The sequence below is a fragment of the Streptomyces sp. NPDC096339 genome, from assembly GCF_044762985.1.
GTDB lineage: Bacteria > Actinomycetota > Actinomycetes > Streptomycetales > Streptomycetaceae > Streptomyces.
In genome coordinates this window covers 1-52,787 of the sequence record NZ_JBIWFI010000051.1, presented here as the reverse complement: position 1 = coordinate 52,787, position 52,787 = coordinate 1, and the positions used below count along the sequence as shown (strand labels likewise).

The window sequence follows — 52,787 nt, the reverse complement described above, 5'->3', positions numbered from 1 at the left end:
ACAGTGGCTCCACACCTACAATCACCACCGCGGACACACCGCGCTCGCAGGCAAACCACCCGCCAGCCGCGTCACCAACCTCACTGGGCAATACAGCTAGGCCCGCCCTCGGCCGGGGGGTGCTCAGCCGCAGCCGCCCCCACCGCAGCAGCCGCCGCCCCCGCCTCCGCCGCGCATCGCGGGGGCGGGGGCGCTGCTGGTTCCGCCGACGGCCACGGCGGAGAGCAGCTTGACGGTGTCGGCGTGCCCCGCGGGGCAGTCGGCGGGGGCGGACGACTCGGCCATGGGCCGGCTGACCTCAAAGGTGTCGTCACAGGTGCGGCAGCGGAATTCGTATCGAGGCATGCGCACAGGTTAGGCGGTGTCCGGGTCGGTCAGGAGCGTGCGGAGCGCACGACCTGCTGCTGCTCCCGGGCGGCCTGCTCGGGGTGACGGGCGCGCCAGTACGGATTGTCGTGCGGCAGGGCGCTGCCCACCCGCCCGTACATCCCGAACCACATCAGCATCACGCCGACGACGAAGCTGAACAGCACGTTCTGGATCTCGAAGGCGAGGAAGTTGAATCCGGTGTCGAGCAGGGCCAGATTGACGAAGCCGCTCAGGATGAACGCCACCCCGAGCACGATGTTGAGGGTGGAGGCGAAGGTTCCGCCGATCACCATCCCGACGAACAGCAGCCCGCCGATGCAGATCGACAGGACGCTCAGCGCGCCGTTGGTGTTCAGGGCGAGCACGGTGTCGCCGCCCGTGTCGAAGAACCCGATCTCGTCGATGAGCCCCAGGATCCCGAAGACGACCAGCAGCAGCCCGGTCAGACCGGCGCCGACCCGGTAGACCTTGCTGAGCTTGTGGTCGGCGGGCAGGTGCTCGTCGAGCTTGGCGTTGACGGGGTGCAGGGCGCGTTGCACCCAGTGGTGGGAGACCGGTGGGGTGCTGGGCGCGTAGGGCTCGTGGGGCACGTACGGTGCGTAGTTCTCATGAGGCTCCGTACACCCGTAGAGCGCGTGGGCCACATAGGCCTCGTGGGACCCGCGAACCCCGTGAACCCCTTGTGGGTCTCGGACCTCACGGACGTTCTCGTCGGGAACGGGTACCCGCCGCCCCCGGAACACATGACGCCGATGAGACGAGTGGAAAGCGTGGGCAGCCATACCGCCCTCCTCTACTCCGTTCCCGGCAACCCGGGCACCTCCAGCATCCGCCGCCGCGCACCTCCGGACAAATCCGTACCAACGGATCATTCGGCTCGCACCTGGGGGCACCTCCCCCAGTGGCGGCTCACCCGTGGGCGGCTCACCCGGCAGCCGCGCGCCCGTGGGCGGCTCACCCGTGGGCGGTTCACCCAGTGGCGGCTCACCCGCCGGCCGCGCGCCCGTCCCGGATGTCCGCCACCACCCGGCCCACAGCGACCCGGACCTCCTCCATCTCCTGAAGGAAGTGCCAGTAGTCGGGATGCCTCCCTTCCAGCCCGGCCAGCGCCCGCTCCACCCGCGCCACCGACTGGTCCAGCGGCCCCGCGTGCCGCGGATCGGGCACGCTGCGGCCCGCCATCGCCAGGCGCTGCGCGTCGCGGATCGCGAAGCGGGTCCGGTCCACCTCCGCCTGCGGATCCCGCGCCACGGCCTCCAGCCGCGCCAGCCGGTCCTGAGCCGCCGACACCGCCTCGTCCGTCGAGTCCAGGGAGGTACGAACCGCTTCGATCAGCGCCGACACATCGGCCCAGCGCTGCTCGTCCCGCGCCCGGCCGGCCTCGAAAAGCCGGTCCTCCGCCTCCGCGACGTCCCGTACGGCCTGGTCCGGCACGTGCTGGAGGTCCTGCCAGCACGCGGCCGAGAACCTCCGCCGCAGCTCGCTCAGCACCGGATCCACCCGGTCCGCCCGGTTGCGCAACGCCTGGGCGCGCGTGCGCAGGCTCACCAGCCGCCGGTCGATCTCCGCGGCCCGCTCCGGGAGCCGCGCCGCCTCGGCCCGTATCGCCTCCGCGTCCCGCAGGATCCGGTCCGCGCGCTGCACCGTCTCCTGCACCCCGTGCAGAGCCGCGCCCTGGTTCAGCTTGGTCAGCTCCGGCCCCAGCGCGGCCAGCCGCGCCGCCAGGTCGTCCGCCCGCATCCCCTTGGACCGTACGGAGTCCAGCGCGTCACTGGCCGCCAGCAGCGCGGCCTTCGCCCGCTCCCGGGCCGGCGCGACCCGCGCCAGCTGCGTCTCCGCCTTGTCCAGCAGCGGCTGCAGCCCCTGCGCGAACCGGTCCAGCTCCCCCTTGACCCGTACCAGCTCGTCCCGGGCCCGCGTCAGCTGCTCCCGGGCCCGCGCGGCGACCGAGGCCTCCAGTTCGGCCCGGTCCAGGTCGTGCGCGTCGACCGCCTCGATGTACACGTGGCTGACCTGGTCGATCCGCTGCCCGAGCGCGGCGAACCCCTCGCTCGCCTGCCGCGCGGCGGGCGACCCGTCCGCCGCCGCGATCGTCTCGATGGAGATCCGCAGATCCCGCTGCGCGGTGTCCAGCTCGTAGAACGCGGCCGCGGCGGCATCCCTGGCCGCCTGCGCGTCCGCCCGCCGACTCTCGTCCCGTCCGCCGAACCACCGCCGGGATGCCGTCGTCACAATCCCTCTCCCGTACGCGTCCGCGCCAGCCCTGCCCCGGTCCATTCTCCCCCACGGGAACGGGTTTGCGTGGGGGGTGCGCACGGCATGTAGGCTGTCCACTCATCCACGGGTGCGTAGCTCAGGGGTAGAGCGCTGCTCTTACAAAGCAGATGTCGGCGGTTCGAAACCGTCCGCGCCCACCAGTGCAGAGGCCCCCAACCGATCTTGGTTGGGGGCCTTTGACGGCTATAAGTGACGGCAGTCCCTCACTCGCTCGGCCGCCGACGGCGCAGCATCCGGTCCATGTGCCCCATCGCCTCGCGCCGGCCGCCGTCGGCCACGTGGGTGTAGATGTTCATCGTGACGGCGATCTGCGAGTGCCCCAGGATCTCCATCACCACCCGAGGTGCCACCCCGGCCGCGAACAGCAGCGTGGCGCACCCGTGGCGTGCATCGTGCAGCCGGATCCGCGGCAGGCCGGCGTCCTGCCCGATCCGCTCGAAGGACCGGCTGATGTTGCGCGGCTCGATCGGCCGACCGGTGCGGGTGGTGAACACGTAGTCGCTCTCCTCCCACTCCTTGTCCTTGGCCGCGGCCTGCAACGCGACCTGCCTCATGCGCTGCCAGCGCAGGGGCGCCACGCACATCCGGGGGAGGGGGGATCACCCGGCTCCGCCGGTTCTTGGTGAAGTCCGCGTACAGCTCCTTCTGTACGCGCTGGATCTGGTTCCGTACGGTGAGGGTCCGGCGGTCGAGGTCGATGTCGGAGAGCGCAGCCCGAGAATCTCGCCCCGGCGCAGCCCCAGGGCCACGGCCAGCACGAATACCGCGTACAGCGGGTCGCGCCGACTGGCCGCCAGGAACGTGAGCGTCTCGTCGAGATCCCACGGCTTCAACTCGCGCTGCACCACCCGCGGCGCCAGCACGAGCATCACCACGTTCCGGCTGATCAGCTCCTCGCGGTTCGCCGCGGTGAGCACGCTGCGCAGCACGCGGTGCGACTCTTTCGCCGTCGCGGCGGAAGCCTGCGCGGTCACGGCGGCCAGCATCCGCCGCACGTCCGGCACCCCGAGAGTCTCCAGACGCTTGGAGCCCAGATTCGGGATGAGGTACAGCCGGACGTGCGTCTCGTACTTGGCGTACGTCGTCTTCTTACGGTCCTGCCTGACGAACGTCTCCAGCCAGTACGGCAGCCACTCGGAGAGCTTGGCCGATCGGGTGGGCGTCGGGATGCCCTGACGGTCGCGCAGCACGAGTTCCTGCCGCTTTGCGTCGCACTCCGCCCACGTTTTGCCGTACACGGTTTTCCGGGCGCGAGTGCCGTCGGGCTGCGGGACGTAGACGCGTGCCTCGTAACGCCCGTCGCTGCGCTGCCAGATGCTGCCAGCTCCGTTCGGATTCCTCTTACGTGCCATCAGGCGGCTTCCTCCACCTTGGCTTCCAGGTAGGCGCGAACGCCGTCTGCGGGGATCCGGCGGGAGTGGCCCTCGGTGAAGCTGCGGAGGGCGCGGGAGCGGATCAGGTTGTAGACGGTGAAGCGGCTGAGCCGCAGGGCGGCCATGACCTCGGGGACGGTCAGTGCCTGGTGCGTAGTGGGCAGGAGGAACTCACGGTGGCCTCCGTGGTGGTCAGTGCGTGTGTCCGAGGTCATGCTCAGCAGCCTGGAGACGGCTCGCAGGCGGGTAACAGCTGTGCAGAACCCGCATAGGCACCCGTGTGACGCGGCCATGCCAGAGAGTCGCAAGGCGGCCACCCGCCAGCAACCTGCCGGCACGCCCGCAGTGGGCGGCGCACGTCCCGTGACGTGATCGTCTGATTCCACCACCATGTGCTACAAGGGCCGCTAAGCTTCGATCACCGCAGGAAAACAGCTAGGAGTTGGCGTGCCTAATTGGGTGAATCTGGATGCCCTAATCCCTCGCGAAGACTTTGAAGCGATTGATTCCGGGGGCCTCACTCAACCATCCGCAATCTCGAGTACGCTACGCGTGACGGACCTACTGCCGGATAGTATTGGCTATAGCGTTTTGCGGAAACCGGATTTTCAGCGCGAAACGGCAAACTGGACACCGGAAAAGGTGGCGGCGCTTGTTCAGAGCTTCCTGGAAGGCGACCTCATCCCTTCTATCATTCTCTGGCGTTCACCAAAAAGTGGCAGCGTTTTCGTGATCGACGGCGCCCACCGGCTGAGTGCGCTCATGTCCTGGGCGCATGATGACTACGGCGATCGTCTCGCCTCCCGGCAGTTTTTCAATAACGTAATCCCTGAAGGTCAGCGGAAAGCCGCGGAGGTAACTCGACGCCTGATTCAAGAGAATGTGGGTTCGTTCAGTGACCTAAGTCTTGCTCTCAAGAATCCGCGTGCAGTCCCGGAAGATAAGTTGCTCCTGGCCCGGAATCTGAGCGTCTTCTCTCTCCACCTTCAATGGGTGAACGGGGAAGCCGAAAAGGCGGAGAGCTCGTTCTTCCGGATCAATCAGCAGGCGACGCCAATCGACCCCACAGAACTCGACATGATCAAGGCGCGGCGCAAGCCAAACGCCCTTTCTGCGCGTGCTTTCATTCGAGCTGGCACGGGGCACAAGTACTGGTCATCATTCGACGAGGCCACGCAGTCGCAGATCGAGACCATCGCGAAGGAGGTGTACGACCTCATCTTCCAACCCAACGTCGACCTGGCTATCAAATCTGCTGATCTTCCCGTTGCGGGGAGCAGGTACTCGGCAGACAGCGTGAAGATGGTGTTTGAACTCGTCAACTTCACCAACGGCATGCAGCCTGAGATGTGGCGCGATGAGACGGAGACCCGTCGCCGCAAGAAGGCTGGAGAAGAGGCGGCGCCTCTCAGTGACGATCCCGACGGCACGGCCACGATTCAGTTCATGCGGGTCGTGAAAAGGGCATCCGAGCGAATCGCTGGCAATACTCCTGGATCGCTAGGCCTGCATCCTGCGGTGTACTTCTACAGTTTTACCGGACGCTTTCAGCCTGCGGCCTTCTTGGCTGCAGTGGCCTTCGTTCAGGATCTCGCCGAAAAGCGCCGCCTCTTGAAGTTCTCGGAAAAGCGGCAGGAGTTCGAAGAGTTCCTAGTCAAGCACAAGTATTTTTTGAATCAAATCGTACGACGGTATGGCAGTCTGCAACGCTCCGTTCCGCCGATTCAAAAGCTGTATACGGTCCTTTTTGAGGGCCTAATGGACGGAAAGTCGGACGACGAGATCGTTTCCGTGCTTCAGGACGCAACAAATCGCCTCCCTGTTAAGCTCGTCGATACGGATGACCATGAGCATGGGCGTGATTTTTCGACGAAGACGGCTAACGCGGTCTACCTGGAATCGGTGCTGCAGACCGCTCCGAGGTGTGGTATCTGTGGGGCACGCCTGCATATGAAGTCAACAACCGTGGACCATAAGATTCGGAAAGAAGACGGAGGTACGGGAGCCCCAGCAAACGGGCAGTTGACACACCCATACTGCAACTCTGGATACAAAGAACATCTCCATTCCGTCAAGGTGAAATCTTGACTGCGCCGCTTTGGCCGCTACTGCCATTCGCGATCTGTGACGGCAGCGGCCAAAGCGGAATCCAGGAACCTGGCCTTGCAATGCGATGGAGTGGTCAGCTCGGGCCGTCAGAACGCTGGCGCGGGCACCATGGCCTCGCATGACGTGCAGCGGGGACTCCAGCGGCCCTGGGCTATCCATGGAATTCGCTAAGCCGATCTTCGCGACAAGGGCCTCTGAATCGTAGGTACTTCACATTCCGTACCGCCGTCGGAGCCGTGTGTCAGGGGGCGCATCTCTGACGGCAGCCGTTGACGGCAACGGCTGCGCACGCTGGTGGTTTGCGGCTGATCACGAGGCGGGGGCTTGGAAGGCGGTCAAGCGGGCGGTCTGAGGTCGTCTCCTTGGCCGGGCGAGCTTACAAGGCAGATGTCGGCGGTTCGAAACCGTCCGCGCCCACCAGTACGAAGGCCCCGCACCGATCAAGGTCCGGGGCCTTCGGCGTCTGCGGCTGACACCGACCGGCACGATCAGGGGCGGTCGTGCCGAGTCCCGGGCGGCCGGTTCAGCGGACCGCCGGTCGCGCGCCCGTGGTCGCGGCTTGACGTCGTCAGGGCTGCTGCTGGTCCTTCTTCCGCCAGGGCCCCGGGACCCGGGAGAAGACCGCCGCCAGGGGCCTGCGGAAGATCGCTCCCAGGGCTGTCAGGGCGGCGACGAAGGCCGCGAGGCCGATGATCCAATTCCGGGCCGACTTGATGCGATAGGCCCAGGTGGAGCGTGCGTTCAGGGTGATGTCGATGGGGGGAGAGGTGCGCGCGAGGAGGACGTCGGAGTCGCCCCGATAGGTCTCGATCACCAACTTGAGGGTGTGGGTGCCGGGCTTGCGCGGCGTGAGGTTCCATCGCCACTCCACCTCGTCACCGGGCGCGGCGATCGTGCCGCCGGGAGAACCGAGCAGCTCGATCTCCACGTCCTTTCCGGCCTCGGAGAGGTACGCCTTCTCGACGCCGTCCACGCGCAAGGCGCGCCTGGCCACCACTGTGCCGGGCGCCGACTCGTGCGATGTGCCGCCGCCGGTCGCCATGAGCCGCGCAGGGAACTCCAGGGTGTCGTCCACGTCGACGGATTTCGGAGGTTGATAGTAGAGGACCCCATCGAAGAGGGATCTACGGTCCTCGGTGACTTCCTTCTGGAAGATGACCTGGTCGCCGTCGCTGCTGGGGGCGGTCGGGAGTTTCCCGGCGTTGGGCGAGTCATGAGACAGCGTGAGCCAGGCGAACAGCCCGATCACCCCAGCGGTCGCAAGCAGGATCCACAGCCATTTCCGTTGTGTTCCGGCCACCAGCCGACCATATCGCCAGATTCCGTTGGAATTCGCACCTCTGCTCACAGGCGTGGCGACCGCGGCGAACAATTCGGCTGGAACTCACGAATAGAAGCCCGACCAGTACTCGTCGGGTGTCTTGGCGAACGCCCCGGGCTGTTCCTGCCGGAGCTCTTCATACCGCGCGTGGAAGGCCAGGAGCGCATCTTTGAGGGGACAGCCGAGGTGCTCTCGGATGGCCTTGATGCCAGGGAGGATGCGACCGGCGAGGATCTCCCCGTCGGCGACGGTCACGGGGGGCTGGGCGTTCTCGTTCATGTCGGGAACTTCGCACAGAGTGCCGGCGGGGCGCCGCCGAGATTCGGGGTTGCGGTTCCGCGGGCCGAAGGCCGCCTGTCGCCGGTGCTTCCGTCCGCCCTGCTCGCGCCTTCACGGTGGCGTTCCTCGGCGGGATCGCGTCTACGCCTGACATCGACTCGCCGGTTGGGCTACACCACGAGAGGGAGCGCGACCGCGTGTTGCGGAGGCATACCGATGCCGCTCTGGTGTGATTTCAAGCCAAGCCGCAGGTTGAACGCTTACGCCCTGTAGTGGCGTTCGAGAAGGTAGCAGCCGTTGGGATCGCATACCTGGTGGGAGGACCTGCCCAAGGTCAAGTGGCCCGACCTTCCGCCGAGCGTCACCACGCGCGGAATCTGGTACCAGCAGAACATGCACAACGCCCGATGGAAGGGCGAGCTGCTGGATCTGGCGATCCTGGTACTGGCCGCGGGGGTGCCCTTCGCCGTCGCGATCAAGGCCGACAACTGGATCGTCGCGCTTCTGGGCTCCCTTACGTCCCTGCTCACCGGGACGCGCCATGTCTTCGACCCGCAGGGAGACTGGATCGCCTTCAGTCGGGCGAACCTGCAGATCGAAACCGAGGTGGTCCGCTACAGGCAGGCCTTGGACGAGTACAGCGACCCGGTTGCCGCTCCGGGGATTCTCGCCACGCGAGTCGAAAGAATCGCTGCGGAGGAGACGGCCACCTGGGCTCAGCGTCTCCCCGGCCCCGCCACCCCGGGCGCGAACCGCTAGCGACGGCGCGGGCCGCGCCGGCTTCTGCGCCGCGACCGTCCGCGCCCACCGGTACGAAGGCCCCCCGCCGGTTTCGGCGGGGGGCCTTTCGTGTCAGGCGTTGGGGCGCTTGCCGTGGTTGGCCTTCTTCTTCTTGCGGGCGCGCTTCTTGTTACCTCGCTTGGCCATACGGGACATCTCCCTGCATTCGGGGATCTTTCATGGCCCCGTCAGTCTAGGTTCCGGGGCGCTTGAACTCCACAGGGCCGGCGTTCATCTGGATGGTTCCATCCGGGTGGAGGACCGGCCGGCGTTCGGTCATGCGGCCGCTGTACGCCTCGATGTGGCGGATCGCCGCGCCCTCCGGGCCCGTGAAGTCGACGAGGGCTATCGCCACCCAGTAGCGGGTCTTGGTGTTCTCGTAGAGCGGGACCGTCACCGTGGAGCCGCGGCCGTCGGTGACGATCACGTGGGCGCCGAAGCTGCGGAAGGAGCCGAAGCCGTTGCTGAGGGCCGAGTACGCGCAGAGCAGGACGTAGCCCTGTTGCTCCGGGCGGGTGATGTGGAGGGTTTCGCGGCCGGGCTTGCGGGCGTCGCCGTCCAGCTTGATGAACGGCGGCTCGTGCAGTGAGCCGAGCTTCTTGTAGTAGACGGCCTTGGAGTTCTTGGCGGTGGTCGGGCCGGTCTTGACCAGGGTGCCGGGTTCCGCCGTGCCGCGCTGGGCGTCGGAGGCGGGCACGAACAGGGCGTAGAGGTCCAGGTCGGCGCCGCGTTGGCGGCGCTGGTCGCTGCCGCCGTCCCACTCCAGGGTGGCGGTGACCACCAGTTCGCGGTCCTGCTTGTCCAGGCTGATGGAGGCCCGGCCGCCCTTGTCCAGGCTGATCTTGCCGAGGGGATAGGGCCTGGGAGCGTTCGGTGTCGGTGTCGGTGTCGGTGCGGGGGCCGGCATGGGTGCGGGGGCTGGTGCGGGTGTGGGTGTGGGTGTGGGGGGCTGGGCCTGGGTGGGGGGCTCGGAAGCCACCGTTACGCCGAAGTCCGTGGCCAGACCCGCCAGGCCGTCCGCGTAGCCCTGGCCGATGGCGCGGAGCTTCCAGCCGGGGCCCCGGCGGTAGATCTCCACCAGGAGGACGGCCCGCTCGCCGTCGGTGAGGGGTGGAACGTGGAACTCCACCGGCTCCGGGCCGGCCTGCGCGGCCCGCACCCGTACGTCGCTCACCTCGCGGAAGGTGCGGGCGGCGTCGTCCGGGTCGCAGCTCGCGATCAGGACCACCCGGTCCACGTCTGCGGGCAGCGCGGACGGGTCCACCTCGACGCGTTCGGGCGCGGAGGCGTCGGCCGCGAGGTGGCGGACCGCCCCGGACTCGGCGGACGGCTGGTTGTAGAAGACCAGGTCGTCGTCCGACCGGACCCTGCCGTCCGCCGTCACGAGGAGGGCGCTGAGGTCCACGGGAGCGCCCGTGCAGTGCAGGGAAGCGGTGACCCGATCCGCGGTGATCGGTGTGTTTCCGCCTTTTTCGAGCACCGTCATGTCCGTGCACCCCCGTACGTCGCGATCGATGCGGTCACTTTGTCACAGGGCTCCGGCCCCTTGGCGGCGTCCAGGGCCCGTGGGATCGTCGGGGGATGGGCGAGTGGCTGGCGTGGGGTGGGGCTGCCGGGGTCGTCGCGGTGGTGCTGGTGGTGCTGGAGCGGGTCCGGGGGACGGGCTTCGAGCGGCGGCGGGAGGAGGAGCGGGCGCGGCTGCTCGCAGGGCTCGTCGATACGGGGCCGGCGGGCGTTCCCGGCGCCGCCGCACCCGAGGTACGGCCCGGGGCGCCGAAGTTCGAGGACGTGGGCGCCGTACGGCCTCCCCCCGGGCAGCCCGGGCCCGAGGAACGGCGCGACGAGTTCACGCCGCTGCTCGTCGAGTACTACGCGTACGGACTGACGCAGGCCCGGAGCAGCTTCGCGACCAGCCAGCGGTTCGCCGCGGTGGGCGCGCTGATCCTGCTCTTCGGGGTGGGGTCGGCGGTGTGGAAGGCCGAGAGCACCGGGGACCTGTACCTCGGGATCGTGACCGGCTCCGTGGGACTGGTCGTGACCCTGATCGGGCAGCTGTTCCACCGCCGGGCCGACATCGCGCTCCGGCACATGACCGACCAGACCGCCTCGCTGCGCGACGACCGGCGGGCCGCCGAAACCATGCGGCAGGCCATCGGGCTGCTCGACTCGGTCGAGGACCGGCAACTGCGGGCACGGATACAGGCCGGGCTCATCATGAAGCTGTCCGGCGCGGAACTGCCCCCGGCATAGTGGAGGTATGTGCCGCTCCATTAAGACCCTGCGCCCGCCCGCCATCCCCGAGAAGGCCACCGAGGAGGAGATCCGCGCCGCCGCCCTGCAATACGTACGGAAGGTGTCCGGATTCAGAGCCCCCGCCGCGCACAACCACGAGGTCTTCGAGGCTGCCGTGGACGCCGTCGCCGAGGCCACGGCGGCGCTGCTCGACGGCCTCCAGGTACGGGGGCAGGTGTCCGCCGCCGCCTCGGCGTGAGCCCGGGGGCGAGCTCTCCCGGTGGCCGGCATGCTTGCAGCCGACAGGGCGTGTCGCCCATGGAAGGGCACGAGGAGCGCCGGCTCCCTCACTCCTCGACTCGCCACTGGTCGGGGGCAGTCGCGAGCCCTTCCGCTTCATGGAAGCCACCATCCCCGGCGCAGAACGCCAGCGCCGTCAGGTGGCCGGCCGGTAAAATACGCGCCCTCGGAAGCGTTGCAGGAGGGGCGAGGGGGAACGGTGGCACACGGGGGGTATCAGGGATGGGGGCCGGGGAACGGCCCGCCGCAGGGCGGCGGCCCGAATCCATACGGCCCGCCGCCACCCAGTGCACACCCGTACCCGTATCCGTATCCACACCCGTACCCGCCGCAGCCCGTCCCGCGGCGTCGTTTCGGCTGCGCACTCTTCTTCGTCTCGCCGCTCATACCGGTGATCCGTTCCGCCCGCCGCCGCGCCGAGGCGATCTTCAACCAGCCGGGCGGCGGCCGCATCGTGGATCCGCTGGTGACGCAGGTACAACTGGGGCGCGCGATCGCCGGAGCAGTCGCCAGCTTCCTCCTGATCTACACCTACGGCGCGGACGGCGGCTGGAGCGGGGTACTCAACGACGGCGTCGTGAAGGTGATCCTTGCCCCGCTGCTGCTCATCCTCACCGGACCGCTGATCGTCCTCGGCTTCATCCGCTACGCGCCCGCCACGCAGCGGCACTTGCTCCGCTCCCGGCTGCACGCGCCGCTCAAGGCCGTGGCCTGGTACATCGGGATCCTGGTGGGCGTCGGGCTCGTCCTGGCCGGCAGCGCCGTGGTGCTGAAGCAGAACTACGGCACGATCGTGAACGGCCTCGTGGCACTTGGGCTGCTACTCGCCCTCCTCTGGCTGCTGCCGTTCCTCCTCTTCTCCTCCGCCTACGCCGCCCGTTATGCCTTCAACACGTGCAACGTGCACGCTGCTCTCCCGGCCGTGCTCACCGTCGTACTCGTCTGGGAGCTGATGCTGTGCAGCGTCGCGCTCGAAGGCGGAATGCCGCCTGGGCCACCGTTCGCACAGTGGTGCGCGGTCCTCGGCGGCCCGGTGTCCGTGACCGCGGTGGCCCTGTGGGAGCTACGCCGCATGCGCACCCGCCACGGCGTTCGCATCCGGCACTGAGGTAGGGGGTCGGGCCGCTCCACGAGCAGGGTGCGCGGCGACCGAACCCCGTCTCGTACTCGGCTGACCTCGCAGACGGCACCCGTCCCACCCCCGCTGACCACCAGGAGAGCAACATCAGGCGGCCGCCGCCGGGACGGCGTCCTGTGCCAGGGGGACCACCGCGAGCGGACAACCGGTGCGGAGCAGCACCCCGCTGGTGACCGAGCTCAGGTGACGGGAGCGCGGGCGCTTGCGGTGGCGGCCGATGACGAGCAGGTCGGCGGCCCGGGAGGCGGCCACCAGCCGGCCGGCCGCGTCGTCCGGCGCCACCACCAGCTCCACGTCCACCCCGGGGAAGCGCTCCCTGTACGGATGCAGCTGCGCCGGGGCGGGGCGCGGACGCGCCACCACCACACGCAGGCGGGCCCCGCGCCGTGCCGCCTCGCGGAAGGCGAAGGCGGTGGTGCCGGGGTCAGGGGCGGCGCCGTTGACGCCGAGCACGACCAGACCGTACGGGTCCCGCGCCGTCGGCGCCGTCCGCGGCGGGTCGGCGCGCGGTACGACGACCACGGGGCAGGCGGCGCGGCTCGCGCAGGCCAGGCCGTTCGAGCCGAGCAGCAGGCTCGCGAGGCCGCCGCGGCCCCGCGACCCGAGGACCATCATGCGGGCGCCCTCACCGAGGCCCGGGAGCACGAGGTCGGGGGCGCCGGGGTGGGAGGCGTACGTGACCGGGGGCAGGCCGGAGCGCCCCTCCAGGGCCGCGCGGACCCGGATGAGGGCGGGGTCGTCGCCGACCCCGTCATCGGAGGACGGCCCGCCCAGGGAGAAACCGATCGCGCTCGCGTAGAGGCGTGCGTGCACGATGCGCAGGGGCGCGCCGGCCAGGAGGGCCTGGGAAACGGCCCACTCCAGCGCCCGGTTGCCGTTCGCGGAACCGTCGACGGCGGCGATCACGGGGCGCTGGTCTTCCATGGCGGGCTCCTCGCAGAGGCGGAAGTGCTGGTGGCTTCAGCCTTGCGGAGGCGCGTGCGGGGCGGGAGTGGGGAAGGTCCCGAGCAGGGCGGGACCAACGGCCACCTTAGCGACGGGGGTGTGGTGCGGTGTGTGGTGCGGTGCTGTGTGGTGCGGTGTTGCGGGGAGGTCAGGCGGCAGCCGAGCGGCGGCGCAGCAGCCACACACCGGCGCCGATCGCCCCGGCGGCGAGCGCTCCGCCCGCGGCGATCTGACCCGTGCTCATGGAAGCGATGCTGCCGCCCGTACCACCGCGGGCGGCGCCCGAGATGACCTGGAGCGGGATGGTGACCTGCTCCCCGCGCGCGTTGCCGCACTCGAAGAGGACCCGATGGGTGCCGGTGGAGGCGTTGCGGGAGACGGTGGCGTTGGCGAAGAGGTTGGTGGCCTGCAGGTTGCCCGGCGTCAGCAGTACTTCGCCGAAGGCCGTGGAGGAGGCCCGGCCGGTCTTGGTTCCGCAGCCCTCGAGGTTGAGGGCCACCCGGCCGCCGGGGGCGACGGTGCTGGGGGAGACGGTGGCGGAGGGGAAGGCGTAGGCGAGCGTGGCCGGGGTGACGGCGGCGACGGCGAGGACCGCGGCGACGACGGTCATGGTGCGGGTGCGGGTGCGGGTGCGGGTGCCGTGCCGGCTGCCGGGCGGTTGGGCGGAGGGCTTGGCGTGCGGTGGTGTGGCCTGCGGCGGCGTGGCGTGCATGGAGAGAACTCCTCGGGCTCCTCGAAACGGCGCGGCCATGGCACGGATGTGACGCGGATTCGGTTGCGCACCGTGCTTCGGACGCTAGGAGCCCGGCCCGGGCACGGCGCGCGGGGCCGGGTGAACGGGTGAGCGGTTGCTCCGCCCGGGGGAGCCGCTCCGCCGCACGGCGCCGCCCACGGAATTCCCCTCAAGGCTGCGGGCCGCGCGGCGCGCTCCCGGCAAGGGGTGGTGTGGGCGGCCGTGGAGCGGTCGCTACGTGGCCGGGGTGGGGTGGGGGCGGCGGAGGAGGAACGCGGCCAGGGCGCCCGCTGCGAAGAGGGCCACCAGGGAGAGGGCGGTGCCGAGCCATTGCGTGCCCAGCCACTGGGTGCCGAAGTAGCCGAGGGCCACGCTGTAGCCGGCCCAGGCCATGCCGGCCAGGACCGACCAGGGGAGGAAGTCCTTCACCTCGCGGTGGGTCTTGCCCGCGCCCAGTGACACCACCGAGCGCCCCGCCGGGGCGAAGCGGGCGATCACGACGAGGGCGCCGCCGCCGCGGGCCAGGGCCGTGCCAAGGCGTTCATGGGCACGGGTCAGCCGGCGGGAGCGGGCGATGGCCCGGTCCAGCCGGGCCCCGCCGCGGCGGGCCAGCCGGAACGCCGCCATGTCACCCAGCACCGACGCGGTCGTGGCGATCACGAGCAGGGCGAGGATGTCAGGAACCTGCGTGGTCACCGGTACGGGACCCGCCGCCCCGGCGGCCGCTGCCGCAGCCGCCGCGGTGATCACCAGAACCCCGCTCGGCAGCACCGGAAGGAAGACGTCGAGCACGACGGACACGGCCACCACGGCGTAGATCCATGGGCTCGCGGTCAGCGACCCCAGAGTCTCAAACAAAGCGGGACTCCCCAGTCCGGTTGACGTGCTGCGGCATGAAGCGCCGCGACGTCGCGGGGGAGCGGCAGGAGCGGCTGACAGCCATACAGCGTACGCCCGGAGGCCACCTCTTGAACCCCCGGGGCCGCCCCTGACCTCAGGTGTGTCAGCCGTATCGCCCGTTACACGGCTTCCGTCAGCTCCCGGTCCAGCAGGGTTTCGAGCTCGGCGCCGCTCCTGCCCTTCTTGCGCGCCTGGTGCAGTTGAAGCCGCGCCGTCCGGCCGGACAGGGCCAGGGTCATCAGCTGGTTCCCGAACCAGGGACCGGCCGTGCGCCGCCAGCTGAGCGGCGGGCGGCCCGTGCGCCCGTGGCGGGTGAAGCCCCGGCCCAGCCACCGTCCCGTCCGCGACCAGCCCAGCCGGAAGCCCCATTTCACGGCGGTATGGATGGAGTTGTGCACGGGCGAGCACGTCAGCTGGAACACCCGCGCCGTGCTGGGTATTCGAGGTTCGGCGACATACGCGTGGTGCACGTCCCCGGACAGGACCGCCACCGTCGCCGGCGCGCGCGGCCCCGTCGCCACCTCCTCGATCAGATCCGTCAGCATCGCGAACGAGGCCGGGAACGCCGCCCAGTGCTCCAGATCGCTGCGCCGCCGCAGGTTCTCCCCGATCCGCGCCCACCGCGGCCCGCGATCCCCCCGGCACACCGCGGCGTTCCACGTCTCGGCGTCGTGGATCAGCGGCGGCATCAGCCACGGCAGCGAGGACCCGATGAGGAGGTGGTCGTAACCGCCGTGCCCGGCCAGGGCGTTCTCCCGCAGCCATTCCCGCTCCGCCGGATCGAGCATGGCCCGCCCGTCCTCGGCCAGCACCCGGGCGGCACGGGTGTCCACCATGAGCAGCCTGGTCCGGCCGAAGTCGCGCCGGTAGCTCCAGCGCACCGTGCCCGGATCGGCGTCGGCCGCCGACGCGAAGGCCCGCAGCACATCGGTGCCGTCAGGGGTCTGCCGTACCGCCGCGTAGAGCGCGTCGGCCTCCAGCTCGGCGGGCGAGAGATTGCCCAGGTGCTGGTACACCCAGTACGACATCAGCCCGCTGAGCACCCGCTCCTGCCACCACGGCGTCGCCCGCATCTCCGCCAGCCAGGCCGCGCTCGTGTTCCAGTCGTCGATGACGTCGTGGTCGTCGAATATGTGCAGGCTCGGCACGGTCGACAGCAGCCAGCGGATCTCCGGATCGAGCCAGGACTCGTAGTAGAGCCGCGTGTACTCCTCGTAGTCCGCGACCTGCGCGCCCGGCGCCTCCCGCAGATCCCGCCGGGCGGCCAGCCACTTCCGGGTCTCCGCCGACAGCGCGTCCGCGTACACCTGGTCGCCGAGCAGCAGCAGGACGTCCGGGCGCACAGCCTCCGGGTCGGCGGCGAGCCGCGCCGCGAGGGTGTCGAGGGCATCCGGGCCGTGCCGCCCGTGCCGTCCGGCAGGCGGCGCGGCCTGGCGGCAGGAGCCGAAGGTCACGCGCACCCCGGGGGAGGGCCGGCCGGCGCCCGGGCCGGCCACAGCCGGAGTGCCGATCGTGCTCGCCGGGAAGCGGCTGTCGGGCAGCGGCCACACCCGCACCCCGTCGAGCAGCACCTCATAGGGCGTCACCGACCCCGGGCTCAGGCCCGTCACCGGCACGAGCGCATAGTGATGACCGGCTATCTGGAAGGTGCGCGCGCTGCCGCCCGCCCCGTCCCCGCACCGCACTTCGGCCGTGCACGGGCGGTCCGCCTCGACCCATACGGTCGCCGACCGGCCCGTGTCCCAGTCGACGTGGCGCAGCAGTGGCCCCAGACGCAATCCGGCCATGCAACTCCCCCTCCTCCATATCCCCTTGGATCACGTTACGACGGGGAGGGGGAGCCGCGCCTCCCCCTGGCGGGGGAGAGGCGGAGTGAGGGACGGGAGAAGGGTCAGCAGCCGTCCAGGACGTTCACCAGCGCCGTCTTCTCCGCGGAGTCCATGCTCAGGCCCCAGTACTGCTTCACGTGGACCCACATCCGCGCGTACGTACAGCGGTAGGCGGTCCGCGAGGGCAGCCACTCGGCCGGGTCGAGGTCGCCCTTGGCCTGGTTGACGTTGTCCGTGACCGCGATGAGCTGCGGGCGGGTGAGGTCGTTGGCGAACTGCTGGCGCTTGCTCGTGGTCCAGGAACTGGCGCCGGAGCGCCAGGCCTCGGAGAGCGCCACGACGTGGTCGATGTCGAGGTCGGCGGCGGCGGTCCAGGTGGCGCCGTCGTACTCGGAGTACCAGCTGCCGCTCACCGAGGCGCAGGAGGAGTCCGTGACGACGCCCACGCCGTCGCGCTTGAGGACGGTCTCGCGGGTGTTGCAGGTGCCGGAGACGGTGCTCCAGTGCGGGAAGAGGTCACGGCTGTAGCCGGCGCCGGACCCTTCCGCCTGCGGGGTGACCGTCGCCAGGTAGGCGCGGGCGGCGGCCGCGCTGATGGGGGTGGGCGGGGCGGCCTGGGCGGCGGGGGCGCCGACGAGGGAGGTGAGCGCGGCGAGCGCCGCGGCCGAGGCGAGCACGCCGAGTCGACGCGCGTAGACGTTGGGTATGAGTGCCATGAGGGGCTCCCTGGGTGGGGGGTGTGGTCGTGCGGCGCCCCGGCGGGGCGCGGCCATGCTGTCGGCGCCGGGTTTCGCATGGATGGGCGCCAGGTGACAGCCTGGCGACATGTGCACGTCACATCAAGTCGTGCAAGGCCCTTGTTTCAAGCGGAAGTTGAGATTCCGGGGTGGCGTGGGGGGAGGGAGAGGCGGGTGGGGTCGGCGGGTTCGGGACCAAAGACCCATTCCGGGCGCGGGCGGGCGTCGCGTACTCTGTTCGGAGCAGAAGGGGAGTAGCTCTTCGCCGGACCGTCGACATACTGCTGGGTCATCCCAGCCGGCGCCCGGAGGCAGGCCACCGCAGGTGGCCCGCCAGCGAGACCTTCGGCCGCAGTGTCCTGTCCATGCGGAAGCGCGTTCGTGCGCGCGTACGCAAACCAGGGCGCCGCCGAGCCGAAGCGACCCCTGACACACCCCAGGTCTCTCGGTACCGATGGCGTCCTGCCCGACCGATTGAGGTTCCGCCTCCGTGTTCAGCTTCACCGTCATGGCGATCGCCTTCGGCGTCGTCTTCCTTGCCGAGCTCCCCGACAAGACGGCTCTCGCCGGCCTGATGCTCGGCACCCGCTACCGCGCCTCGTACGTCTTCGCGGGCGTGGCCGCCGCCTTCGCCGTGCACGTCGCGCTGGCCATCGCCGCGGGCAGCGTGCTGACCCTGCTCCCGCACCGGCTCGTCCAGGCGGTCGTGGGCGTCCTCTTCCTGGCGGGCGCGGCGATGCTGCTCCTGAAGAAGAGCGACGGGGAGGAGGAGGTCAAGGCGCCCGCCGACCAGTCCTTCTGGAAGGTCTCAGGGGCCGGGTTCATGCTGATCCTGGTGGCCGAGTTCGGGGATCTGACGCAGATCATGACCGCCAACCTCGCCGCGCGGTACGACAACCCCGTGTCGGTGGGCCTCGGCGCCGTACTCGCCCTGTGGGCGGTCGCGGGCATCGGCATCCTGGGCGGGCGCACGCTGATGAAGTACGTGCCGTTGCGGCTGATCACCAAGGTGGCGGCGGCCGTGATGGGGGCGCTGGCGGTGTTCTCGCTGTACGAGGCGATCACGGCCTGACCCCGTTCGCCTCGCGGCGGGCCGCACGCCTCGCGGCGGGCCGGGCGACACGGGCGGGCCGGACCCCGGCTCTGGCCTGCGGCCCCGGCTCTGGCCTGCGGCCCCGGCTCTGGCCTGCGGCCCCGGCTCTGGCCTGCGGCCCCGGCTCTGGCCTGCGGCCCCGACTCTGGCCTGCGGCCCCGACTCCTGCCAGCGCCCTCGGCCTGCGGCCCCGACTCCTGGTCTCCTGCCCGGGCCCTTGGCCCCCCACCCAGGCCCCTGGTATGCGGCCCCGGCCCCGGCCTCCGGCCCCTGCCACCGGCCTCCGGCGGCGGTCGTCGTCCTCCAGGCTGCGGCGCCGGGGGGTGTGGGGCGCGGAGTGGTGTGGCTCCTGTCGCCACGTGGTGTGTGGGGTGGTTGGGGGTGGAGGGGCGGGGTGCGATCGGGGGGAATGGCGGGGGCGGGGGTCCCCTCTTCACGTTCACATGTTCTCCGTTTCTGCTTCACCAATCCGTGTGCTCCAGAGCGCTACGCCCCGTGGATTGTCATGCCCGCGGCCGTGGTGGGTGGCCGAATTCCGGCCACGTACGGCTTGTGGGGAAGGGGGGCGGCCCGGTGTCTCGGCCACGCTTTCTGTTCGTTTCATGGGTGGACGTCGCACGGCGTCAGGCCTCGGGGGGCAATTCCGGCCAGGGCGGCAGTGCGGGTGACGCACCCGATGCCGTGACCTGGCGCCTGGTCGGCGCCAACAACCACGAGCTCGGCCGCAGCCCTCGCGTACACAGCAGCCTCACGGCCTGCGGTGCCTCCGTCGAGCGGCTGAGGGCCGGGGCCGGGGCCGAGCGGCTGACCGCCCTCGTGGCGATGGCCCCCGGGACTCCCGGGAGCGCCGCCGCCAACGGCATCGGCGCCTGGACCTGGCAGCTCACGCTGGACGACACCTGCGTCGCCGTCGCCGTACGCACCTTCCGCCGCCAGCGCGAATGCCGCCACAGCCTCCAGCTCTTCCTGGCCGCCGTCACCGAGGCCCAGGTCGCCTCCGGAGTCAGCTACACCCGCCGCCTGCGCGGTCTGCGCCTGCCCGGCGTCGGGGACGCGCCCGGCCTCGCCGTACGCGGGGGTGGCCTGCTGTGACCACCGCGACGACCACCACCACCGTTGTCGACGTCCTGCCCGACCCGGGCACCAAGCCCCGGCCCCTCGCCAGGGGCGGCGACCCCGCCGACCGGATCTTCCGGGGCTCCGCCCGCGGCGCGGGTGCCGTCGTACTGGTCATCATGACCCTGGTCGGCGTCTTCCTCGGCGGCCGCGCCCTGCAGGCCCTGCGCGACGCCGGCCCGGCCTTCCTGACCACCTCGGCCTGGGAGCCGGACTCCCACAACTTCGGCATCGCCGCGGTCCTCACCGGCACCGTCCTGATCGGCACCGTCGCGATCTCCTTCGCCATCCCCCTCGCCGCCGGCACCGCGCTCTACATCACCGAGTACGCGCCGCGCCGCCTCAAGCAGACCCTGATCAGCCTCGTCGACCTGATGGCCGCGGTGCCCAGCGTGGTCTACGGCCTCTGGGGGCTGTTCCTGTTCCAGCCGAACGTCGTGGGCCTGTCCCGCTGGCTCACCACCTACTTCGGCTGGTTCCCGCTCTTCGCCGTCGACGGGGACAACCCCACCGACCCGCTCAACCCGACCACCTTCTACACCTCCTCCACCTTCATCGCCGGCATGGTCGTCGCGCTGATGGTCACTCCGATCGCCTGCTCGGTGATGCGGGAGGCCTTCGCCCAGGCCCCGCCGGGCGAACGCGAGGGCGCCTTCGCCCTCGGCGCCACGCAGTGGGGCGTCATCCGCTCCGTCGTCCTGCCCTTCGGCCGGGGCGGCATCATCGGCGGCACCATGCTCGGCCTCGGCCGCGCGCTGGGGGAGACCATCGCCGTCTACCTGATCATCTCGCCGGTGTTCGAGGTGCAGTGGCACGTCCTCCAGAACGGAGCCAACTCCGTGTCCGCCCTCATCGCCCTGCGCTACGGATCCGCCAGCGCGTTCGGCATGTCCGCCCTGATGGCCGCCGGCCTCGCCCTCTTCCTCATGACCCTGGTCGTCAACTTCATCGCGTCCTCCGTCGTCGCCCGCAGCCGCTCCGGAGCGGGGGCCGACGCATGACCGTCACCACGACCAAGGCCGTGCCCCCGACCGCCGACGCTCCTCGTACCGTCTGTCCCGAGGTGATCCACGACGGGCCCGGGGTGCCGCCCGAGTACCGCCGCAACACCTCCACCCTGCACACCAGGGACGTCCTCGCCCTGGTCGGCGCCCTGGCCGCCGCGCTCGCGCTGACCTCGCTGATCTTCGGGCGGGTGCTGCCCTTCAACGCCCCGCTGGGCTTCACCGTCGTCCTCTACCTCGCCTTCATGGCGCTGTACGCCGTACTCGTCTCCCTCGACGAGAACGGCGCCGCCATCCGCGCCCGCATCGCCCAGGTGCAGGTGCACGCCATCGCCGGGCTGCTGCTGGCCGCCCTCCTGCTCGTCGTCGGCTACGCCCTCGTGCGCGGCTGGGAGGCGCTCGCCAACCTCAACTTCTTCACCGAGGACATGTCCGCCGCCGGCCCGCTGAGCCCGCTCACCGAGGGCGGGGCGCTGCACGCGATCACCGGCACCCTGGAACAGATCGCCATCGCCCTGGTGATCACCGTGCCGCTTGGGCTGGCCTGCGCTGTGTTCCTCAACGAAGTCCCCGGCCGCTACGCGCGATTCGTGCGCACCATCGTCGAAGCGATGACCGCGCTGCCGTCGATCGTGGCGGGCCTGTTCATCTATGCCACGTGGATCCTGGCCCTCGGCCACGACAAGTCCGGCTTCGCGGCCGCCCTCGCGCTGTCCGTGATGATGCTGCCGATCGTCATCCGCGCCTCCGACGTGGTGATCCGGCTGGTGCCGGGCTCCCTCAAGGAGGCCTCGTACGCCCTGGGCGCCGGCCAGTGGCGCACCGTGTGGACGGTGGTGCTGCCCACCGCCCGCTCCGGTCTGACCACCGCCGTGATCCTGGGCACCGCGCGCGGCATCGGCGAGACCTCACCGGTGCTGCTGACCTCGGGCATCGCGGCCGGGCTGAACGCGAACCCCTTCGAGGGGCCGCAGATGTCGCTGCCGCTCGCCACCTTCAACCTGGTCGGCTACCCCGACAAGACGATGATCGCCCGCGGGTTCGGGTGCGCGGCCCTGCTGATGGGGCTGGTGCTGCTGCTGTTCGTGCTGGCCCGCGTCATCGGCGGCCGGGCCCCAGGCCGGCTCAGCCGGAGCCAGCAGCACCGCCGCGTCCTCGCCTCGCGCCGCGACGCGGAGCGGATGGCCGGTCGCGCGGAGCGTTCGGAGTGGTCGGAGCGTACGGAGCGTTCGGAGCGCGAGCAGGGGGAGCCGGGCGGGCCGGACGCGCCGGCCGCGGCGGACGCACCGGCGCCGCAGGCCGCGCCGCCCGCCACGGATCCGCCCGCGGTGCGGCGGCCGGGGGCGGATCCGGGGCCCGGAGCCCCGGGGCCCGTGCCCGGTTCCGCACCCGTGCCTGATTCCGCACCCGTGCCTGATTCCGCATCCGCGCCTGATTCCGCATCCGGTCCCGATTCCACCGAGGGAGCCGGTCCCGCCCACGGTTCCGTTTCCGCGGCCGGTTCCGCGCAGGGGCCGGGCCCCGAGCCCGGTTCCGCGGAGCGGCAGGGTGCCGGGCCCCGCTCCGGCCCCGCGGCCCGTCCCGAGGAGGGGCCGGGAGCCGGGCCAGGGGCCGACGAGCGGTGGCCCGAGCCGCCGCCCTGGAACTAGCGGGCCCCGGCCCCCCTGGGGCGCTCCGCCCATGCCGCCCCATACCGCCCCGCACCGCCCGCGCCCCGAGCGCTCGGCCCCGTACGCCGACGAACCGTCACTGATCAGGAGTGTTTCCGATGCCCGGACGATCCCCGGCCCACCCCGGACGTGCCCCCTCGGGCTTCGTCGTCCGCGCGCTCGCCCTGCTCCTGGCCGCGGTCGCCCTGGCCCTGCCCGGCGCCGTCCCCGCCGCGGCCGAGAGCTACGTACCGGTCTCCGGCGCCGGCTCCACCTGGAGCCAGAACGCCCTCGACCAGTGGCGCGCCAACGTCAAGCAGTACGGCATGACCGTCAACTACAGCGGTACGGGCTCCTCCGACGGCCGCAACCAGTTCCGCAACGGCACCGTCGACTTCGCGGTCTCCGAGATCCCCTACGGCATCAAGGACTCCGGGGTCGTCGACAACGCCCCCTCGCGGAAGTTCAGTTACATGCCGATCGTCGCGGGCGGCACGGCCTTCATGTACAACCTCAAGATCGGCAACCGCCGGGTCACCAACCTGCGGCTCTCCGGCGAGGTCGTCGCCAAGATCTTCACCGGCGTCATCACCTCCTGGAACGACCCGGCGATCAAGGCCGACAACCCGGCCCTCGCCTCCGCCCTCCCCGCACGCCGGATCGTCCCCGTCGTCCGCTCCGACGGCTCGGGTACGACGGCCCAGCTCACCAGCTGGCTGAGCGCCCGCCACACCGCGCTGTGGGACGCGTACTGCTCCAAGGCCGGCCGGTCCACCCCCTGCGGGCAGACCTCCAACTTCCCCGTCGTGGCGGGCAAGGGCTTCGTCGGGCAGTCCGGATCCAACGGCGTCTCCGGCTACGTGGCCCAGGACGGCAACCAGGGCACCATCACCTACGTCGAGTACTCCTACGCGGTGGCGACCACCGGCTTCCCCGTCGCCAAGATCCTCAACGGCTCGGGCTACTACACCGAGCCCACCGCGCAGAACGTGGCCGTCTCGCTGACCAAGGCCTCGATCAGGGCGGACCTCACGCAGGACCTGAGCCAGGTCTACGACGAGAGCACCGACCACCGCAACTACCCGCTCTCCAGCTACAGCTACATGATCATTCCGACCGCTCAGGAGAGCAATTTCAACCCGCAGAAGGGCAAGGCGCTCGGCGCGTTCGCCTACTACTTCCTGTGCGAGGGGCAGCGTTCCGTCGACCGGCTCGGCTACTCGCCACTGCCGATCAACCTGGTGCAGGCCGGGCTGGAGCAGGTCCGCCGGATCCCCGGTGTCGTCGCGACCAACGTCGACATCAAGAACTGCAAGAACCCGACCTTCTCGGCGGACGGCACCAACACCCTCGCCACCACCGCCCCGCAGCCCTCGGAGTGCGACAAGAAGGGCGCCACCCAGTGCGAGGTCGGCACCGGCGGCAACAAGACCCCCACCCAGACGGGCGCCGGCGGAGCCGGGGCCTCCGGCGGCAGCGGCGGGGGTACGGGCGGCAGCGGATCCGGGGGCGCCGGGACCGGCGGCGGCTCCGCGAGCGGCGGGGGCGGCGGCGGTGACGGCGGGGCCGCGGCCGGGGGCGGAGCGGCCACGGGCGGCGACGGATCGGCGGCCGACGGCGGTGCGGGGGGTGTGGACCCGGTGACGGGCAAGCCGCTCGCGGCGGGCGCGGGCGACCTGTTCGGCATCCCCGTCACCACGGCCAACGGCATCGGCGGGGTCCTGCAGACCGCGCTGATGGTGCTCGGCGCCCTGATCCTGCTCACCCTGACCGTGGGCCCGCCACTGCTCACCCGGCGACTGACCCGCCGCCGCGCGGGAGGCGGCTCCTGATGCGCGTACCGCTGAGACCGCTGGGCAGAACACTGCGGGCCGCCAACGCGCGGGCCGCCGAGCCGCAGGACGCCAACCCGCAGGTCGGCACGCCGCACGACGGCAGCCCGCACACCGCCGGGCCGCAGGCGGCAAGCCCGCGCGGCGCGAGTCCGCGCGCTGCCGAGCCGCACGCAGCGGGCCCGCACGGGGGCAAGCCCCGGGGCGGCAGCCCGCACACCGCCGGGCCGCAGGCGGCAAGCCCGCGCGGCGCGAGCGCGCACCCCACCGAGCCGATGGCGGCCGGCCGGCAGGGCGCGAGTCCGTGCACTGCCGGGCCGCGCGGGGGCAAGCCCGGGGGCGGCAACGCGCACGTCGCCGCGCCGACGGCGGCGAGCCGGCAAGGCACGCCGCGCCGGGCGCGCCCGCAGGGTGCGAGGACGCTTCGCGGCAGGCTGCGGATCCTGTTCGGGGTCGTCTGCCTGGCCCTGCTCCCCGTGGTGGCCGCCGGCGGGCTCGGTCCCCAGCCCGCCGCCGCGGCCGCCGCGGCGGACGGATCCCCGGCGACGGTCTCCGGCAGCGGCCCCTTCGCCGACCTCAAGGTGACCGTCAGCCAGACCCGCAACCTCGTCGACCAGGTCGTCAAGGTCTCCTGGACCGGTGGCGCGCCCACCGTCACGGACACCGCGTACTCCGCGAACTACCTCCAGATCATGCAGTGCTGGGGCGACGCCGTGACCGGCCCCACCACCGACCAGTGCCAGTTCGGCGGCTCCTCCGCACTCGGCGCGGGCGCCGGCAACCAGGCGGCCGGCGCCTACACCAACAGCCGCCAGCTCAACTACGGCGACCACCTCAAGGACGGGGAGAACCAGCCGCTGCCCCCGCCCACCCCGAGCGGAATCTCGTACGCCCCCTTCCGCACGGTCAACGGCGACCCGGTCAGCGCCGGCAACTGGAACGAGTTCTTCGACGTCAACAGCACCAACGAGGTCCCCTACGCGCGCACCAACACCCAGGGCGCCGGCGAGGTCTGGTTCGAGACCCAGACCGCCATCGAGGCACCCGGCCTCGGCTGCGGCGCCGGCGTGCGCGACCCGCAGGGCGGCACCAGCGGACGCGGCTGCTGGCTGGTCGTCGTCCCGCGCGGCACCACCGAGGTCGACGGAAGCCCGTACACCCAGCAGTCCGGCGGCCAGCTCCAGTCCTCCCCGCTCAGCCCGGCGAACTGGAAGCACCGCATCCAGGTGCCCCTCGGCTTCGAACCCCTCGGCAGCTTCTGCCCGATCGGCGCCGAGGAACGCGGCACGCTCGGCAGCGAGATGGCCGCCGAAGCCGTCACCCGCTGGCAGCCCGCCCTGTGCCAGACCGGCGGCAAGGCCATCTACGGCTACGCCCAGGTCCCCGACGAGACGGCCCGCGTCAAGCTCCTCTCCGGCAGCCCCGGCCTGGTCTTCCTCGGCCGCCCGGCCCAGACCGCACCGGACGCCGCCCGCAAACCCGTCTACGCGCCGGTCTCCCTGTCCGGAATCACCATCGGCTTCTTCATCGAGAGCCAGGCCGGTTTCAACGCCCCCGACGACGTCAAGGCCGCCAACGGCACCCGCCTCGGCTCCCTGAGACTGACCCCGCGCCTCGTCGCGAAGCTGCTCACCGAGTCGTACAAGGACGGCAACTCCCGCTTCGCCGAGAGCACCGCCGGCAACCCGGAGAACCTGGGCCGCGACCCGGAGTTCGCCCGCTACAACCCGAAGTACGCGGGCCTCGACTTCGGCGGCAAGCTCGGCGACGCCCTCGTACCGCAGCCGCTCGCCGACACCACCCGCCAGCTGTGGGAATGGGTGGCGCAGGACCCGGCCGCCCAGGAGTTCCTGCGCGGGGTCGCCGACAACGCGGGCACCTACGGGGACAGCTCGTACAAGGGCATGCACGTCAACCCGCACTACAAGGACCTGGCGCTGCCCGTCGACAGCTTCCCCAAGAGCGACCCCTACTGCCAGCCCTTCGACGACCGGCCGTCCAACCCGCTCTGCATCCAGGACAAGCACCCCTACGCGAGCGACATGCACGCCGCCGCGCGCGCCGCGAGCCGCGGCGACACCCTCGCCCGTACCTCCTGGGACGCGACGGCCACGCCCCCCGCCTACAAGAAGGACCCGCCCCAGCCCGCCGGGGCGCGGGCCGTGCTCGCCGTCACCGACACCGCCACCGCCGACCGCTACGGCCTGGTCCGCGCCGAACTCCTCAACGCGGCGGGCAAGTTCGTGGCCCCCGAGCCGGCCGGTCTGATCGCCGCCGCCGGCGCCCGCAAGGCAGGCCCGGACGGCGTCAGTTCCCCCGATCCCGCGGCCAAGGACCCGGCGGCCTACCCGCTCACCGTCCTCACCTACGCGGCGACCGTGCCCGCCGACCTCACCGTCGCCGAGGGCAAGGACTACGGCAGCCTCCTCGCCTACGCCGCCGACCCCGGCCAGACCCCGGGCGTCTCCGCAGGCACCCTGCCCCACGGATACGCCCCGCTGCCCGAGGCCCTGCGCGCCCAGACCCGCGAGGCGGCGCGCAAGGTGACCGCCGACGCGGGCAAGAAGCCCGCCACGGGCGGAACGACCGCCGGCACCTCCGGCGAGTCGGGCGGATCCACCGGATCCACCGGATCCACCGGATCCGGTGGTACGTCGGCCACCTCCGGCGGCTCCACGGGCGGTTCCACGGGCGGCTCGGGATCCGGCTCAGGCTCGGGCGGGGCCACCGCCGCCGGCGCGGGCGCCGCGGCTCCGGCAGCCGTCGCCGCGGCCACACCCGCCACCACCGCGGGCAACCCCTCGGTCCAGACCCCCGCCGCCCAGGCCACCGCGGACACCCCGCGCTGGGTCGTCGGCGCCGTCCGGCACGTCCTGCTGATCTGCCTGATCGCCGGCGCACTCGCGGCCTTCGCCGGCCCGCTGCTTCCCCGGTACTGGCCGTGGCTCCTGCCGCGCCTCCAGGCCCTGCGGGCAGGCGCCGGCCGCCTCGGCGGGGGGAGGTGATACCCGGCAAAACCGTCCGATTTCATCCGCGCCAACGGAACTTCACCCAACGCGCACCGGGCACCACCCCGGGCGCAGCCTATCCGAGGGGTACAACCGCGTGAACAAGAAGAAGACCGCCGTCGCCGTCGCCGCGGCCGCACTGGCGCTCGGCGCCACCGGCGGCAGCATCGCCTTCGCCGACCCGGCCGGACCGCCGCCCTACCGCCAGCTCGCCGGCGTCGGCTCCGACACCACCCAGGACGTCATGAACGGCCTCGCCGCCGCCATCACGGTGAACGGTCAGAAGGTCCTCGGCTCCTACGACGCCACCGGCTCCGCCAACATCACCACCAAGGACCCGGCGGTCAACGCGAACTGCACCATCCCGCGCCCCAACGGCAGCGGCGCCGGCCGCTCCGCGCTGCTCACCTCCCTCCAGGCCGGCAACGGCTGCCTGGACTTCGCCCGCTCCTCCTCCCTGAACCTCGCGGCCGCGGCCCCCGGCCTGACGTACGTCCCCTTCGCGGTCGACGGCGTCAGCTACGCCATCACCCCCGGTTCGGCGATCCCGCGCAAGCTGGCGCTGACCGACCTGAAGGCGATCTACCACTGCGACCCGAACTACGTCGGCGCGGGCCCCAACTACGACATGACCGTCTACCTGCCGCAGGCCGGTTCGGGCACCCGCAGCTTCTGGGAGTCCCAGATGGGCATCACCGACGCCGACGTCGTCGCGGGCGTCTACCCCTGCATCAAGGACAAGAAGGCCGGCGCCAACGTCCAGGAGCACGACGGCCGCGTCCTCGACGACAAGTCGATCGTGCCGTTCTCCATCGCCCAGTACCAGGCGCAGTCCTCGCAGACCATCGCCGACCTGCGCGGCCGCGCCATCCTCGGCACCGTCGACGGCGTGGCGCCCACCGTCCTCAACAACAACTTCGCCGTGAAGCGCGACGTCTACAACGTCATCCCGACGAGCAAGACCGGCACCGCGCCCTGGAGCACCGTCTTCGTCGGCCCGAACTCGGAGATCTGCAAGCAGACCTCCGTGATCAACACGTACGGCTTCGCCACGAACCCGAACTGCGGCGACATCACCAAGCAGACCCCCTGAACTCCCTGAACTCCCTGAACTCCCTGAACTCCCTGATTCGTACCGCCTGATCTTCCGATTCTGGAGAACACCGTGCTGAAGCACAGAGTTTCACGGGCCCTGGCCCTGGGCGTCGCAGCAGTGACCACCGCCTTCGCGGCCGGACTGGCCGGCGCGAGCGCCGCCTACGCCGCCCCGATCGGCACCATCGACATCAACCCGGCGACCGGCGCCGACACCTCCGGCATCGCCTTCACCACCTCCGGCGCCTGCCCCGCCAACGCCACCAACGTCCTGGTGAAGGTGGAGGGCTCCGGCTTCCCCGCCGGCGGCCTGAACGTGGTCGGCAACTCCCCGATCACCACCTACCCGACCGCCCCGGGCGGCGGCATGGTCATCCCGCTGACCTCCACGATGCGCGACTACGCCAGCCAGGCGGGCTTCACCACCCTCCAGGGCAAGTACGACTTCACGGTGATCTGCCGCACCGCCTTCAACGGCACCAGCCTCGGCGACTACACCGGCGCCATCTGGTTCACCTCGAACACCACCTACCAGGCCAACGACCCGGCGGTGAAGACCGACACCGCCACCGCCCTCGCCGTCACCCCGGCCGGCCCGGCCCAGGCGGGCAGCCCGGTCACCCTCACCGCGACCGTGACCCCCACCGGCGGCGCCGCCGGCACCGTCCAGTTCAAGGACGGCGCGAACAACCTCGGCAACCCCGTCACCGTCTCCGGCGGCATCGCGGCCCTCACCACCAGCAACCTCACCGCGGGCACGCACGACCTGACCGCCGTGTTCACCCCGTCCAACGCCTCCTACAACGGCTCCACCTCGGCCCACGTCTCCTACGTGGTCCAGGCCGTCCCAGCGGCGCAGACCACCACCGCCCTCGCCGTCTCCCCGGCCGGCACCGCGCCGCAGTACAGCCCGGTGACCCTGACCGGCACGGTCACGCCCGCGGGCGCGGCCGGCTCGGTGAAGTTCACCGACACCGTCGGCGGCACCACCACCACCCTCGGCACCGTCCCGGTCTCGGGCGGCACCGCCGTACTGACCACCAGCAGCCTGCCGGTCGGCGACCACTCCTTCACCGCCGTGTTCGTCCCCGCCAACCCGGCCGCATACCTCGGCTCCGACTCGGGCGGCATCGCCTACGTCGTCGGCGCGTTCTCCGGAGTCTCCGCCTCCGAGACCATCACCACCACCGTCAACGCCGGCGCGCTCGTGATCAGCGTCGCCAACCCGCAGGTCACCCTGCCCTCGCCGGTCCTCAACGCGGACGGCGACCTGCTGACCACCGCCGGCTCCATCAACCCGGTCACCCTCACCGACACCCGCGCCGGCAACCCCGGCTGGACCGTCAGCGGCCAGGTCACCGACTTCTCCGACGGCGCCACCCACGCCATCAACGGCCAGAACCTCGGCTGGTCCCCGAAGCTCGTCGACAAGGCGCCCGCGCAGACCGTCACCCCCGGCTCCGCCGTCGCCGCCGCACACGGCGCCGCCACCGGTGACGCCGGCACCGCGGGCCTCAAGTCCGCCCGCACCCTCGCCAACGGCACCGGCCTCGGCACCGCGCACGTCACCGCCGACCTCGCGCTGAACGTCCCCACCTCCACGGTGGCCGGCACCTACAGCGCCACCCTCACCCTCACCGCCATCTGATCCAGGCGTGAGCCCCGGGGCGGAACGGGCCGACACCCGTTCCGCCCCGCCCCTGACTCCTGGACCACCCCTCACCGGAACGGACGCCCGCGCCATGACCTCCACCGCCCCCGCCCGGCGCCCCCGTCACCCGGGCCCCGCCGCGGCCGCCGCGCTGCTCGCACTGGCGCTCGCGCTGCTCCCCGTGACGGCGGCCGCACACACGACCCGTACGGCCACGCCCGCCCTGCCCGCCACCGCACCCGCCGAGGACCACAAGGCCACCTTCGGCGTACAGCCGGCGAGCCCCAAGGAACCCGACGCCCGCGCCCACTTCTCGTACGGGGTCACCGGCGGCGCCGGCCTGCGCGACCAGATCGCCGTCTGGAACTACGGAGACCAGCCCCTCGACCTCGCCGTCTACGCAAGCGACGCCGTCAACACCGTCGACGGCGGCTTCGACCTGCTCCCCGCCGGCCAGGCCCCCAAGGACGCGGGCAGCTGGATCAAGATGGAGAAGGACAAGGTCACCGTCCCGCCGAAGAGCAACGTGATCGTCCCCTTCACCGTCACCGTCCCCGCGGGCGTCACCCCCGGAGACCACACCGCCGGCATCGTCGCCGCCCTCGCCGGCGGCGGCCAGGACGCCCAGGGCAACAAGGTCCGCCTCGACCAGCGCGTCGGCAGCCGCGTCTACATCCGCGCCGCCGGGACCCTGACCCCACAGCTGTCCGTCGAGGACGTCACCGCCTCCTACGAGGGCACCTACAGCCCCCTCGGCAAGGGCTCGGCCACCGTCACCTACACCCTGCGCAACACCGGCAACGTCCGCCTCGGCGCCCGCCAGGCAGTCCGGGTCAACAGCCTCCTCGGCACCTCCGTCACCGCCGGCGGCCTCAAGGACCTCGGCGACCTGCTCCCCGGCAGCTCCCTGAAGGTCACCGCCAAGGCCGACGAGGTGGCGCCCCTGGTGCGCTCCTCCGCCGTCGTCTCCGTCCAGCCGGTCGTCGCACGCGACGGCGTGGACCCCAAGCTCCCGTCCCTGACCCGCTCGGTGTCGCTGTGGACGGTCCCGTGGACGCTGCTCGCCCTGGTCCTCCTGATCATCGCGGGCGGCCTGTGGATCCGGCGCCGCAGGCGCCTGGCCCGGTCCGCGGCCGAGACGCCGGCCCCCCGGCGCACCACTCCCGATCCCGAGACAGCCAACAAGGAGCCCATCGTGCAGTTCATCCGCACCAACCGGCGCGGCGCGGCCGGAGCGGCCGCCGCCGTGGCCACGGCGGCCGTCGCCGCCGTCGCAGCCCTGGTCCTGCCCGCAGCGGCCGAGACCGCCGCCCCCGCCGGTACGGCCGCGATCAACCCGGCCACGGGCACGGACACCACCAGCATCGACCTCACCACCTCCGCGGCCTGCCCGGCGCCCGCCACCAACATCCTGGCGAAGATCACCGGCAAGGGCTTCCCGGCCGACGGCAAGAACGTCGTCGGCAACTCCCCGATCTCCACGTACGGTCAGGCCCCCTCCGGCGGCATCGTCGTCCCGCTGACGATGACCATGCGCGACTACGCCAACGAGGCAGGCTTCACCACCCTCGAAGGCCGCTACGACCTCACGGTGGTCTGCCGCAAGGCCTTCGGCACCGATACGTACGGCCAGTTCACCGGGTCGCTGTGGTTCACCTCCAACACCGAGTACCGCACGACGGACCCGGCACAGCACACCCCGACGCCCACCCGCACGCCGACGCCCACGGCAACGGCGACTCCGACCGCGACTCCCACGGGCACGGCGAGCCCGACGCCCACTTCCACGGACACCGCGTCCCCCACGCCCAGCGGCAGCAGCACCGCCACCACCAACGGCGGCACCGTCGGGGTCTCCACCAGCATCTCCACCTCGGGCGGCACGGGCGGCACCGGTGGCACGGGCAGCACGGGCAGCACGGGGAGTACGGGAAGCGCCACCGGCGGGACCACGGGCGGAACCGGAGGCGGCGGAGGCCTGGCCAACACCGGTACGGACAACGCCGTCCTCGCGCTGATCGCCGCGAGCCTCGTCGGCATCGGCAGCGCGGTCGTCTGGTGGGCCCGCCGTCGCGGACTGCTGACCTTCTCGGGCAACTGAGCACCGGAGAGCGAAAGATGACTGCCACCACCACTCCACCGGTGGACGTGCACCCCGACCCCGCCGGAGCCCCGCAGGCCCCGGCGGGCCGGGCGGAGCGCCCCGCGGGATCCCCTGCGACGACCCCCGCGAAATCCCCGGTCCCGCCCGCGGGACCGGGCCTGTGGGCCACCGGAGCCGCCCTGGCCATCCTGGGCGCTCTCCTCCTCGGTTTCGTCGCCGAGGTCGGCCCGCTCGGCCACCTCCGCCACGAGCGGGACCGCCGCGTCGGCTACGCCCAACTGCGCGACAGACTGGCCAACGCCACCGCCCCGGTGGGCCCCACCAAGGTGGGCGACCCCGTCGCCCTGCTGGCCATCCCGCAGATCGGCGTACGAGAGGTCGTCCGCGAGGCCACCACCGCCGACGTCCTGGCCTCGGGCCCAGGCCACCGCCGCGACACCGTCCTCCCCGGCCAGCCCGGCACCAGCATCCTGCTCGGCCGCCAGGCGGGGTACGGCGGCCCGTTCGGGCACATCGAGGACCTGGAGAAGGGCGAGACCTTCACCGTCACGACGGGCCAGGGCGAGCACGAGTACCGCGTGCTCGGCGTCCGCCGGGCCGGAGACCCGCAGCCCCCCAAGCCCACCGGAAACGCGGGCCTGCTGACCCTGATGACCGCGGACGGAACCCCGTACATGCCCGGCGGCGTACTCCAGGTCGACGCCGAACTCATCACGCCCGCCCAGCAGTCCGGCGGCCGCACCCCCGGCCGGCTGCCCACCGACGAGGCCCCCATGGCCGGCCAGACCTCCGCCTGGATCCCCCTCGTCCTGTGGGGACAGGCCCTGCTCCTCGCGGCGGCCGCACTGGCCTGGGCCCGCGTCCGCTGGGGCCGTGGCCACACCTGGCTGGTCGGCTTCCCCGTACTGGCCGCACTGGGCCTGGCGGCAGCCGACCAGGCCGCCCTGCTCCTGCCCAACCTCCTGTGAAACCCGCTACCCCCGTGACCCCTGTGCCCCCTGTGACCCCCGTGAACGAGGCCTCCATGACCGAGACGCTCCCCATGCCCAAGGCCACCGCCACCGCCACCGCCATCGCCATCGCGAACGGGGCCTCCTCCCTGGACGCGCGCGACATCTCGGCCTGGTTCGGCGGCCGCAAGGTCCTCGACAGGGTCTCGCTGACCATGCCCGGAGGCCAGGTCACCGCCCTCATCGGGCCCTCGGGCTGCGGGAAGTCGACGTTCCTGCGCATCCTCAACCGCATGCACGAGCTGATCCCCGGCGCCGAACTCGCCGGTGAGGTGCTGCTCGACGGCGAGGACGTCTACGCCCGAGGCCGCCGCCTCACGGACGCACGCAGGCGCATCGGCATGGTCTTCCAGAAGCCGAACCCGTTCCCCGCGATGTCGGTGTACGACAACGTCACGGCGGGCCTCAAGCTCACCGGCGTACGGGCCTCCGTCGACGAGAAGGACGACCTCGTGGAGGAGTGCCTGACCAAGGCGGGCCTCTGGAAAGAGGTCCGAGACCGGCTCCGCCAGCCCGGCGGAGCTCTGTCGGGCGGTCAGCAGCAGCGCCTGTGCATCGCCCGTTCCCTGGCGGTCAGGCCGAAGATCCTGCTGATGGACGAGCCCTGCTCGGCCCTGGACCCGACCTCGACCCGCCGCATCGAGGAGACCATCCGCGAACTGGCCGACGAGGTCACCATCGTGATCGTCACGCACAACATGCAGCAGGCGGCCCGAGTCTCCGACCAGTGCGCGTTCTTCCTCGCGGAGCAGGGCACCCCGGGCCGCATCGTCGAACACGGCCCCACGGAGGCGATGTTCTCCACCCCGACCGATCCGCGCACGTCGGACTACGTGGAGGGCCGCTTCGGCTGAGGGGGCCGTCTTGTCCGGCTGGGCGGGGGTGGGGAGGCGGGTTGGCGGTGCCTCGGCCGGGCGGGACCGGAGAGCGCTTGGGGGTTTCCCGTCAGTCCCATCGTCCTTCCGCGTCGGGCCGGCCTGTCAAGGGCGCTCCTCCTTCGTCGTCGCGTCGCTGCGCGACGGCCTTCGGCCGCCCTTGACAGACCGTCCCGCCACGGAAAGACAAGGACTGCCGGGAACCCCCCAAAGGAACGGGCCGGGCCATAGATCCCAAGACGGGCCCACCGGAATGCCCGACCCGGTCGAGGTGGGGCACACCGCCCCTCGGCCCCTCCGGACCACCGGCCAGGCCGGGCAGGCGGCCACACCCCCCCAAAACCCCACCACAAGAGCCTGAGCGGGAGGAAGGGCGCCACAAATCGCTACGCGCTCCTCGCGTCTCGGCGTCTGACGACCGTCTGGGGCTGGTCACGCACCGGATCGCTACGCGCTCCTCTTTGACGGCGTCCGACGGCTGCCGTGGGCTGGACATAGGCCGCCCAGGCCCTCGAATCGTCTTCCATGACGGCGTCCGACGGCTGTGTTCGGGTCACCGCGAGTATCAGCCCCGGACGGGGGTCAGTCGCGGTCGTCGAGAAGCGCGTAGCGATTGTTGGCGGCTTATGACCAGCCCGAAGAGGCCGTGGGCGCCGTCAGGGAGAAGCGCGTAGCGATCTGGTGCGTGACCAGCCCCAGACGGGGGCCGGACGCCGAGACGTGAGGAGCGCGTAGCGATGTGGGGCGCCCTTCCTGCCGCTCAGGCTCTTGTGGTCGACCTTTGGAGGGGTGTGGCCGCCTGCGCGGCCCGGAGGGCGAGGTGGGCGGCCCGAGGTGAGGCCCGCTGTCCCGGAGCCGGGTCGGGCATTGCTGTGGGCCCGTTGTGGAATCTCTGGCCCGGCCCGTTCCTTTGGGGGGTTCCCGGCAGTCCTTGTCTTTCCGTGGCGGGACGGTCTGTCAAGGGTGGAGCGCAGCGACATCGCGAAGCGACGCGACGAAGGAGCGCCCTTGACAGGCCGGCCCGACGCGGAAGGACGATGGGACTGACGGGAAACCCCCAACCCTCACTGGCTCCCGACCGGCCGGGGCACCGCCAATCCGGGCCCCGCGCGCTCCTTGCCCCGTCCGGCCCCGCTCAGGCCGCCGTGCCCACCGTCACCTTGATCGATCCGTCCGTGGTCGTCGTAACCCGCAGGGAGCGGAGGTCCTCGGCGTGGGCCGTCGGGGTGTGGGCGGCCGCGCGGGGGCCGATGCCGATCACGCGCATGCCTGCCGCCCGGCCCGCGGCGATGCCGGCGGCCGAATCCTCGAAGACGATGCAATCGGCCGGGGCCACCCCCAGTGCGGAGGCGCCCTTCAGGAAGCCCTCCGGGTCCGGCTTGCTGGCCCGGACGGACTCGGCCGTGACCCGGACCTCCGGCATCGGCAGGTCCGCGGCCGTCATGCGGGCCGTGGCCAGGGCCGCGTCGGCCGAGGTGACCAGGGCGTGCGGCAGGTCGGCGAGCGCGGCCATGAACTCCGGGGCGCCCGGCACGGGGACCACGCCGTCGACGTCGGCGGTCTCGCGGGCGAGCATCACCGCGTTCTCCGCGTGGTTGAGCTCCATCGGGCGGTCCGGCAGGAGCACCGCCATCGTGGCGTAGCCCTGGCGGCCGTGGACCACCTTCAGGGCCTCCTGAGGGTCCAGCCCGTGGGACACGGCCCAGTCGTGCCAGCACCGCTCGACCACCGCGTCCGAGTTGACGATCGTCCCGTCCATGTCCAGGAGCAGGGCCTTGGCGGTCAGCACTACAGGTGCGGTGGTGGTGGCGGTGGTGCTGGCCGGCATCGGCTGGGCTCCAGACGGGCGGGAAAAGAGAACAAGTGGTTCCGTCCACCGGTCAGGGAGTGCGGACGGAACCACTTTGTTCCTCCACGATACAAAACAAGGGCGGTCGACGCCAATCGTCGGCGGGACCCGCCGCGGGCGCCGGCCCTCAGCCCTCCAGGGCCCGGCGGGTGAGCGGACCGTAGACGCCCCACTCCTCGTCGATGTCGTTGTTGTACTGGAACGTCGACACCGCGTTCTCCACGCGCCAGTCGAACTTGCCGTTGGTCTTGTACGGGAACAGTCCCTGCGCCGCCAGCAACCGCTGCAGCTTCTCCACCTCCGGCCCCGAGTCCCCGTAGTGCAGGGTCGGACCCGAAGGAGCCGGCGGCTTCGAGGGGCTGGGGGAGCGGCTCGCACTCGCCGAAGGGCTCGGCGGAGCGGACGTCGCCGAGCGCGACGCACTCGGCGACGGAGACTTCGAGGGACTCGGCGACGCGGAACGCGAGGCCGACGGCGACGCGGACGCGCTCGGCGCGGCCGAGGACTGCGAGGAGGAAGGGGCCGGGGCGATCGCCGCGGGCGCCGACGCCTGCGCGTCCATCAGGGCGGTGTCACCGCTTCCGGACTCCGGCAGCACGAACACCGCGAGGGCCGTACCGCCGACGGCGACCACCGCCGCGGCACCCAGCAGCAGCGGCAACAGGCGCCGGGGAGTCGAACCGCCGCCACGCTTCTCCGGGCCCCCGCCCCCGCCCCCGCCCCCTCCCCATCCCGCTTCCGCGTTCCCGGTGGTCTCCGCGAACGCCGGGTACGCGACGGTCGCCGGTGCGCCCGGGAACGCCGGGGCTTCCGGAGCCACCGGCAACACCGCGGTTTCCGCAGCCGCCCCAACCCCCGGCACTCCAGCCCCCGGCACTCCAGCGCCCGGCACTCCAGCCCCCGGCACCTCTGCCGGGGCCGCCCCAGCTCCCGGCACCGCCGGGAGCTGGACCGTCTCCGCAGCGTCCTGCTGTGGCTGTGGCTGCGGCTGTGCGGCGGTCGGCCATGGCTGCGCCGTCGGTACCTGCGGCGCCGCCGGCGTCGATCCTGGTGCCGGCGCGGGTATGGGCCCCGGTGTGGCCCCCGGTATCGCCGCAGGCGGGCCGTACGCCTGGGTGTCGTGCCGGGGCTCCGGGGAGACCACGCCCGTCACCGGCTGCGGAGACACGGGGGGCTCCGGATCGCCGGGGTCGGGCAGCGTCACGTACGGGCGGATGCGCAAGGGGTTGAACCCCACGTCAGGCGCACACCGGCAGCCGCCGCCGACTACGGCGCCGCAATCCGGACAGTGTTCACCGTTCACTGGAATCCCTCCCTGGTCACTGCCAGCGATTATCCAGACGCGTCAAGGCCCTCCCAAGCGCCCGAGAGGCCATAACCGGACACACCGCTCACGATGGAGATCGACGGAGATGTTGATCCGGCCTGAGGAGGAGTGGATGACTCAGGATGTGACCAAGGAGTCCCGGGACCCCGGTCCCGGCCCGCAGAACCCCGGACCCGCGGCCGAGCACGCATCCCGCGAGGTACTCGTCTCCATCGGCGCCCTCCTCCTGGGCCTGCTCATCGCCGCGCTCGACCAGACCATCGTCTCGACCGCGCTGCCCACCATCGTCAGCGACCTCGGCGGCATGGCCCACCTCTCCTGGGTCGTCACCGCCTACATGCTCGCCTCCACCGCGGCCACCCCGTTGTGGGGCAAGCTCGGTGACCAGTACGGCCGCAAGAAGCTCTTCCAGTACGCCATCGTCCTGTTCCTCATCGGCTCCGCGCTCTGCGGTCTCGCCCAGAACATGCCGCAGCTCATCGGCTTCCGCGCCTTGCAGGGCCTTGGCGGCGGCGGGCTGATGGTGCTGTCGATGGCGATCGTCGGCGACATCGTCCCTCCCCGTGAACGCGGCAAGTACCAGGGCCTCTTCGGTGCCGTCTTCGGCGCGACCAGCGTGCTCGGCCCGCTGCTCGGAGGCCTGTTCGTGGACCACCTCTCCTGGCGCTGGGTCTTCTACATCAACCTCCCCATCGGTCTCGTCGCGCTCGTCGTCATTGCCGCCGCCCTGCACATCCCGGCGCGCCCCTCGAAGCACACCATCGACTACCTCGGCACCTTCCTCATCGCCTCCGTCGCCACCTGTCTCGTGCTCGTCGCCTCCCTCGGCGGCACCTGGGGCTGGGGCTCGGCCCGGATCGTCGGCCTCGCCGTCCTCGGCGCCGTGCTGCTCGTCGCCTTCGTCCTCGTGGAGCGGAAGGCCGCCGAACCCGTCCTGCCGCTGAAGCTCTTCCGCATCCGCACCTTCACCCTCTGCTCGGTGATCAGCTTCATCGTCGGTTTCGCCATGTTCGGCGCGATGGTCTACCTGCCGACCTTCCTCCAGGTCGTTCAGGGCGTCTCCCCGACCATGTCCGGGGTCCACATGCTGCCGATGGTCATCGGCATGCTGATCGCCTCCACCGCCTCCGGCCAGATCGTCAGCCGCACCGGACGCTGGAAGGTCTTCCCGATCACCGGCACCGCCGTCACCGCGGTCGGCCTGCTCCTGCTGCACCGGCTGGACCGCACCAGCTCCACCTGGGAGATGAGCGCCTACTTCTTCGTCTTCGGCGTCGGACTCGGCCTCGTCATGCAGGTACTCGTCCTCGTCGTGCAGAACGCCGTCAGCTACGCCGACCTCGGCGTCGCCACCTCCGGTGCCACCTTCTTCCGCTCCATCGGCGCCTCCTTCGGCGTCGCGATCTTCGGCACCGTCTTCACCAACGGGCTCGACGGGAAACTGGTCACCACCCTCGCCGGGATCCCGCTGCCGGCCGGCGTGGACGCCAAACGGCTGGAGGCCGACCCCCGGGCGATAGCGGCCCTCCCCGCCGAACTGCAGCCCCGGGTGCTCGACGCCTACGCCTCCGCCATCACCGACGTGTTCCTCTACGCCGTGCCCGTCGTCCTGGTCGCCTTCCTCGTCTCCTGGTTCCTGAAGGAGGACAAGCTCCGTGCGTCGGTCACCGCGCCCGACGTCTCCGAGACCCTCGCCTCCAACCCCGTCCAGCGCTCATCCCACGACGAGGTGGCCCGCGCGCTGTCGGTCCTCGGCAGCCGGGAGGGCCGCCGCCACGTCTACGAGAAGATCACCGAGAAGGCCGGCTACGACCTGCTGCCCGCCTCCAGCTGGCTGCTGCTGCGGATCAACAAATACGGCTCCGCCGAGCCCGCGCTGCTCGCCGAGCGCACCAGCGTGCCGCTGACGACCATCACGGACGCCGCCCGCCAGGTCGAGGAACGCCATTTCGCCGTCCGTGACGGGCTGCCGCTCGTCCTCACCGACCAGGGCCGTGAGGCCGCCGTCAAGCTCTCCGCCGCCCGTCAGGAATCCCTCGCCGAACTGCTCGGCGACTGGTGGGGCCCGGACCGCCCGACGGACTTGGACAAGCTGGTGCGCGAGATCAACGCGGAGTTGTGCGGATCCGACGCCGAGGAGCCCTACGACGCCCTTCCGCGGCGGGACCACGCGGCCCCCTAGCCGGCGCTGTCCGTGGCCTCCGCGCTGCCGCCACCGCCCGCACTCAGGCGAGCCGTTTCTCGAACCAGTGCTCGGCATACGGGCCGTCGTTGTACGCGGGTATTTCCCGGTACCCGTGACGCGCGTACAGCGCCCGTGCCTCCACGAGGTCCGACCGGGTGTCCAGCCGGACCCGCTCCGCCCCCATCGCCAGGGCCTCCGCCTCCAGGACCTCCAGCAGCGCCGCCCCGCCGCCGGTACCGCGGGTGCGCCGGTCGACGTACACCCTGGTGAGCTCGGCGGTCGCCGGGTCGAGCAGCCGGAATCCGCCGCACGCCAGCGGCTCGCCCGCCAGCCGGCCGACGACGAACCGGCCCGTCGGCGGGGCGAGCCCGTCGGCCGGGAAGTCGAGGACGCCCTGATCGATCTCGGCTTCGGTCACGGACCGTTTCCAGTACCGGCCGGCGACCTCCGCGTAGTACGCGCGGAGCAGGACGACGGCGTCAGGGGTGTCGTAGGGCTCGGGGGTCACGGTCCAGGTCTTGATCGCGTTGCTGTTCATGGCGCCATTGTGGAGCGGGCGGGGGATCTCCCGCGTGGAATATCCACAGGCACGGACCGATGATGTGAAAAAGGGAAAATCGCCCACATGGAGGGTGTAACGCCATGTCCAAGCATCCTGACGCCGTCCTGGTCCGCCGCGGTTACGAAGCCTTCTCCAAGGGCGACCTGGAAACGATGAGCACACTGTTCACGGCGGACGTCATCCACCACGTGCCGGGTGACAACCCGCTCTCAGGACACCACAAGGGACGCGAGGCCGTCCTCGACCTCTACCGGCGGCTCGGGGAGGAGACGAACGGCACCCTCAAGGTCGATCTGCACGCGGTGCTGGCGGACGGGCGGGGCCACGTCATGTCGTTCCACACGCTGCGGGCCGACCGCGGCGACCGGGGCATCGAGGTCCAGGAAGGCCTCTTCTTCACGATCGTCGGCGGCAAGATCACCGACATCGACGAGTGCACCCAGGACATCGAAGAGGAAGACGCCTTCTGGAGCTGAGCGCGCGAAACATGGAGGCCCGGGGCGTGCGCGCCCCGGGCCTCCGCCGTGTTCCGCCGTGTTCCGCGGTGTTCCGCCGCGCTCCTGCGCGCTCCTGCGCGTTCCGACGGGCTCCGGCGTGTTCCGCAGGCTCAGGCCTTCTTCGGCGCCGCCTGCTGCACGACCTCGAACGACCACACCGAGGACCCGGAGGCCGCCGGCTTCGGACGCTCGCCGCCGCCCTCGCCGCCACCCTGGTGGGCCGCCTTCATCGGCCCCTCCATCCACGCCTGGAAGTCCTCCTCGGACCGCCACCGCGTGTACACCAGGTACTGGTCGGTGCCCTCGACCGGGCGCAGCAGCTCGAACCACTCGAACCCGTCCGAGGACTCCACGGCCCCGGCCCGGGAGGCGAACCGCTGCTCCAGCACCTCGCGCTGCTCGGCGGGTACGGTCAGTGCGTTGATCTTCACGATGCTCATGCGGGCCATCCTAGGTATCCGACCCGGGATATCGTCGTCCGGGTAATGAACAGCGCGGTATGAAACGCGGTATGAAACGCGGCAGCCAGGCGAAGTCGGGGTTGCGGTCAATTGGGCGGGAGGCCGGCGAGGCGTGGCTAACGCGGCGGAGCACGGTGGTGGACACGGACATGCCGGAGTCATAGGCGGTAGTGGCAGGCTCGCGGCCGCGCGCCTCCTCCTGTGGGCGCTGGCGGGCGTGCTCGCCGTCAGACAGGCCGCCGCCGTGCTGCGCGTGCCACCGGGCGAGTGGCTGAGCGGGTTCCACCTCCCCGGCAGCCTGCCCGGCACGCTCTACGACGCCGGCCAGTTCACCGGCACGCCCTTCGCCGGGCTGGTGCTGAAGCCGTTCACCGGCCTCGCGGCGCCCTCGCTGGAGGTGGCCTGGACGACGGTGACGCTGCTGTTCGTGGCCGCCATCGGGCTCGTCGCCGCGCGCGGGCTGCCCGATCCCGTCCCGCGCCGCACCGCGCTGCTGGCCGCGCCCGTGCTGACCGCGCTGCTGATGGTCTCGCTGCCGGTGCGCGAGGCCGCCTCGCCGGGGCAGACGGCCGTACTGCCGGTGCTGCTGGTGCTGCTGGCCGTGTTCCGCGTGCCCGGTGAGCGCCCGGCCGGATTCCTCCTCGGCCTCGCCGCCGCGCTGCAACCCGCGCTGCTGCTGTTCGCCCCGCTGCTGTGGCTCGCCGGGCGGCGCCCGACCGCGACTTCCGCCGCCGTGACCTTCGCCGGGGCCACCGCGCTGGCCTGGGCGGCGCTGCCGCGCGACTCGTGGACGTACTGGGTGCGGCACCTGGCCGGCACCGGTCTCGGCGGCGCCCCCGACGGGCTCGCCAACCAGTCCCTGCACGGCGCGCTGCTGCGCTTCGGCCTGTCCGGGCCGGTCGAGATCCTGCTCTACCTCGCTCTCGCCGGCACCGTCGCGTTCCTCGGGCTGCGCCGCGCGGCCCGCTACGCGCGCGACGGCCAGCTGCTGCTCGCCGTCGCCATCACCGGCTGCGCGGCCGTCGCCGTGGCCCCGGCCGGCTGGCGCCACCAGCTGCTGTGGGTGCTGCTCGCGGTGGCCGGCAAGGTCGGCAAGCGGGCCGCCGACCGGCCCGTGTGGCCGGTGGCCGTGGTCCTCGCCATGACCCTGCCGAGCGACGTGCTGCTGCCGAACCTGGTCGCGCTGGCGCCCGTACGGGACAACGTGCTGCTCCTGACCGCGCTGGCGGCGGCCTGCGCCGTCCCGTTCCTGCCGCGTTCCTCGCCGTACTGGCGCGAGCCCGTCCCCACCGACTACGGCCGCCCCGCGGCCGCCCGGTGGGCCCGGGTGCCGCTGCTGCCGTTCTGGCGGCGCGTGCTGTCCCGCCCGAACCTGCTGCTGGAACTGCTGCTGATACGGGTCGGATACTCCCTGTACTCCCACATCCGGGCCGCGGCGCCCACGAGCCGCTCGCTCGCCGAGGGCAACGGCAGCCAGATCCACGGCATCGAGAAGGCGCTCGGCATTGACATCGAGCACGCCGTGAACCACGCCGTGGTGAACACGCCCTGGCTGGAGGCGTTCTTCAACTTCTACTACACCTCCTTCCACTTCGTGATCCCGCTGACGATCCTCGCGGTCCTGTACTGGCGGCGCCCCGGCGACTACCGCTGGGCCAGGGCCTCCCTGGGCCTCGCCACCGTCCTCGCGCTCATAGGCTTCTGGCTCTACCCGCTCGCACCGCCGCGCCTGATGCCCGGGCTCGGCTTCATCGACACCGTGCACGGACCGCAGGACCTGGCGAACCCGTCGTACGGTGCGATGACCGCGATCTCCAACCAGTACGCGGCGATGCCCTCCCTGCACTTCGGCTGGTCGCTGTGGTGCGGGATCGTGATCGTGGTGCTCGCGCCGAAGGGCTGGCAGAAGCTGCTCGGGGTGCTGCACCCGCTGATCACGGTGTGCGCGATCGTGGCCACCGCCAACCACTGGGTGCTGGACGCCGTGGGCGGGGCGGCCGTCGTCGCCGCCGGCTTCGGGCTCGTGTACGTGCTGTCGGGGCCGCGCCGGCTCCAGCTGACGGTGCCGGCGCAGCGGACCGGATCCGTGGAAGGTACGGATACGCAGGTCAGGGCCGCTGCCCGGACCTAGGGCCTGGGGGGATTCCCGGGGGCCGTCCGGGCACCAGCACCGGACGGCCGGGCCCGGGCCGACCGCGCCGGGGCCCTCGGACCCCGGACCCGTGCCTCGGACCCCGGACCCGTGCCCCGGACCCGTGCCCGGGGCCCCGGAACCGCCCCCGTGGCCCGTCCGGGTGGCTTACCGACCCCGTCGGAAGAGCCGTCGCCGGTGCCGGATTGCGACCGTGCCGCAACCGTGTGTCACTCATCGCATGATCAGACACATCGCGCGTGCGTTCTGCGCCTCCGCTCTCGTCATCGCTCCGCTCGCCCTGACCGCGACCCCCGCCCATGCCGTGGCCTCGTGCACGGTCAACGGCCGGGCCGTGACCGGTACCACCGTCAACGGGACGGCCGGCGCCGACCTCATCCTCTGCGGCGCCCTCGCGCCGGGTGACCGGGTCGACGGCCTGGGCGGCAGTGACTACATCGTCATCACCGGCACCGTCGCGGGCACCGTGGCCGGTGGCGCGGGCAGCGACTACATCACGGCCGATGCCGGTGTCGCCCCGACCGGCCAGGTCCTCGGCGGCGACGGCACCGACTACCTCCGCATCGGCCCGAACGCCGGACTCGTCGACGGCGGAGCCGGGATCGACCTCTGCCGGGTCGCTTCCGGCAACCCGCCCGTCAACTGCCCCTGACGACAACCCGTCGCGCGCCACCGGGACGTGTGGCGCGCGACGGCCGCCGGCGGCACGGGCCCTAGCCTGGCGGGATGTTCTGGTTGAGGCGGAAGAGGTTGCCCGGGTCGTAGCGGCGTTTGAGTTCCCGCAGTCGGCGGTACTTCTCGGGCCCGTACGCCTCGCGGACCCGGTCCTCGCCCTCCTCCATCAGGAAGTTCGCGTACACGCCGGTCTGGTGGGGGGCGAGCGCCGACCACAGGCCGCGCGCCCACTCCCGCTCCCGCTCGAAGCCCTCTTCGCCCTCGCAGGTCCCGTTGATGTTGAAGGTGTGGCCGGCGGTGCGAGCGCCGAAGGCCGTCTCCGCCTCGCCGACGCGGCCGATCGCGCCGCCCAGCTGGAAGATCGGGAAGGCGGTCAGCGGGGACACGATCCGCGCCGCGTGCTCGGCCGTGACGTCGATGACCTCGTCGCCGAGCCGGTCCACGTCACAGGACTTGAAGTAGTACCAGCGGCCGTGCGGGAAGGACGGGTCGAACATGGCCTGGTGCTGGACGAACGGCTTCGGCGCGCACAGGTCCATCACCGGCTCCGGCCCCCACGCGCGCAGCGGCCGCAGCACCCGTTCGCCCTCCTCGACGGGCCCGGCGTAGCAGCACACCACCATGACCACCGGTTTCCCGCGCAGATCCGCCGGGACGAACGGCAGCGGCGGCGCCTTGCGGTGCACGACCGCCGTGGTCAGGTCGTCCGGTACGTCGGTGATCCACTCGCGGTAGAAACGCAGCAGACGCGCCGAATCCGCCATGTGCCAGGCGATGGGGCCGGCCAGTACGACGGGCCCGAGCGGGTTGAGCCGGAACTCGAACTCGGTGACGATGCCGAAGTTGCCGCCGCCGCCCCGCACTCCCCAGAAGAGGTCCGGGTTGACGTCCGCGCTCGCCTTCAGGAGGGTGCCGTCGGCGGTGACCAGGTCCACGGACAGCAGCTGGTCGATGGTGAGGCCGTACTTGCGCATCAGCCAGCCGATGCCGCCGCCGAGGGTGAGTCCGGCCAGCCCGGTGTGGGTGACGATCCCGGCGGGCACGGCCAGCCCGAAGGCCTGCGTCTCGTGGTCCAGCTCGCCGAGGAGCACCCCGGCCTGGGCCCGTACGGTGCGGGCCTCGGGATCGACCCGGATCCCCTTCATCAGGGAGAGGTCGATGACGACCCCGTCGTCGCACACCGACTGACCGGGGAAGCTGTGCCCGCCGCTGCGCACCGCCAGGGGCAGTCCGGCCGCGGGGCCGGAGGGTCCGGCGCACCGGACGGCGGCGATCACGTCGGCGGCGCCGGTGCAGTGGGCGATGAGGGCGGGGCGGCGGTCGACGGAGCCGTTCCAGACCCGGCGGTCCTCCTCGTAGCCGTCGTCGCCGGGCCGCACGAGCGGCCCCCGGAAGGCCTTGGAGAGTTCGTCGTACGCGGTGGCGGAGATGGCGGACGCGGCGGTGGACATGGTGGCTCCCTCGCCCGGAGTGACGGCGGGTGGCGGCGGAACGCCGACGGGGTGCCGGGGCGAGTGACAGTCCGCCCCGGCACCCCGTCGGTGGATCGCCGCGTCCTGTCAGGATCCGCCGGTCGTGCCCGTGCCGCCACTCGGAGGCCGGCGCGGACCCGGGGCCACACGGGCTCGCAGGCCGGCGCGGGCTCGGGGGCCCACGCGGGCTCGGGGGTCGACGCCGACCCGGGCCGACGGACGGCAGCGGCCGACGGACGGCAGCGGCCGACGGACGGCAGGGGCCGGGGCGTGGGAGGAGGGGGCCCCTGCCGTCCTGGTTCACGGGTCAGCCGTGGCTGACCCGGAGCTCCTTGATGCCGTTCAGCCAGGCCGCGCGCAGTCGACGCGGTGCCTCGCCCGTCAGGCGCAGGTCGGGCAGGGCGTCGGCCAGCGCGTTGAAGATCAGGTCGATCTCCAGGACCGCCAGGGACTTGCCGAGGCAGAAGTGCGGGCCGCCGCCGCCGAAGCCCAGGTGCGGGTTCGGGTCGCGGGTGATGTCGAAGGCGTCCGGGTTCTCGAAGACCTCGGGGTCGTGGTTGGCGGACGAGTAGAACATCCCGACCCGGTCGCCCGCCTTGATCTTCTGGCCGCCCAGTTCGGTGTCCTGGGTGGCGGTGCGCTGGAAGGACACCACGGGGGTGGCCCAGCGCACGATCTCCTCCGCGGCCGTGGAGGGCCGGGTCGCCTTGTACAGCTCCCACTGCTCGGGATGGGTGAGGAAGGCGTGCATGCCGTGGCTGATGGCGTTGCGGGTGGTCTCGTTGCCGGCGACCGCCAGCAGCAGGACGAAGAAGCCGAACTCGTCGGAGCCCAGGTTGCCCTGGCCCTCGGCCGCCACGAGCTGCGTGACGATGTCCTGGGCGGGGCACTCCTTGCGCTCGGCGGAGAGGTTCATCGCGTAACCGATCAGCTCCACCGCCGCGTTGGAGCCGACCTCCTCGGTGATCGCGTACTCCGGGTCGTCGTACGCGATCATCTTGTTCGACCAGTCGAAGATCTTGGCGCGGTCCTTCTGCGGTACGCCGATCAGCTCGGCGATGGCCTGGAGCGGGAGTTCGCAGGCCACCTGCGTGACGAAGTCGAAGCTGCCGTCCGCCGACGCGGCCACGGCCTGCTCGACGATCTTCCGGGCCCGGTCGCGCAGGGCGTCCTCCAGGCCGCGGATGGAACGCGGGGTGAATCCGCGCTGGACGATCTGGCGTACGCGGGTGTGTTCCGGCGGATCCATGTTCAGCATGATCAGACGCTGGGCATCTATGGCATCACGCTGGATGTGCTCGTTGAACCGGATGATCGCCGTGTTGAGGGTCGAGGAGAAGAGCTCCGGGTGCGTGGAGACGTACTTGACGTCCGCGTGCCGGGTCACGACCCAGTAGCCCTCGTCGTCGAAGCCGGTGACGCCACGGGGCTGCGGGCACCACCACACCGGTGCGGTCTGCCGCAGTTCCGCGAACTCCGGCAGCGGGACCCGGCTTTGGAGCAGGTCGGGATCGGTGGCGTCGAAGCCTTCGGGCAGCGCGGGGCAGGACATCGGGCGACTCCAAAGTCTGACGGCCCATCAGATGTTGGCTCGAAGGTAGTAACGAGTTCTAGAAGAGACAAGGCTTGGCGCAGCACCTGTTGCGTGTGGAATCCGTGCAGGCCGCGTGCAAGACCCTTGCGTGGCGGGCTTCCAGGTCATAAAACTGCGGGGAGAACTAGAACGCGTACTAGTTCGGGCGGGGCCGCCGGGACGGCCCGCCGCGCCGGCACAGTGCAGGAGAGGACGAGCTCATGGCCGCGGAACCCGTCATCGTCGAAGCCGTACGCACCCCCATCGGCAAGCGCGGGGGCGCGCTCGCCAACCTCCATCCCGCCTACCTGCTCGGCGAGACCTACCGCGAACTGCTCGCCCGAACCGGAATCCAGCCCGACTGCGTCGAGCAGATCGTCGGCGGCACCGTCACCCACGCCGGTGAGCAGTCGATGAACCCCGCCCGCAACGCCTGGCTCGCCATGGGCCTCCCGTACGAGACCGCGGCGACGACCGTGGACTGTCAGTGCGGCAGCTCCCAGCAGGCCAACCACATGGTCGCCAACATGATCTCCGGCGGTGTCATGGACATCGGCATCGCCTGCGGGGTCGAGGCCATGAGCCGCGTCCCGCTGGGATCGGGGTCCAAGCACGGGCCCGGCAAGCCGTTCCCGGACGAGTGGAACGTAGACCTGCCCAACCAGTTCGAGGCCGCCGAGCGCATCGCCCGCAACCGGGGCCTGACCCGCGAGGACGTCGACCGCCTCGGCGTGCTCTCGCAGGAACGGGCCGCCACCGCCTGGGCCGAGGAACGCTTCAAGCGCGAGACCTTCGCCGTGCAGGTGCCCACCACCGAGGAGGAGCAGGCCGCCGGACAGGGCATGTGGCGCCTGGTCGACCGCGACGAGGGCCTGCGCGACACCAGCATGGAGGGCCTGGCCCGGCTCAAGCCGGTCATGCCGACCGCCGTGCACACGGCCGGGAACTCCTCGCAGATATCCGACGGGGCCGCCGCCGTGATGTGGGCCTCCCGCAAGATGGCGAGGGCCCTCAAGCTCAAGCCGCGCGCCCGCATCGTCGCCCAGACCCTGGTCGGCGCCGACCCGCACTACCACCTGGACGGGCCGATCGACGCGACGCGGGCCGTGCTCGGCAAGGCCGGGATGTCCCTCAAGGACATCGACCTCGTCGAGATCAACGAGGCCTTCGCCTCCGTCGTCCTCAGCTGGGCCCAGGTCTTCGACCAGGACCTGGAGAAGGTCAACGTCAACGGAGGCGCCATCGCCCTCGGCCACCCCGTCGGCGCCACCGGCGCCCGGCTGATCACCACCGCGCTGCACGAACTGGAACGCCGTGACAAGGAATTCGCGCTGATCACCATGTGCGCGGGCGGCGCGCTGGCGACCGGGACGATCATCCAGCGGCTGTGAGCGCCTGAGCCCGCTTCCGGGCTCCTCGAACCCTGTGGGATGGGATGCAGAAGGCCCCGGGGGCCGGACCTGGGGAGGCCGGCCACCGGGGCCTTCGTATGTCTGCTGCTGCGTGTGCTGCGCGTGCCGGCTTAGTACCAGTGGTTGGCGGACCAGAAGTTCCAGGCCTCGACCGGGCTGCCGTAGCGGGAGTTCATGTAGTCCAGGCCCCACTTGATCTGGGTGGCCGGGTTGGTCTTCCAGTCCGCGCCCGCCGAGGCCATCTTCGAGGCCGGCAGGGCCTGGGCCAGGCCGTAGGCGCCGGAGGAGGCGTTGGTGGCCGTGTAGTCCCAGCCGCTCTCGTGCGAGATGATCTTGTCGAAAGCGGCGAACTGGGCCGGGTCCTTGATCATCTGCCGGGCGATCGCCTTGGCGCTCATCGGGGCGGCCTGCGCCGGGACCGTGGCCAGCATGGAGCCGGCGACACCCAGGGCGAGGACGGTACCCGCGAGGGTCTTCTTCGAAGCGGCGATGCGGCGGATGACGGTGTTGGACACGGATTGACCTTCCGAAGGGGACAAGGACGGCCGCGGGCATGCCGGAGACATGCGTGAACCACTCACGCCAAGGAGAGGGGATCGTCGGCGGCGGGTGAACCACCCGGGCCGCCCTGCGACTCATCCAGTTCTACCGACGCCCCCACCCCCTGGCAACGGCCCCACGTACTAGCCGCCCTCGCAGCACGGGCCCCACGACCCCCCTCCGGGACGAAGGCGCAGGGCTTCCACGGGCTACTAGGCCGGGTCGTATGTGACGTGGGTCCTGTGGGGCGGCTCACCGCCGGGGGACCCGAATGTCACCTTCCGCGTCCGTCCGTACCCTTTGGGACTCGAAGGAAACGGGCGCGTCGAAGGCCGCTTTGCGAGTCGCCCGCCGTAGGGCCTTCAGCAGCGTGGCCCCGAGCGCGAGCGTCAGTACGACGGTCAGCGCGGCCCGGCCCAGGTCCCAGCCCAGCGAAGTCGCCAGGCAGTACGCGGCGAAGCGCGCGAGGTTCGCCGCGACCGGGTCCCCCGGGTGGAAGGAGACGCCCTGGCCCATGCCCTGCAGCATCACCCAGCCCTGGAGGTTCATGACCGTGCCGTACGCGAACGAGCCGAGGAAGCCGTACGCCGCCAGCATCGCCAGCTCGGCCCGGCCCCGGATCCGCTCGGGTCCCGGCAGCAGGCCGGCCCCCAGGGCGAACCAGCCCAGCGCGAGCATCTGGAACGGCATCCACGGGCCCACACCACCGGTGAGCAGGGCCGACGCGAACATCGTGACGGAGCCGAGGACGAAGCCGAAGCCCGGCCCGAGGACGCGCCCGCTGAGCACCATCAGGAAGAACATGGGCTCCAGACCGGCCGTACCCGCGCCCAGCGGTCTCAGAGCCGCCCCGACCGCGGCGAGCACGCCGAGCATCGCCACGGCCTTGGCGTCCATGCCGTTGTCCGCGATGGTCGCGACGACGACGGCGACGAGGAGGGGGAGCAGCGCGGCGAACAGCCAGGGGGCGTCCTGCGAGTGGGCGAGTCCGGACTGCCCGTCGGCGAGGAGCGGCCAGCCGAAGGCGGCGATGCCGATGAGGGTGACCAGGACCAGGGCGGCGGCGGCACGGGGGCCGATGCGGACGGGGCGGGTTGCTCTGCGGGTCATGCGGGGGCCGTCCCGGGGGTCGGGTCCGGGGTCGGGGCCGGGGTCGGGCCCGTGGCCGGGTCCCGGGTCGGGTCCGTGGCCGCCAGGGCTTCGGCGACCTGGGAGACCGTGAGCCAGTGGCCGGGAGCCAGGACCTTCGCCACCTGCGGTGCGAACGCGGGGGAGGAGACGACCACCTCGGCGGTCGGGCCGTCCGCGACGATCTCCCCGCCCGCCAGGATCACCACGCGGTGCGCCACCTCGGCGGCGAGCTCCACGTCATGGGTGGCCAGGACGATGGCGTGGCCGTCGGCCGCGAGGGCGCGGAGGATCTCGATCAGGCGGGCCTTGGCGGCGTAGTCCAGACCCCGGGTGGGCTCGTCGAGCAGGAGCAGCGCCGGGCGGCCGGTCAGCACCAGGGCGAGGGCCAGGGCGAGGCGCTGCCCCTCGGAGAGGTCGCGGGGGTGGACGTCGTCCGGTACGTCCGGGAGCAGGGACGTGACCAGCGCCCGGCAGGTGCCGGGGGCCGCGCCCGCGTCGGAGTCCGCGGCGGCGCACTCGGCGGCGACGGTGTCGGCGTAGAGCAGGTCGCGGGGCTCCTGGGGTACGAGACCCACGCGGCGCACCATCTCGGGCGGCGGGGTGCGGTGGGGGGCGAGGCCGCCGACAGTCACCTCGCCGGTGGCGGGCGGGACGGTCCCGACGAGGGCGGAGAGCAGGGTGGACTTGCCGGCGCCGTTGCGGCCCATGAGGGCGACGGTCTCGCCGGGGGCGACGGTGAGGGTGATCCCGCGGAGGGTTTCGGCGCGGCCGCGGCGTACGCCGAGGTTGCGGACCTCGGCCACCGGGTCGGCTCCCGCCGGGTCTGCGTGCGCCGGCGTGGGGCGGGTCGGCTCGCCGCGGCGGAGCAGGCGGGCCAGGCGGGCCGGCAGGCCGGTGCGGGGTGCGGGGTGCCGCTGCGCGGAGCCGTCCCCTTCCCGCCCCTTCCCGAAACCGGGGGCTCCGCCCCCGGACCCCCGGTCCTCAAACGCCGGACGGGCTGAAACCCCCAGCCCCTCCGGCGTTTGAGGAGCGGGTCCGGGAAGAGCCCGGGAAGCGGTGCCGCGGACGGGATCGGACGGCACGGGCACGGACGAGAGACGGGTGCGCAACGGGGCGGCCAGCCTGCGGGCGTCGCGGACCGACAGCGGGAGCGGGGACCAGCCCGCCACGCGCCCCAGCGAGACCACCGGCGGGTGGACCGGGGAGACCGCCATGACCTCCGACGGGGCCCCGAGCACCGGCGCCGCGCCCGGGGCGGGCAGCAGCAGCACGCGGTCGGCGTACTGCACCACCCGCTCCAGCCGGTGCTCCGCCATCAGGACCGTGGTGCCGAGGTCGTGGACCAGCCGCTGGAGCACCGCCAGGACCTCCTCCGCCGCCGCCGGGTCCAGCGCAGAGGTGGGCTCGTCCAGTACGAGGACCTTCGGGTGCGTGGTCAGGACCGAGCCGATCGCGACCCGCTGCTGCTGCCCGCCCGAGAGGGTCGCGATGGGCCGGTCGCGCAGCTCGTTCAGGCCGAGGAGGTCCAGGGTCTCCTCGACGCGGCGGCGCATCACGGCAGGGGCCAGCCCGAGGGACTCCATCCCGTACGCCAGCTCGTCCTCCACCACGTCCGTCACGAAGTGCGCGAGCGGATCCTGACCGACCGTGCCGACCACGTCCGCGAGCTCGCGCGGCTTGTGGGTGCGCGTGTCGCGGCCGGCGACCGTCACCCGCCCGCGCAGGGTGCCGCCCGTGAAGTGCGGGACCAGCCCGGAGACCGCGCCCAGCAGCGTGGACTTGCCCACCCCGGACGGACCGACGAGCAGCGTCAGCTCCCCTTCCGGGATCTCCAGGTCGAGGCCCTGGAGGGAAGGGCCGGCCGCGCCGTCGTAGGTGACGGACACCTGCTCGAAGCGGATCAACGGGATGCCTCCTGAGAGGGTGCGAGGGGTACGGGCGCCACGAACGCGGGCAGCAGGCCGATCAGGACCGACGCCGCCGGCCACAGCGGCAGCGTCGGCGCCACCAGCGGCACCACCCCCGGATGCAGGGCGGCGGGATCGCGCGTGCCCGCGTACACGAGGAGCGCGGCGACGGACGCGCCCGATCCGGCGACCAGCCAGGCGCGCGGCCCCCAGCGGTCGGGCCGGTAGCGGGTCCGCACCGACCGGCGGCCGCCGAGCCGCAGGCCCGCGAGGGCCAGCAGCAGGCCGATGCCGAGCACGGGCAGCCCGTACGCGGCGCCCTCCGCGGCGAGCAGCCCGTACGTGCCGGCGCACATGCCGAGCAGGCCGCCGAGGGTGAGGGCGTTCGTGGTGTGCCGCACGGCGGGCGGGACCTCGGCGGTGCGCCCGTACCCGCGCGCGTCCATCGACGCGGCGATGGCGACGGAGCGCTCCAGGGCGCCCTCCAGCACCGGCAGGCCGATCTGCAGGATCGCCTTGACCCCGCCGGTCGGGCGTCCGCGCAGCCGGCGCGCGGTGCGCAGGCGGACGACGTCGGCGACCATGTTCGGCGCGAAGGTCATGGCGACGACCACGGCGACGCCCGCCTCGTACAGGGCGGCCGGGAGGGACTTCAGCAGCCGCGCCGGGTTCGCGAGGGCGTTCGCGGCGCCGACGCAGACGAGGAGGGCCGCCAGCTTGGCCCCGTCGTAGAAGGCGAAGACCAGCTGCTCGGCGGTGACCCGGCCGCCGAACCGGATGCCCTGCGCCCAGGCGGGCAGCGGGACCTCGGGGAGGGTGAAGAGGGTGTGCGAGCCGGGGATGGGGGAGCCGAGCAGCACGGAGAAGAGCAGGCGCAGGCCGATGACGAAGAGGCCGAGCCTGAGGAACGCGCTGTAGGAACGGGCCCACGGGGCGTCCGTGCGGCGGGCCGCGACCACGTACCCGGCGACGCCGATGATCATCCCGAGGAGCAGCGGGTTGGTGGTCCGCGAGGCGGCGGTGGCCAGCCCGAGGGCCCACAGCCACCAGGCCCCCGCGTGCAGGGCCGTCGCCCGGCGGGCGAGCGGGGCCTGCCATTTCTTGTACGTCGGCCCGTGCGGGTGGCCCGTCGGCGCGGCGGGGATCCGCCGGGGCGGGGCCACCCGGCCGGGTGCGGCCCCGGTGGGGGTGCTGCTCCTGGGGGCTCCGCCCCCAGACCCCCGGGGGGCCCACCCCCGCCGCGGGGGCGAAACCCCCCCCCCCCGCGCGGGGGGGCGGGGGGGGC

Annotated in this window: 44 protein-coding genes, 1 tRNA gene and 1 pseudogene; 22 read left to right on the top strand and 24 right to left on the bottom strand. The window is 72.0% G+C overall.

Going from position 1 to position 52,787, the window contains the following annotated elements; all coding sequences use genetic code 11:
• Nucleotides 1-123: 123 nt before the first annotated feature.
• From ACIQ5Y_RS37290 to ACIQ5Y_RS37280, 3 genes are all read right to left on the bottom strand, one after another.
• Nucleotides 124-345 (bottom strand): zinc ribbon domain-containing protein, encoded by a 222-nt coding sequence (locus ACIQ5Y_RS37290; RefSeq protein ID WP_376659775.1) that lies wholly within the window; start codon nucleotides 343-345, stop codon nucleotides 124-126.
• Between the two features lie 29 nt (nucleotides 346-374).
• Nucleotides 375-908: a DUF4383 domain-containing protein gene (locus ACIQ5Y_RS37285; protein ID WP_403891128.1), complete on the bottom strand. Its 534-nt coding sequence runs from the start codon at nucleotides 906-908 to the stop codon at nucleotides 375-377.
• Between the two features lie 445 nt (nucleotides 909-1,353).
• Nucleotides 1,354-2,646: a hypothetical protein gene (locus tag ACIQ5Y_RS37280; RefSeq protein WP_403891116.1), complete on the bottom strand. Its 1,293-nt coding sequence runs from the start codon at nucleotides 2,644-2,646 to the stop codon at nucleotides 1,354-1,356.
• 65 nt (nucleotides 2,647-2,711) lie between these two features.
• On the opposite strand from ACIQ5Y_RS37280, the gene ACIQ5Y_RS37275 reads away from it, so the two are divergent.
• A tRNA-Val gene (locus tag ACIQ5Y_RS37275) sits at nucleotides 2,712-2,786 on the top strand.
• 63 nt (nucleotides 2,787-2,849) lie between these two features.
• Here ACIQ5Y_RS37275 and xerC read toward each other — a convergent pair.
• Both xerC and ACIQ5Y_RS37265 read right to left on the bottom strand, forming a co-directional pair.
• A pseudogene (gene xerC, locus ACIQ5Y_RS37270) lies at nucleotides 2,850-3,998 on the bottom strand (tyrosine recombinase XerC).
• A complete protein-coding gene (locus ACIQ5Y_RS37265) occupies nucleotides 3,998-4,234 on the bottom strand; it encodes a helix-turn-helix domain-containing protein (RefSeq protein ID WP_403891113.1) in 237 nt (78 codons plus the stop codon). The pseudogene xerC and the gene ACIQ5Y_RS37265 overlap by 1 nt, the downstream one beginning before the upstream one ends.
• A gap of 337 nt (nucleotides 4,235-4,571) precedes the next feature.
• Here ACIQ5Y_RS37265 and ACIQ5Y_RS37260 point away from each other — a divergent pair, with 337 nt between their 5' ends.
• Nucleotides 4,572-6,107, top strand: coding sequence for a DUF262 domain-containing protein (locus ACIQ5Y_RS37260; protein ID WP_403891109.1), 1,536 nt, complete (start codon nucleotides 4,572-4,574; stop codon nucleotides 6,105-6,107).
• 589 nt (nucleotides 6,108-6,696) lie between these two features.
• Here the strand turns inward: ACIQ5Y_RS37260 and ACIQ5Y_RS37255 are convergent.
• Nucleotides 6,697-7,428 carry a hypothetical protein gene (locus ACIQ5Y_RS37255; RefSeq protein WP_403891106.1) on the bottom strand — a complete coding sequence of 244 codons (732 nt, stop codon included), beginning with the start codon at nucleotides 7,426-7,428 and terminating at the stop codon, nucleotides 6,697-6,699.
• A gap of 84 nt (nucleotides 7,429-7,512) precedes the next feature.
• The gene (locus tag ACIQ5Y_RS37250) at nucleotides 7,513-7,728 is read right to left on the bottom strand and encodes a hypothetical protein (RefSeq protein WP_403891103.1); all 216 of its coding nucleotides are present in this window, start codon (nucleotides 7,726-7,728) and stop codon (nucleotides 7,513-7,515) included.
• Nucleotides 7,729-8,025: 297 nt separating this feature from the next.
• On the opposite strand from ACIQ5Y_RS37250, the gene ACIQ5Y_RS37245 reads away from it, so the two are divergent.
• Nucleotides 8,026-8,487, top strand: coding sequence for a DUF4231 domain-containing protein (locus tag ACIQ5Y_RS37245; RefSeq protein WP_403891100.1), 462 nt, complete (start codon nucleotides 8,026-8,028; stop codon nucleotides 8,485-8,487).
• A gap of 93 nt (nucleotides 8,488-8,580) precedes the next feature.
• Here the strand turns inward: ACIQ5Y_RS37245 and ACIQ5Y_RS37240 are convergent, their stop codons facing one another.
• Nucleotides 8,581-8,655, bottom strand: coding sequence for a 50S ribosomal protein bL37 (locus ACIQ5Y_RS37240; protein WP_099895366.1), 75 nt, complete (start codon nucleotides 8,653-8,655; stop codon nucleotides 8,581-8,583).
• A gap of 46 nt (nucleotides 8,656-8,701) precedes the next feature.
• Nucleotides 8,702-9,994 (bottom strand): TerD family protein, encoded by a 1,293-nt coding sequence (locus ACIQ5Y_RS37235; protein WP_403891097.1) that lies wholly within the window; start codon nucleotides 9,992-9,994, stop codon nucleotides 8,702-8,704.
• Nucleotides 9,995-10,089: 95 nt separating this feature from the next.
• Here ACIQ5Y_RS37235 and ACIQ5Y_RS37230 point away from each other — a divergent pair, with 95 nt between their 5' ends.
• The 3 genes from ACIQ5Y_RS37230 (at nucleotide 10,090) to ACIQ5Y_RS37220 (ending at nucleotide 12,148) form a co-directional block, all read left to right on the top strand.
• Nucleotides 10,090-10,758 (top strand): hypothetical protein, encoded by a 669-nt coding sequence (locus tag ACIQ5Y_RS37230; RefSeq protein WP_403891094.1) that lies wholly within the window; start codon nucleotides 10,090-10,092, stop codon nucleotides 10,756-10,758.
• A gap of 7 nt (nucleotides 10,759-10,765) precedes the next feature.
• The gene (locus ACIQ5Y_RS37225) at nucleotides 10,766-10,999 is read left to right on the top strand and encodes a DUF2277 domain-containing protein (protein WP_403891091.1); all 234 of its coding nucleotides are present in this window, start codon (nucleotides 10,766-10,768) and stop codon (nucleotides 10,997-10,999) included.
• Between the two features lie 432 nt (nucleotides 11,000-11,431).
• Complete coding sequence (locus tag ACIQ5Y_RS37220) at nucleotides 11,432-12,148, top strand: hypothetical protein (protein WP_403891088.1); 717 nt, start codon at nucleotides 11,432-11,434, stop codon at nucleotides 12,146-12,148.
• A 117-nt stretch (nucleotides 12,149-12,265) separates the two neighbouring features.
• On the opposite strand, the gene ACIQ5Y_RS37215 is transcribed toward ACIQ5Y_RS37220, so the two are convergent.
• The 5 genes from ACIQ5Y_RS37215 to ACIQ5Y_RS37195 all read right to left on the bottom strand — a co-directional run bounded on the left by ACIQ5Y_RS37215 (nucleotide 12,266) and on the right by ACIQ5Y_RS37195 (nucleotide 17,292).
• Nucleotides 12,266-13,102 carry a universal stress protein gene (locus tag ACIQ5Y_RS37215; protein ID WP_403891085.1) on the bottom strand — a complete coding sequence of 279 codons (837 nt, stop codon included), beginning with the start codon at nucleotides 13,100-13,102 and terminating at the stop codon, nucleotides 12,266-12,268.
• 169 nt (nucleotides 13,103-13,271) lie between these two features.
• Nucleotides 13,272-13,835, bottom strand: coding sequence for a hypothetical protein (locus ACIQ5Y_RS37210; RefSeq protein ID WP_403891082.1), 564 nt, complete (start codon nucleotides 13,833-13,835; stop codon nucleotides 13,272-13,274).
• A 255-nt stretch (nucleotides 13,836-14,090) separates the two neighbouring features.
• Nucleotides 14,091-14,714: a DedA family protein gene (locus ACIQ5Y_RS37205; RefSeq protein ID WP_403891079.1), complete on the bottom strand. Its 624-nt coding sequence runs from the start codon at nucleotides 14,712-14,714 to the stop codon at nucleotides 14,091-14,093.
• A gap of 161 nt (nucleotides 14,715-14,875) precedes the next feature.
• Nucleotides 14,876-16,543 carry an alkaline phosphatase D family protein gene (locus ACIQ5Y_RS37200; RefSeq protein WP_403891076.1) on the bottom strand — a complete coding sequence of 556 codons (1,668 nt, stop codon included), beginning with the start codon at nucleotides 16,541-16,543 and terminating at the stop codon, nucleotides 14,876-14,878.
• Nucleotides 16,544-16,647: 104 nt separating this feature from the next.
• On the bottom strand, nucleotides 16,648-17,292 hold the full coding sequence (locus ACIQ5Y_RS37195; RefSeq protein ID WP_403891125.1) for an HNH endonuclease family protein: 645 nt from the start codon (nucleotides 17,290-17,292) through the stop codon (nucleotides 16,648-16,650).
• 520 nt (nucleotides 17,293-17,812) lie between these two features.
• Between ACIQ5Y_RS37195 and ACIQ5Y_RS37190 the strand changes: the two genes are divergently transcribed.
• The 11 genes from ACIQ5Y_RS37190 to ACIQ5Y_RS37140 all read left to right on the top strand — a co-directional run bounded on the left by ACIQ5Y_RS37190 (nucleotide 17,813) and on the right by ACIQ5Y_RS37140 (nucleotide 33,738).
• The gene (locus ACIQ5Y_RS37190; RefSeq protein ID WP_403891074.1) at nucleotides 17,813-18,394 is read left to right on the top strand and encodes a TMEM165/GDT1 family protein; all 582 of its coding nucleotides are present in this window, start codon (nucleotides 17,813-17,815) and stop codon (nucleotides 18,392-18,394) included.
• Nucleotides 18,395-19,021: 627 nt separating this feature from the next.
• Entirely contained in the window at nucleotides 19,022-19,507 is a 486-nt protein-coding gene (locus ACIQ5Y_RS37185; protein ID WP_403891071.1) for a hypothetical protein, read from the top strand.
• Entirely contained in the window at nucleotides 19,504-20,532 is a 1,029-nt protein-coding gene (gene pstC / locus ACIQ5Y_RS37180) for a phosphate ABC transporter permease subunit PstC (protein ID WP_403891068.1), read from the top strand. The genes ACIQ5Y_RS37185 and pstC overlap by 4 nt, the downstream gene beginning before the upstream one ends.
• Entirely contained in the window at nucleotides 20,529-22,184 is a 1,656-nt protein-coding gene (pstA, locus tag ACIQ5Y_RS37175; RefSeq protein WP_403891065.1) for a phosphate ABC transporter permease PstA, read from the top strand. Before pstC ends, pstA begins: the two co-directional genes overlap by 4 nt.
• A gap of 119 nt (nucleotides 22,185-22,303) precedes the next feature.
• Nucleotides 22,304-24,016 (top strand): phosphate ABC transporter substrate-binding protein PstS, encoded by a 1,713-nt coding sequence (gene pstS, locus ACIQ5Y_RS37170; protein WP_403891063.1) that lies wholly within the window; start codon nucleotides 22,304-22,306, stop codon nucleotides 24,014-24,016.
• Nucleotides 24,016-27,021 (top strand): hypothetical protein, encoded by a 3,006-nt coding sequence (locus tag ACIQ5Y_RS37165; protein WP_403891061.1) that lies wholly within the window; start codon nucleotides 24,016-24,018, stop codon nucleotides 27,019-27,021. Before pstS ends, ACIQ5Y_RS37165 begins: the two co-directional genes overlap by 1 nt.
• 100 nt (nucleotides 27,022-27,121) lie before the next feature.
• Complete coding sequence (locus ACIQ5Y_RS37160; RefSeq protein ID WP_403891058.1) at nucleotides 27,122-28,117, top strand: hypothetical protein; 996 nt, start codon at nucleotides 27,122-27,124, stop codon at nucleotides 28,115-28,117.
• A gap of 72 nt (nucleotides 28,118-28,189) precedes the next feature.
• Entirely contained in the window at nucleotides 28,190-29,767 is a 1,578-nt protein-coding gene (locus ACIQ5Y_RS37155) for an Ig-like domain repeat protein (RefSeq protein ID WP_403891055.1), read from the top strand.
• A 94-nt stretch (nucleotides 29,768-29,861) separates the two neighbouring features.
• Nucleotides 29,862-31,871 (top strand): WxL protein peptidoglycan domain-containing protein, encoded by a 2,010-nt coding sequence (locus tag ACIQ5Y_RS37150; protein ID WP_403891052.1) that lies wholly within the window; start codon nucleotides 29,862-29,864, stop codon nucleotides 31,869-31,871.
• A 17-nt stretch (nucleotides 31,872-31,888) separates the two neighbouring features.
• On the top strand, nucleotides 31,889-32,842 hold the full coding sequence (locus tag ACIQ5Y_RS37145) for a sortase (protein ID WP_403891049.1): 954 nt from the start codon (nucleotides 31,889-31,891) through the stop codon (nucleotides 32,840-32,842).
• A gap of 74 nt (nucleotides 32,843-32,916) precedes the next feature.
• Nucleotides 32,917-33,738, top strand: a complete 822-nt coding sequence (locus tag ACIQ5Y_RS37140) for a phosphate ABC transporter ATP-binding protein (RefSeq protein ID WP_403891122.1) — start codon at nucleotides 32,917-32,919, stop codon at nucleotides 33,736-33,738.
• Between the two features lie 1,156 nt (nucleotides 33,739-34,894).
• Here ACIQ5Y_RS37140 and ACIQ5Y_RS37135 read toward each other — a convergent pair.
• Complete coding sequence (locus tag ACIQ5Y_RS37135; RefSeq protein ID WP_403891046.1) at nucleotides 34,895-35,587, bottom strand: HAD-IA family hydrolase; 693 nt, start codon at nucleotides 35,585-35,587, stop codon at nucleotides 34,895-34,897.
• A gap of 148 nt (nucleotides 35,588-35,735) precedes the next feature.
• Nucleotides 35,736-36,428: a peptidoglycan-binding protein gene (locus tag ACIQ5Y_RS37130; RefSeq protein WP_403891043.1), complete on the bottom strand. Its 693-nt coding sequence runs from the start codon at nucleotides 36,426-36,428 to the stop codon at nucleotides 35,736-35,738.
• A gap of 619 nt (nucleotides 36,429-37,047) precedes the next feature.
• On the opposite strand from ACIQ5Y_RS37130, the gene ACIQ5Y_RS37125 reads away from it, so the two are divergent.
• Entirely contained in the window at nucleotides 37,048-39,117 is a 2,070-nt protein-coding gene (locus ACIQ5Y_RS37125) for a DHA2 family efflux MFS transporter permease subunit (protein ID WP_403891040.1), read from the top strand.
• Nucleotides 39,118-39,160: 43 nt separating this feature from the next.
• Here the strand turns inward: ACIQ5Y_RS37125 and ACIQ5Y_RS37120 are convergent, their stop codons facing one another.
• The gene (locus ACIQ5Y_RS37120; RefSeq protein ID WP_403891037.1) at nucleotides 39,161-39,658 is read right to left on the bottom strand and encodes a GNAT family N-acetyltransferase; all 498 of its coding nucleotides are present in this window, start codon (nucleotides 39,656-39,658) and stop codon (nucleotides 39,161-39,163) included.
• Between the two features lie 104 nt (nucleotides 39,659-39,762).
• Between ACIQ5Y_RS37120 and ACIQ5Y_RS37115 the strand changes: the two genes are divergently transcribed.
• Entirely contained in the window at nucleotides 39,763-40,158 is a 396-nt protein-coding gene (locus tag ACIQ5Y_RS37115; RefSeq protein ID WP_403891034.1) for a nuclear transport factor 2 family protein, read from the top strand.
• Between the two features lie 131 nt (nucleotides 40,159-40,289).
• Here the strand turns inward: ACIQ5Y_RS37115 and ACIQ5Y_RS37110 are convergent, their stop codons facing one another.
• The gene (locus ACIQ5Y_RS37110; RefSeq protein ID WP_365179898.1) at nucleotides 40,290-40,619 is read right to left on the bottom strand and encodes an antibiotic biosynthesis monooxygenase; all 330 of its coding nucleotides are present in this window, start codon (nucleotides 40,617-40,619) and stop codon (nucleotides 40,290-40,292) included.
• Between the two features lie 133 nt (nucleotides 40,620-40,752).
• Between ACIQ5Y_RS37110 and ACIQ5Y_RS37105 the strand changes: the two genes are divergently transcribed.
• Together ACIQ5Y_RS37105 and ACIQ5Y_RS37100 are read left to right on the top strand one after the other, a co-directional pair.
• Nucleotides 40,753-42,771: a bifunctional glycosyltransferase 87/phosphatase PAP2 family protein gene (locus ACIQ5Y_RS37105; protein WP_403891030.1), complete on the top strand. Its 2,019-nt coding sequence runs from the start codon at nucleotides 40,753-40,755 to the stop codon at nucleotides 42,769-42,771.
• A 241-nt stretch (nucleotides 42,772-43,012) separates the two neighbouring features.
• Entirely contained in the window at nucleotides 43,013-43,444 is a 432-nt protein-coding gene (locus tag ACIQ5Y_RS37100; RefSeq protein ID WP_403891027.1) for a hypothetical protein, read from the top strand.
• Nucleotides 43,445-43,505: 61 nt separating this feature from the next.
• Here the strand turns inward: ACIQ5Y_RS37100 and ACIQ5Y_RS37095 are convergent, their stop codons facing one another.
• Together ACIQ5Y_RS37095 and ACIQ5Y_RS37090 are read right to left on the bottom strand one after the other, a co-directional pair.
• A complete protein-coding gene (locus ACIQ5Y_RS37095) occupies nucleotides 43,506-44,918 on the bottom strand; it encodes an FAD-binding oxidoreductase (protein WP_403891024.1) in 1,413 nt (470 codons plus the stop codon).
• Between the two features lie 328 nt (nucleotides 44,919-45,246).
• Nucleotides 45,247-46,491, bottom strand: coding sequence for a cytochrome P450 (locus ACIQ5Y_RS37090; RefSeq protein WP_403891021.1), 1,245 nt, complete (start codon nucleotides 46,489-46,491; stop codon nucleotides 45,247-45,249).
• Nucleotides 46,492-46,733: 242 nt separating this feature from the next.
• On the opposite strand from ACIQ5Y_RS37090, the gene ACIQ5Y_RS37085 reads away from it, so the two are divergent.
• Nucleotides 46,734-47,903, top strand: coding sequence for a steroid 3-ketoacyl-CoA thiolase (locus ACIQ5Y_RS37085; protein ID WP_384595042.1), 1,170 nt, complete (start codon nucleotides 46,734-46,736; stop codon nucleotides 47,901-47,903).
• Between the two features lie 131 nt (nucleotides 47,904-48,034).
• On the opposite strand, the gene ACIQ5Y_RS37080 is transcribed toward ACIQ5Y_RS37085, so the two are convergent.
• The 4 genes from ACIQ5Y_RS37080 to ACIQ5Y_RS37065 all read right to left on the bottom strand — a co-directional run bounded on the left by ACIQ5Y_RS37080 (nucleotide 48,035) and on the right by ACIQ5Y_RS37065 (nucleotide 52,647).
• Nucleotides 48,035-48,439 carry a transglycosylase SLT domain-containing protein gene (locus ACIQ5Y_RS37080; protein WP_403891018.1) on the bottom strand — a complete coding sequence of 135 codons (405 nt, stop codon included), beginning with the start codon at nucleotides 48,437-48,439 and terminating at the stop codon, nucleotides 48,035-48,037.
• 277 nt (nucleotides 48,440-48,716) lie between these two features.
• Entirely contained in the window at nucleotides 48,717-49,574 is an 858-nt protein-coding gene (locus tag ACIQ5Y_RS37075) for an ECF transporter S component (protein WP_403891016.1), read from the bottom strand.
• Nucleotides 49,571-51,499, bottom strand: a complete 1,929-nt coding sequence (locus ACIQ5Y_RS37070) for an ABC transporter ATP-binding protein (protein ID WP_403891013.1) — start codon at nucleotides 51,497-51,499, stop codon at nucleotides 49,571-49,573. The genes ACIQ5Y_RS37075 and ACIQ5Y_RS37070 overlap by 4 nt, the downstream gene beginning before the upstream one ends.
• Nucleotides 51,496-52,647: an energy-coupling factor transporter transmembrane component T gene (locus tag ACIQ5Y_RS37065; RefSeq protein ID WP_403891119.1), complete on the bottom strand. Its 1,152-nt coding sequence runs from the start codon at nucleotides 52,645-52,647 to the stop codon at nucleotides 51,496-51,498. The genes ACIQ5Y_RS37070 and ACIQ5Y_RS37065 overlap by 4 nt, the downstream gene beginning before the upstream one ends.
• Between the last annotated feature and the right edge of the window lie 140 nt (nucleotides 52,648-52,787).

Bases quoted from the DNA above. Each gene is read 5' to 3' on its own strand.
- ACIQ5Y_RS37280 (WP_403891116.1), bottom strand. From the start codon at position 2,646: ATGGACCGGGGCAGGGCTGGCGCGGACGCGTACGGGAGAGGGATTGTG.
- ACIQ5Y_RS37165 (WP_403891061.1), top strand. From the start codon at position 24,016: ATGCGCGTACCGCTGAGACCGCTGGGCAGAACACTGCGGGCCGCCAAC.
- ACIQ5Y_RS37235 (WP_403891097.1), bottom strand. From the start codon at position 9,994: ATGACGGTGCTCGAAAAAGGCGGAAACACACCGATCACCGCGGATCGG.
- ACIQ5Y_RS37095 (WP_403891024.1), bottom strand. From the start codon at position 44,918: ATGTCCACCGCCGCGTCCGCCATCTCCGCCACCGCGTACGACGAACTC.
- ACIQ5Y_RS37125 (WP_403891040.1), top strand. From the start codon at position 37,048: ATGACTCAGGATGTGACCAAGGAGTCCCGGGACCCCGGTCCCGGCCCG.
- ACIQ5Y_RS37085 (WP_384595042.1), top strand. From the start codon at position 46,734: ATGGCCGCGGAACCCGTCATCGTCGAAGCCGTACGCACCCCCATCGGC.
- ACIQ5Y_RS37115 (WP_403891034.1), top strand. From the start codon at position 39,763: ATGTCCAAGCATCCTGACGCCGTCCTGGTCCGCCGCGGTTACGAAGCC.
- ACIQ5Y_RS37120 (WP_403891037.1), bottom strand. From the start codon at position 39,658: ATGAACAGCAACGCGATCAAGACCTGGACCGTGACCCCCGAGCCCTAC.
- ACIQ5Y_RS37250 (WP_403891103.1), bottom strand. From the start codon at position 7,728: ATGAACGAGAACGCCCAGCCCCCCGTGACCGTCGCCGACGGGGAGATC.
- pstA (WP_403891065.1), top strand. From the start codon at position 20,529: ATGACCGTCACCACGACCAAGGCCGTGCCCCCGACCGCCGACGCTCCT.
- ACIQ5Y_RS37225 (WP_403891091.1), top strand. From the start codon at position 10,766: ATGTGCCGCTCCATTAAGACCCTGCGCCCGCCCGCCATCCCCGAGAAG.
- ACIQ5Y_RS37100 (WP_403891027.1), top strand. From the start codon at position 43,013: ATGATCAGACACATCGCGCGTGCGTTCTGCGCCTCCGCTCTCGTCATC.
- ACIQ5Y_RS37150 (WP_403891052.1), top strand. From the start codon at position 29,862: ATGACCTCCACCGCCCCCGCCCGGCGCCCCCGTCACCCGGGCCCCGCC.
- ACIQ5Y_RS37110 (WP_365179898.1), bottom strand. From the start codon at position 40,619: ATGAGCATCGTGAAGATCAACGCACTGACCGTACCCGCCGAGCAGCGC.
- ACIQ5Y_RS37145 (WP_403891049.1), top strand. From the start codon at position 31,889: ATGACTGCCACCACCACTCCACCGGTGGACGTGCACCCCGACCCCGCC.
- ACIQ5Y_RS37215 (WP_403891085.1), bottom strand. From the start codon at position 13,102: ATGGAAGACCAGCGCCCCGTGATCGCCGCCGTCGACGGTTCCGCGAAC.
- ACIQ5Y_RS37265 (WP_403891113.1), bottom strand. From the start codon at position 4,234: ATGACCTCGGACACACGCACTGACCACCACGGAGGCCACCGTGAGTTC.
- ACIQ5Y_RS37135 (WP_403891046.1), bottom strand. From the start codon at position 35,587: ATGCCGGCCAGCACCACCGCCACCACCACCGCACCTGTAGTGCTGACC.
- ACIQ5Y_RS37200 (WP_403891076.1), bottom strand. From the start codon at position 16,543: ATGGCCGGATTGCGTCTGGGGCCACTGCTGCGCCACGTCGACTGGGAC.
- ACIQ5Y_RS37140 (WP_403891122.1), top strand. From the start codon at position 32,917: ATGCCCAAGGCCACCGCCACCGCCACCGCCATCGCCATCGCGAACGGG.
- ACIQ5Y_RS37230 (WP_403891094.1), top strand. From the start codon at position 10,090: ATGGGCGAGTGGCTGGCGTGGGGTGGGGCTGCCGGGGTCGTCGCGGTG.
- ACIQ5Y_RS37210 (WP_403891082.1), bottom strand. From the start codon at position 13,835: ATGCACGCCACGCCGCCGCAGGCCACACCACCGCACGCCAAGCCCTCC.
- pstS (WP_403891063.1), top strand. From the start codon at position 22,304: ATGCCCGGACGATCCCCGGCCCACCCCGGACGTGCCCCCTCGGGCTTC.
- ACIQ5Y_RS37090 (WP_403891021.1), bottom strand. From the start codon at position 46,491: ATGTCCTGCCCCGCGCTGCCCGAAGGCTTCGACGCCACCGATCCCGAC.
- ACIQ5Y_RS37075 (WP_403891016.1), bottom strand. From the start codon at position 49,574: ATGACCCGCAGAGCAACCCGCCCCGTCCGCATCGGCCCCCGTGCCGCC.
- ACIQ5Y_RS37290 (WP_376659775.1), bottom strand. From the start codon at position 345: ATGCCTCGATACGAATTCCGCTGCCGCACCTGTGACGACACCTTTGAG.